The 55,735-nt window shown below is 70.9% G+C and carries 56 protein-coding genes and 2 riboswitches (1 of these 58 cut by a window edge); of the genes, 36 read left to right on the top strand and 20 right to left on the bottom strand.

What is annotated here, in order from left to right:
• Positions 1–208: the 5' end (the start) of a low temperature requirement protein A gene (locus AC1DDU_RS00280; protein WP_477430634.1), read on the bottom strand. The gene continues 968 nt to the left of window position 1, outside the view; the window shows 208 of its 1,176 coding nt (coding positions 1–208); the start codon lies at positions 206–208; its stop codon lies off the left edge, out of view.
• An 86-nt stretch (positions 209–294) separates the two neighbouring features.
• Between AC1DDU_RS00280 and AC1DDU_RS00275 the strand changes: the two genes are divergently transcribed.
• The 5 genes from AC1DDU_RS00275 (at position 295) to AC1DDU_RS00255 (ending at position 3,915) form a co-directional block, all read left to right on the top strand.
• The gene (locus tag AC1DDU_RS00275; RefSeq protein ID WP_477430633.1) at positions 295–1,356 is read left to right on the top strand and encodes a 4-hydroxy-3-methylbut-2-enyl diphosphate reductase; all 1,062 of its coding nucleotides are present in this window, start codon (positions 295–297) and stop codon (positions 1,354–1,356) included.
• Positions 1,353–1,928, top strand: a complete 576-nt coding sequence (locus AC1DDU_RS00270; protein ID WP_477430632.1) for a DUF6264 family protein — start codon at positions 1,353–1,355, stop codon at positions 1,926–1,928. The genes AC1DDU_RS00275 and AC1DDU_RS00270 overlap by 4 nt, the downstream gene beginning before the upstream one ends.
• A gap of 138 nt (positions 1,929–2,066) precedes the next feature.
• A complete protein-coding gene (locus AC1DDU_RS00265; RefSeq protein ID WP_477430631.1) occupies positions 2,067–2,603 on the top strand; it encodes a sigma-70 family RNA polymerase sigma factor in 537 nt (178 codons plus the stop codon).
• A gap of 2 nt (positions 2,604–2,605) precedes the next feature.
• The gene (locus AC1DDU_RS00260; RefSeq protein ID WP_477430630.1) at positions 2,606–3,322 is read left to right on the top strand and encodes an anti-sigma factor family protein; all 717 of its coding nucleotides are present in this window, start codon (positions 2,606–2,608) and stop codon (positions 3,320–3,322) included.
• 41 nt (positions 3,323–3,363) lie between these two features.
• Entirely contained in the window at positions 3,364–3,915 is a 552-nt protein-coding gene (locus AC1DDU_RS00255) for an MOSC domain-containing protein (protein WP_477430629.1), read from the top strand.
• A 78-nt stretch (positions 3,916–3,993) separates the two neighbouring features.
• Here AC1DDU_RS00255 and fbaA read toward each other — a convergent pair whose 3' ends face one another.
• Positions 3,994–5,220, bottom strand: a complete 1,227-nt coding sequence (gene fbaA, locus AC1DDU_RS00250; RefSeq protein WP_477433372.1) for a class II fructose-bisphosphate aldolase — start codon at positions 5,218–5,220, stop codon at positions 3,994–3,996.
• Between fbaA and glpX the strand changes: the two genes are divergently transcribed.
• Both glpX and AC1DDU_RS00240 read left to right on the top strand, forming a co-directional pair.
• Positions 5,219–6,208 carry a class II fructose-bisphosphatase gene (gene glpX, locus AC1DDU_RS00245; protein ID WP_477430628.1) on the top strand — a complete coding sequence of 330 codons (990 nt, stop codon included), beginning with the start codon at positions 5,219–5,221 and terminating at the stop codon, positions 6,206–6,208. The genes fbaA and glpX overlap by 2 nt on opposite strands.
• Before the next feature lie 147 nt (positions 6,209–6,355).
• The gene (locus AC1DDU_RS00240) at positions 6,356–6,571 is read left to right on the top strand and encodes a UDP-N-acetylmuramyl pentapeptide phosphotransferase (protein ID WP_477430627.1); all 216 of its coding nucleotides are present in this window, start codon (positions 6,356–6,358) and stop codon (positions 6,569–6,571) included.
• A gap of 33 nt (positions 6,572–6,604) precedes the next feature.
• Here the strand turns inward: AC1DDU_RS00240 and AC1DDU_RS00235 are convergent, their stop codons facing one another.
• Together AC1DDU_RS00235 and AC1DDU_RS00230 are read right to left on the bottom strand one after the other, a co-directional pair.
• Entirely contained in the window at positions 6,605–7,975 is a 1,371-nt protein-coding gene (locus AC1DDU_RS00235; RefSeq protein ID WP_477430626.1) for a DNA recombination protein RmuC, read from the bottom strand.
• Positions 7,976–8,028: 53 nt separating this feature from the next.
• Complete coding sequence (locus AC1DDU_RS00230) at positions 8,029–8,631, bottom strand: 3'-5' exonuclease (protein ID WP_477430625.1); 603 nt, start codon at positions 8,629–8,631, stop codon at positions 8,029–8,031.
• A gap of 76 nt (positions 8,632–8,707) precedes the next feature.
• Between AC1DDU_RS00230 and AC1DDU_RS00225 the strand changes: the two genes are divergently transcribed.
• Positions 8,708–9,466: a class I SAM-dependent methyltransferase gene (locus AC1DDU_RS00225; RefSeq protein ID WP_477430624.1), complete on the top strand. Its 759-nt coding sequence runs from the start codon at positions 8,708–8,710 to the stop codon at positions 9,464–9,466.
• Positions 9,467–9,487: 21 nt separating this feature from the next.
• Here the strand turns inward: AC1DDU_RS00225 and AC1DDU_RS00220 are convergent, their stop codons facing one another.
• Positions 9,488–10,144 carry a class I SAM-dependent methyltransferase gene (locus AC1DDU_RS00220; protein WP_477430623.1) on the bottom strand — a complete coding sequence of 219 codons (657 nt, stop codon included), beginning with the start codon at positions 10,142–10,144 and terminating at the stop codon, positions 9,488–9,490.
• Between the two features lie 88 nt (positions 10,145–10,232).
• Between AC1DDU_RS00220 and AC1DDU_RS00215 the strand changes: the two genes are divergently transcribed.
• The 4 genes from AC1DDU_RS00215 to AC1DDU_RS00200 all read left to right on the top strand — a co-directional run bounded on the left by AC1DDU_RS00215 (position 10,233) and on the right by AC1DDU_RS00200 (position 13,352).
• On the top strand, positions 10,233–10,856 hold the full coding sequence (locus tag AC1DDU_RS00215; protein ID WP_477430622.1) for a dihydrofolate reductase family protein: 624 nt from the start codon (positions 10,233–10,235) through the stop codon (positions 10,854–10,856).
• Entirely contained in the window at positions 10,853–11,590 is a 738-nt protein-coding gene (locus tag AC1DDU_RS00210) for an HAD family hydrolase (protein WP_477430621.1), read from the top strand. The genes AC1DDU_RS00215 and AC1DDU_RS00210 overlap by 4 nt, the downstream gene beginning before the upstream one ends.
• A gap of 43 nt (positions 11,591–11,633) precedes the next feature.
• Positions 11,634–12,707 (top strand): redox-regulated ATPase YchF, encoded by a 1,074-nt coding sequence (ychF, locus tag AC1DDU_RS00205; RefSeq protein WP_477430620.1) that lies wholly within the window; start codon positions 11,634–11,636, stop codon positions 12,705–12,707.
• 81 nt (positions 12,708–12,788) lie between these two features.
• Positions 12,789–13,352, top strand: coding sequence for an alpha/beta fold hydrolase (locus AC1DDU_RS00200; protein WP_477430619.1), 564 nt, complete (start codon positions 12,789–12,791; stop codon positions 13,350–13,352).
• A gap of 21 nt (positions 13,353–13,373) precedes the next feature.
• Here the strand turns inward: AC1DDU_RS00200 and AC1DDU_RS00195 are convergent, their stop codons facing one another.
• Both AC1DDU_RS00195 and AC1DDU_RS00190 read right to left on the bottom strand, forming a co-directional pair.
• Entirely contained in the window at positions 13,374–14,750 is a 1,377-nt protein-coding gene (locus AC1DDU_RS00195; RefSeq protein WP_477430618.1) for a pyridine nucleotide-disulfide oxidoreductase, read from the bottom strand.
• 84 nt (positions 14,751–14,834) lie between these two features.
• Complete coding sequence (locus AC1DDU_RS00190; protein ID WP_477430617.1) at positions 14,835–15,605, bottom strand: hypothetical protein; 771 nt, start codon at positions 15,603–15,605, stop codon at positions 14,835–14,837.
• 300 nt (positions 15,606–15,905) lie between these two features.
• On the opposite strand from AC1DDU_RS00190, the gene AC1DDU_RS00185 reads away from it, so the two are divergent.
• The 7 genes from AC1DDU_RS00185 (at position 15,906) to AC1DDU_RS00155 (ending at position 19,727) form a co-directional block, all read left to right on the top strand.
• On the top strand, positions 15,906–16,406 hold the full coding sequence (locus AC1DDU_RS00185) for an RNA polymerase sigma factor (RefSeq protein WP_477430616.1): 501 nt from the start codon (positions 15,906–15,908) through the stop codon (positions 16,404–16,406).
• Positions 16,399–17,451, top strand: a complete 1,053-nt coding sequence (locus tag AC1DDU_RS00180) for a hypothetical protein (protein ID WP_477430615.1) — start codon at positions 16,399–16,401, stop codon at positions 17,449–17,451. Before AC1DDU_RS00185 ends, AC1DDU_RS00180 begins: the two co-directional genes overlap by 8 nt.
• A 152-nt stretch (positions 17,452–17,603) precedes the next feature.
• Entirely contained in the window at positions 17,604–17,810 is a 207-nt protein-coding gene (locus AC1DDU_RS00175) for a hypothetical protein (RefSeq protein WP_477430614.1), read from the top strand.
• Between the two features lie 22 nt (positions 17,811–17,832).
• Entirely contained in the window at positions 17,833–18,123 is a 291-nt protein-coding gene (locus AC1DDU_RS00170; protein ID WP_477430613.1) for a hypothetical protein, read from the top strand.
• Between the two features lie 40 nt (positions 18,124–18,163).
• Positions 18,164–18,991 carry a DNA-formamidopyrimidine glycosylase family protein gene (locus tag AC1DDU_RS00165; RefSeq protein WP_477430612.1) on the top strand — a complete coding sequence of 276 codons (828 nt, stop codon included), beginning with the start codon at positions 18,164–18,166 and terminating at the stop codon, positions 18,989–18,991.
• 69 nt (positions 18,992–19,060) lie between these two features.
• Complete coding sequence (locus AC1DDU_RS00160; protein ID WP_477430611.1) at positions 19,061–19,183, top strand: hypothetical protein; 123 nt, start codon at positions 19,061–19,063, stop codon at positions 19,181–19,183.
• A gap of 34 nt (positions 19,184–19,217) precedes the next feature.
• Positions 19,218–19,727, top strand: coding sequence for a hypothetical protein (locus tag AC1DDU_RS00155; RefSeq protein ID WP_477430610.1), 510 nt, complete (start codon positions 19,218–19,220; stop codon positions 19,725–19,727).
• Here the strand turns inward: AC1DDU_RS00155 and AC1DDU_RS00150 are convergent.
• From AC1DDU_RS00150 to AC1DDU_RS00140, 3 genes are all read right to left on the bottom strand, one after another.
• Positions 19,714–20,310 carry a carboxymuconolactone decarboxylase family protein gene (locus tag AC1DDU_RS00150; protein WP_477430609.1) on the bottom strand — a complete coding sequence of 199 codons (597 nt, stop codon included), beginning with the start codon at positions 20,308–20,310 and terminating at the stop codon, positions 19,714–19,716. The two genes, AC1DDU_RS00155 and AC1DDU_RS00150, sit on opposite strands and share 14 nt — an antisense overlap.
• A gap of 89 nt (positions 20,311–20,399) precedes the next feature.
• Positions 20,400–21,926 carry an MDR family MFS transporter gene (locus AC1DDU_RS00145; RefSeq protein WP_477430608.1) on the bottom strand — a complete coding sequence of 509 codons (1,527 nt, stop codon included), beginning with the start codon at positions 21,924–21,926 and terminating at the stop codon, positions 20,400–20,402.
• 133 nt (positions 21,927–22,059) lie between these two features.
• Entirely contained in the window at positions 22,060–22,263 is a 204-nt protein-coding gene (locus AC1DDU_RS00140; protein WP_477430607.1) for a hypothetical protein, read from the bottom strand.
• Positions 22,264–22,309: 46 nt separating this feature from the next.
• Between AC1DDU_RS00140 and AC1DDU_RS00135 the strand changes: the two genes are divergently transcribed.
• Complete coding sequence (locus AC1DDU_RS00135; protein ID WP_477433370.1) at positions 22,310–24,319, top strand: ABC transporter ATP-binding protein; 2,010 nt, start codon at positions 22,310–22,312, stop codon at positions 24,317–24,319.
• A gap of 41 nt (positions 24,320–24,360) precedes the next feature.
• Here the strand turns inward: AC1DDU_RS00135 and AC1DDU_RS00130 are convergent, their stop codons facing one another.
• From AC1DDU_RS00130 to AC1DDU_RS00105, 6 genes are read right to left on the bottom strand one after another with little or no spacing between them, the layout of a single operon-like run.
• Complete coding sequence (locus AC1DDU_RS00130) at positions 24,361–25,314, bottom strand: glycosyltransferase family 2 protein (protein ID WP_477430606.1); 954 nt, start codon at positions 25,312–25,314, stop codon at positions 24,361–24,363.
• A gap of 9 nt (positions 25,315–25,323) precedes the next feature.
• Positions 25,324–26,496 (bottom strand): cysteine desulfurase family protein, encoded by a 1,173-nt coding sequence (locus AC1DDU_RS00125; RefSeq protein ID WP_477433368.1) that lies wholly within the window; start codon positions 26,494–26,496, stop codon positions 25,324–25,326.
• Positions 26,497–26,521: 25 nt separating this feature from the next.
• Positions 26,522–27,379: a carboxylating nicotinate-nucleotide diphosphorylase gene (gene nadC / locus AC1DDU_RS00120; protein ID WP_477430605.1), complete on the bottom strand. Its 858-nt coding sequence runs from the start codon at positions 27,377–27,379 to the stop codon at positions 26,522–26,524.
• Positions 27,373–29,007 (bottom strand): L-aspartate oxidase, encoded by a 1,635-nt coding sequence (nadB, locus tag AC1DDU_RS00115; RefSeq protein WP_477430604.1) that lies wholly within the window; start codon positions 29,005–29,007, stop codon positions 27,373–27,375. Before nadB ends, nadC begins: the two co-directional genes overlap by 7 nt.
• The gene (gene nadA, locus AC1DDU_RS00110; RefSeq protein ID WP_477430603.1) at positions 29,004–30,356 is read right to left on the bottom strand and encodes a quinolinate synthase NadA; all 1,353 of its coding nucleotides are present in this window, start codon (positions 30,354–30,356) and stop codon (positions 29,004–29,006) included. Before nadA ends, nadB begins: the two co-directional genes overlap by 4 nt.
• Positions 30,357–30,379: 23 nt before the next feature.
• Entirely contained in the window at positions 30,380–31,084 is a 705-nt protein-coding gene (locus AC1DDU_RS00105; protein WP_477430602.1) for an NUDIX hydrolase, read from the bottom strand.
• A 154-nt stretch (positions 31,085–31,238) separates the two neighbouring features.
• On the opposite strand from AC1DDU_RS00105, the gene AC1DDU_RS00100 reads away from it, so the two are divergent.
• The 4 genes from AC1DDU_RS00100 (at position 31,239) to gcvP (ending at position 37,094) form a co-directional block, all read left to right on the top strand.
• Positions 31,239–32,411 carry a MarP family serine protease gene (locus tag AC1DDU_RS00100; protein ID WP_477430601.1) on the top strand — a complete coding sequence of 391 codons (1,173 nt, stop codon included), beginning with the start codon at positions 31,239–31,241 and terminating at the stop codon, positions 32,409–32,411.
• 43 nt (positions 32,412–32,454) lie between these two features.
• Positions 32,455–32,551, top strand: a riboswitch (glycine riboswitch).
• Between the two features lies 1 nt (position 32,552).
• Positions 32,553–32,659: riboswitch (glycine riboswitch) on the top strand.
• Positions 32,660–32,707: 48 nt separating this feature from the next.
• The gene (gcvT, locus tag AC1DDU_RS00095; protein ID WP_477430600.1) at positions 32,708–33,826 is read left to right on the top strand and encodes a glycine cleavage system aminomethyltransferase GcvT; all 1,119 of its coding nucleotides are present in this window, start codon (positions 32,708–32,710) and stop codon (positions 33,824–33,826) included.
• Positions 33,823–34,206, top strand: a complete 384-nt coding sequence (gcvH, locus tag AC1DDU_RS00090) for a glycine cleavage system protein GcvH (RefSeq protein ID WP_477430599.1) — start codon at positions 33,823–33,825, stop codon at positions 34,204–34,206. The genes gcvT and gcvH overlap by 4 nt, the downstream gene beginning before the upstream one ends.
• Positions 34,203–37,094: an aminomethyl-transferring glycine dehydrogenase gene (gene gcvP / locus AC1DDU_RS00085; RefSeq protein WP_477430598.1), complete on the top strand. Its 2,892-nt coding sequence runs from the start codon at positions 34,203–34,205 to the stop codon at positions 37,092–37,094. The genes gcvH and gcvP overlap by 4 nt, the downstream gene beginning before the upstream one ends.
• Before the next feature lie 49 nt (positions 37,095–37,143).
• Here gcvP and AC1DDU_RS00080 read toward each other — a convergent pair whose 3' ends face one another.
• Positions 37,144–37,917, bottom strand: a complete 774-nt coding sequence (locus AC1DDU_RS00080) for a CPBP family intramembrane glutamic endopeptidase (RefSeq protein WP_477430597.1) — start codon at positions 37,915–37,917, stop codon at positions 37,144–37,146.
• 243 nt (positions 37,918–38,160) lie between these two features.
• Between AC1DDU_RS00080 and AC1DDU_RS00075 the strand changes: the two genes are divergently transcribed.
• The 3 genes from AC1DDU_RS00075 to AC1DDU_RS00065 all read left to right on the top strand — a co-directional run bounded on the left by AC1DDU_RS00075 (position 38,161) and on the right by AC1DDU_RS00065 (position 42,878).
• Entirely contained in the window at positions 38,161–39,999 is a 1,839-nt protein-coding gene (locus AC1DDU_RS00075) for an ABC transporter family substrate-binding protein (protein WP_477430596.1), read from the top strand.
• A 157-nt stretch (positions 40,000–40,156) separates the two neighbouring features.
• Positions 40,157–41,674: an ABC transporter permease gene (locus AC1DDU_RS00070; RefSeq protein ID WP_477430595.1), complete on the top strand. Its 1,518-nt coding sequence runs from the start codon at positions 40,157–40,159 to the stop codon at positions 41,672–41,674.
• 1 nt (position 41,675) lies between these two features.
• Complete coding sequence (locus AC1DDU_RS00065) at positions 41,676–42,878, top strand: ABC transporter permease (RefSeq protein ID WP_477430594.1); 1,203 nt, start codon at positions 41,676–41,678, stop codon at positions 42,876–42,878.
• Between the two features lie 13 nt (positions 42,879–42,891).
• Here AC1DDU_RS00065 and AC1DDU_RS00060 read toward each other — a convergent pair whose 3' ends face one another.
• Positions 42,892–43,500 carry a PH domain-containing protein gene (locus tag AC1DDU_RS00060; protein WP_477430593.1) on the bottom strand — a complete coding sequence of 203 codons (609 nt, stop codon included), beginning with the start codon at positions 43,498–43,500 and terminating at the stop codon, positions 42,892–42,894.
• Positions 43,501–43,531: 31 nt separating this feature from the next.
• Between AC1DDU_RS00060 and AC1DDU_RS00055 the strand changes: the two genes are divergently transcribed.
• From AC1DDU_RS00055 to AC1DDU_RS00020, 8 genes are all read left to right on the top strand, one after another.
• On the top strand, positions 43,532–45,343 hold the full coding sequence (locus AC1DDU_RS00055; protein ID WP_477430592.1) for a dipeptide ABC transporter ATP-binding protein: 1,812 nt from the start codon (positions 43,532–43,534) through the stop codon (positions 45,341–45,343).
• Positions 45,344–45,415: 72 nt separating this feature from the next.
• Positions 45,416–47,329: a translational GTPase TypA gene (typA, locus tag AC1DDU_RS00050; protein WP_477430591.1), complete on the top strand. Its 1,914-nt coding sequence runs from the start codon at positions 45,416–45,418 to the stop codon at positions 47,327–47,329.
• Positions 47,330–47,450: 121 nt separating this feature from the next.
• A complete protein-coding gene (locus tag AC1DDU_RS00045; RefSeq protein WP_477430590.1) occupies positions 47,451–48,215 on the top strand; it encodes an AzlC family ABC transporter permease in 765 nt (254 codons plus the stop codon).
• On the top strand, positions 48,212–48,526 hold the full coding sequence (locus tag AC1DDU_RS00040) for an AzlD domain-containing protein (protein ID WP_477430589.1): 315 nt from the start codon (positions 48,212–48,214) through the stop codon (positions 48,524–48,526). Before AC1DDU_RS00045 ends, AC1DDU_RS00040 begins: the two co-directional genes overlap by 4 nt.
• A gap of 40 nt (positions 48,527–48,566) precedes the next feature.
• On the top strand, positions 48,567–48,983 hold the full coding sequence (locus AC1DDU_RS00035; protein WP_477430588.1) for a DUF6113 family protein: 417 nt from the start codon (positions 48,567–48,569) through the stop codon (positions 48,981–48,983).
• Positions 48,984–49,030: 47 nt separating this feature from the next.
• A complete protein-coding gene (gene fdxA / locus AC1DDU_RS00030; RefSeq protein ID WP_018170155.1) occupies positions 49,031–49,351 on the top strand; it encodes a ferredoxin in 321 nt (106 codons plus the stop codon).
• 1 nt (position 49,352) lies between these two features.
• Positions 49,353–50,462: a succinyldiaminopimelate transaminase gene (gene dapC / locus AC1DDU_RS00025; RefSeq protein WP_477430587.1), complete on the top strand. Its 1,110-nt coding sequence runs from the start codon at positions 49,353–49,355 to the stop codon at positions 50,460–50,462.
• Positions 50,463–50,649: 187 nt separating this feature from the next.
• Complete coding sequence (locus AC1DDU_RS00020; RefSeq protein ID WP_477430586.1) at positions 50,650–51,948, top strand: citrate synthase; 1,299 nt, start codon at positions 50,650–50,652, stop codon at positions 51,946–51,948.
• 71 nt (positions 51,949–52,019) lie between these two features.
• Here the strand turns inward: AC1DDU_RS00020 and AC1DDU_RS00015 are convergent, their stop codons facing one another.
• Positions 52,020–53,462: an MFS transporter gene (locus AC1DDU_RS00015; protein WP_477430585.1), complete on the bottom strand. Its 1,443-nt coding sequence runs from the start codon at positions 53,460–53,462 to the stop codon at positions 52,020–52,022.
• A 173-nt stretch (positions 53,463–53,635) separates the two neighbouring features.
• On the opposite strand from AC1DDU_RS00015, the gene AC1DDU_RS00010 reads away from it, so the two are divergent.
• Positions 53,636–54,205: a TetR/AcrR family transcriptional regulator gene (locus tag AC1DDU_RS00010; RefSeq protein ID WP_477430584.1), complete on the top strand. Its 570-nt coding sequence runs from the start codon at positions 53,636–53,638 to the stop codon at positions 54,203–54,205.
• 69 nt (positions 54,206–54,274) lie between these two features.
• Here AC1DDU_RS00010 and dapD read toward each other — a convergent pair whose 3' ends face one another.
• A complete protein-coding gene (dapD, locus tag AC1DDU_RS00005; RefSeq protein WP_477430583.1) occupies positions 54,275–55,231 on the bottom strand; it encodes a 2,3,4,5-tetrahydropyridine-2,6-dicarboxylate N-succinyltransferase in 957 nt (318 codons plus the stop codon).
• Between the last annotated feature and the right edge of the window lie 504 nt (positions 55,232–55,735).

Below are 55,735 nucleotides of genomic sequence, written 5' to 3'. Positions count from 1 at the left end.
CGTCGTACATCCACCACACCAGCGCCAGCACGAGCGCGCCCTGTGCGACGCCGACGGCATCGGGGCTGTGCACCATGATCTCGGCGACCCGGCTGATGGTGAAGACGAACACGAGGTCGAACAGCAGCTCGATCGTCGTCACCCGCGACGCGACGCGCGCGATGCGGGTCTGACGTGCCGAGGAGCCGGGGCGGGAGGGGGATGCCACCCGGTCACGGTAGCGCAAGGCCCGGACCTCGGGGGCAGCCTCCGGCTGCCAGGCCGCACACGGCGGGGCCCGCCTACAATCGGAGCGTGACCACCCCCGCTGTCTCCCTGCCCGTTCCGCGTGTTCCGCGACGGCGCGAACCGCTTCTGGACATCCCCGCGGCGGGGCGCAAGAAGGTCCTGCTGGCGTCGCCCCGCGGCTACTGCGCCGGTGTGGACCGTGCCGTGATCGCGGTCGAGAAGGCGCTGGAGCGCTTCGGGGCGCCGGTGTACGTGCGCAAGCAGATCGTCCACAACATCCACGTCGTGACCGAGCTGGAGCAGAAGGGCGCAATCTTCGTCGACGAGGTCGACGAGGTGCCCGAGGGCGCCCACGTGGTCTTCAGCGCCCACGGAGTCTCGCCGGCGGTCGTGAACGCGGCATCCGATCGGGGCCTGCGCGCCATCGACGCGACGTGCCCGCTCGTCACCAAGGTGCACCGCGAAGCCGTGCGCTTCGCCCGCGACGACTACGAGATCCTCCTGATCGGCCACGTCGGCCACGAGGAGGTCGAGGGCACCGCCGGTGAGGCGCCCGATCACGTCACCGTCGTCAACTCGCCCGAGGAGGCCGACACCATCGAGGTGCGCGACCCGTCGAAGGTCGTGTGGCTGTCGCAGACCACCCTCTCGGTCGACGAGACCATGGAGACCGTGCGGCGCCTGCGCACGCGGTTCCCCGAGCTGCAGGATCCGCCGTCGGACGACATCTGCTACGCCACGCAGAACCGCCAGGTCGCCATCAAGAAGGTCGCGAAGGATGCCGACCTCGTCATCGTCGTCGGCTCGGCGAACTCGTCGAACAGCGTGCGACTGGTCGAGGTCGCGCTGGAGTACGGCGCCAAGGCGGCCTACCGCGTCGACTACGCCGACGAGGTCGAGCAGGCATGGCTCGAGGGCGTCGGGACCGTCGGCGTGACCAGTGGCGCGTCGGTGCCCGAGGTGCTCGTGCAGCAGGTGCTCGAAGACCTCGCCGCCGCGGGCTACCGCGACGTCGAAGAGGTGCGCACCGCCGAGGAGGACCTCATGTTCTCCCTGCCCAAGGAGCTCCGACAGGATGCCGCCGGCACGCGCGACGAGCGCGCCCTCGGCGGCCGGAACCGCTCATGAGCGACCCGTCCGCGGGCGCGGCGCCCGATCCGCGTCCCCGCCCCCAGTTCGGCGAGTACGCCACGCCCGAGGAGCAGCGCGCCCGCATCCAGGAGCCCGCGCCGTGGCAGATCGCTCCGGTGGCCCCGCCGGAGCCCGTTGCGGCAGGTGTGCCGACACCCGGCATCCCCGCCGCCCCGCCGGTCGGCGTCGCCCGGCCCCGTGCGGTGGACCGCATCGTGACGTTCGCGCTGCTGGCCTACGGGCTCGTGAACGTCGTGTCGTCGATCCCCGCGTTCCTCGACTACGGGGCGTACGCCGAGACGATGCTCGCCATCGTCGGCGTGGACGTGAAGATGTCGGACCCCGGTGCCGGGCGAGGCTGGGGGATCGCGGCGGTGATCGTGCTGTCGCTCGGATGGCTCGCGACGGCGGCCGTATCGGTGTGGAACATGCGCCGCGGACGCCTGAGCTGGTGGATCCCGCTGACCGCCGGCATCCTGTTCACCGCGATCGCGGGCATGCTCATGGCCGTGCCGCTGGTGAACGACCCCGCGGTGTGGCAGGCGCTCGTCGCCAGCGCCGGCGGCTGAGCCCCGCCGTCACACACGCCGCCGCGCGATCGGCGCGCGACGCCGCGCGCAGGGCCATACTCGGGTACGGGACCGGCGCGGCACGGGTCACCTGAACTCGCGGGCGCTGCGTCTCGTGTCTCCTGCGGGAGGTGATGGATGCCGCACGACAGCGAGGGACGCGACCGGGTCGGAAGCCGTGACGCGGAGCGCCTGGCAGCGCTGTACGACGCGCACGCGGCGCCGGTGTGGCGCTACGTCGTGCATCTGACCGGAGATCGTGCGGGAGCCGACGACATCGTGCAGGAGACGCTGCTGCGGGCGTGGCGGACGCCCAAGATCCTCGAGCAGGATCCTTCGACCGCGCGCTCCTGGATGTTCACCGTGGCTCGCCACCTCGTGATCGACGAAGCGCGAAGCGCGCGGCGGCGGCGTGAGATCGACGTCGCGGACGTGCCGGAGCGGTCGGCTCCCGACGCGACCGATGCGCTCTTCGAGGCCATGCTCGTCGAGGAGGCGCTCACCGCCCTGTCGGCGGAGCATCGTGCCGTGGTCGTGCGTGCGTACTATCGCGGGCTGTCGGTGGCCGAGATGGCCGACGAGCTCGAGATCCCGCCGGGGACGGTCAAGTCGCGCCTGCACTACGGCCTGCGCGCGCTCCGGCTCGCACTGCAGGAGAGGGGCGTGACGCGATGAGCATGGATCACGCCCGCTTCGCGGACTGGGATGCCGCCTACCTGCTGCGCTCGCTGAGCGCCGACGACCGCCGCCGCTACGAGGCGCACCTCGATGAGTGTCCGTTGTGCCGCGACGCCATCGCCGACCTCGCGCCCACGCTGGGCCTGCTCGCGCGGATCACCCCCGAGCGTGCCGAGTCGCTCCTGGAGCCGATGGCGGATGCCGGTCCCGACCCTGCGGCACGGGCCCGGCTGGTCGCGCGCGGCGCCCGCGACGCGCGACGGCGCCGCATGATCGCGTGGGGCGGCGGGCTCGCTGCCGCGGCGGCGCTCGCCGTGGTCGTCGCGTTCGCCGTCACCACGGCGATCGCCCCGGTGACACCGGTGACCCCGGCCGAGGCGGTGGTCGCGCTCGAGCCCGTCACCGACGTGCCGCTGACGGCGACGGTCGAGCTGACCGACGTCGCGTGGGGCACCCGCATCGCGATGGTGTGCACCTACGGCGGCGAGGCCGATCCGTACGACCCCGACGAGAAGTGGCCCTACGTGCTCGTCGTCACCGCGACCGACGGCACCACGAGCGAGCTGTCGACGTGGCGCGCCGGCCCCGGCACGACCGCGCGCCTGGACGCCGGCACGGCGCTTGACCGCGGCGACATCGCGTCGATCGAGGTGCGCGCCGTCGCCGACGACCGCGTCCTCGCCCGCGGAGAGCCTGGGGCGTCGCCGGGCAAGTAGGCGGCCACGGCCCCTGTGCGGTGCCTGACTAGGATGAGCGGATGCCTCGCCTCGTCGCCGTCTGCGTCGTCCGTCAGCTGCGTCCCGACGCCGGGACCGTGGGGGTGACGGCGATCGACAAGGGCCCCGTCGAGGGACCGGTGCGCATCGGGTCCTACGGCGTGTACGCCGACGTGCAGGCCGATCGCAAGCACCACGGCGGGCTCGACAAGGCGCTGTACGCGTACGCCCAGGAGGACGCCGACCACTGGTCGGCCCAGCTCGGTCGCGATCTGTCGCCGGGGTGGTTCGGCGAGAACCTCCGCGTGGCGGGCCTGGACGTCAACGCCGCCCTCATCGGCGAGCGGTGGCGCATCGGCGACCGCGTCGAGGTCGAGGTCACCATGCCCCGTACGCCGTGCCAGACGTTCGCACGCTGGGTCGGCGGGGACGACGAGCGCGGCTGGGTGAAGCGCTTCTCCGCGGAGCGGCGGCTCGGACCCTATCTCCGGGTCGTGCGCGGCGGTCGGGTGCAGGCCGGAGACGGGATCGAGGTGGTGTATCGCCCGGAGGGTGCGCCGGGGCTGCTCGACCGCTACGTCGACCCGCAGTAGACGCGCACCCGCGCCGGCCCCGAAAGCGAGGATGCCCCGACACCCGGAGGTGTCGAGGCATCCTTCGTCTGCGGAGCGTTACGCGCCGAGGCTCTTGCCGGCCGAGCCGAGCTGCTGCGTCGCCTCGACGACGCGCGCGGCCATCGCCGACTCGGCGATCTTGCCCCAGGCGCGCGGGTCGTAGGCCTTCTTGTTGCCCACTTCGCCGTCGACCTTCAGGACGCCGTCGTAGTTCTGGAACATGAAGCCGGCGACCGAGCGCGTGAACGCGTACTGGGTGTCGGTGTCGATGTTCATCTTCACCACGCCGTTGGCGACCGCGAGCGCGATCTCCTCGTCGGTCGAGCCGCTGCCGCCGTGGAAGACGAGGTCGAGCGGCTTCGGGCCGGTGCCGAACTTCTCGGCGATGCCCTGCTGGATCTCGCCGAGAAGCTCGGGCTTGAGCTTGACGTTGCCGGGCTTGTAGACGCCGTGCACGTTGCCGAACGTGAGGGCGGCGATGTAGCGGCCCTGCTCGCCGAGCCCCAGGGCCTCGACGAACTGCGCGACGTCACCGGTGGTGGTGTAGAGCGCGTCGTTCGTGCCCTCGTGCTTGACGCCGTCCTCCTCGCCGCCGACGACGCCGATCTCGACCTCGAGGATCGCGTTGATCGCCTTCATGCGGGGCAGGAGCTCCTTGGCGATCTCGATGTTCTCGGCCAGCGGCACGGCCGAGCCGTCCCACATGTGCGACTGGAAGATGGGGTTGCCGCCGTCGGCGACGACCTGCTCGGACGCCTTGATCAGCGGCAGGACGAAGTCCTCGAGGGCCGGCTTCGGGCAGTGGTCGGTGTGCAGCGCGACCGTGATCGGGTAGCTCTTGGCGACCTCGTGGACATAGGCCGCGAAGGCGAGCGCGCCGGTGGCGCGCGCCTTGACGGTGTGACCGGCGAAGTAGTCGGCACCGCCGGTCGTGACCTGGAGGATGCCGTCGGAGCCGGCTTCGGTGAGGCCCTGCAGGACGGCGTTGACCGACTGCGAGCTGGCGGCGTTGATCGCGGGATACGCGAAGCCACCTGCCTTCGCGCGGTCCAGCATGTCGGCGTACTGCTCCGGGGTGGCGACGGGCATGAGCACTCCCTTAGAAATCGGTGCGGGGTCACCATGAACTCTAGCGAAGCGGGGTGAGGGAAGAAGGATGCCGCCTGCCGGGCACCGTCCGGAAACGGGGGTCCGTGACGGAACGTTAAGAATGCCGTTTCCTTCGCGTTCGACAGCGCGAAATTTCGCGGAAGCGGTCGCATTGCTGACTAGGCTGACCAGCATGGTGAGCCTGACCGCGGACATGAGTCCCCTCCAGCCCGACCGCAACCTCGCACTGGAGCTCGTACGGGCGACCGAGGCGGCGGCGATCCGCGCGGTGCCGTTCATCGGCCGTGGCGCCAAGGAGGCCGCAGACGGCGCGGCCGTCGATGCGATGCGCGCCTTCTTCACCACGGTGAACTTCGACGGCACCATCGTCATCGGCGAGGGCGAGAAGGACGAAGCGCCGATGCTCTACAACGGCGAGCGCGTGGGCAACGGCCGGGGGCCGCAGGCGGATGTCGCCGTCGACCCGATCGACGGCACCTCGCTCACTGCGGCCGGTCGCAACAACGCACTGTCGGTCATCGCCGTCTCGGACCACGGCACGATGCTCGACGCGTCGAGCGTGTTCTACATGGACAAGCTCGTGACCGGACCGGCGGGCGTGGGTGTGGTGGACATCCGCCTTCCCATCGGCGAGAACATCCGCCTGCTGGCCAAGGCGCTCGACAAGCCCGTCGACGAGATCGTGGTGTCGGTGCTGCACCGGCCCCGCCATGAGGCGCTCATCGACGAGATCCGTGCGGCCGGCGCCGGCACCCGCCTCATGAGCGACGGCGACGTCGCCGGCGGCATCAACGCGGCGCGCCACAACGCCCGCACCGACATGTGCGTGGGCATCGGGGGCAGCCCCGAGGGCATCGTCACGGCGTGTGCGATCAAGGCTCTCGGCGGCCACATCCAGGGCCGGCTGTGGGCGCGTGACGACGACGAGAAGCAGCGCGGCATCGACGCCGGGCTGAAGCTCGACGGCTACGTCTACGAGGCCGATGAGCTCGTCACGGGCAAGAACACGATCTTCGTCGCCACCGGCGTCACCGACGGTGCGCTCGTGGCCGGTGTCCGGCGGGAGGGAGGGTACGTGTACACCGAGAGCGTCGTCCTGCGCGGGGCGTCGGGGACGCTGCGCCGCATCTCCTCGGAGCACCTCGTCTCGAAGTGGCTGTAACCACGAGCGCCGCGGTGCCCGTGGGGCTGGTGTGACACGTGTGACTGCTGTGATGTGTTCGTGACCTGTTCGGGGGCGATCTCTGGCACAATCAGGAGTGGTGTCGATGGAGACACGACAGTGTTTCCCACCCGCGAGGAGTTGACGATGTCCACGCAGCCGACCGGTGAATCGTCGTCGCCTCAGACAGGCGCGCACGCCGTGGTCGCCAACGCGATCGACCCGGCCCGCAGGCCCGATGTGCTGTTGCGCGTGCGCCGCGACGAGGGCCACGAGATCAACGCGTGGTGGATGATCGGCGCGTTCGTCGGCGTCTCGGCCGCGGTGATCCTCTTGCTCAGCTTCGTGCCCGGCGGGCACTGACCTCGCTCCGCCGCCGGGCGGAACCGTGACCGGTCACGCCGTCGGCTGCTCCCCATGCCGGGGGAGGGCGATGCGGTCGCGCACGTCGCCCAGTTCGGCGATGGTGGCCGGGTGCTCGGGCAGCTCACCCGCCGGGTCGGGAGCGGCCGCGGCGTCGCGGGACGCGACCGGCAGATCGAGCGTCTCGTCGAGCAGCTCGGGCGCGGTGAGGCGGCGCGGACTCTTGTCGATGGTCGCCGGCTCGCCGACCGCATCGAGCTTGGTCGCGTCGATGCCGGGGAACTTCCGCGCACTCACCAGCACGCGCGTCTCGAGTGAACCGGCGAACCGGTTGTAGCTGTCGACGGTGCGCTCGATCGCGCGGCGGAGGTCGTCTGCGTGGGAGGCGAGCGATCCGAGCCGTTCGTACAGCTGGTTGCCGAGATCGAACAGCGCGCGGGCCTCCTGCGAGACGTCCTGCTGGGTCCAGGTGTAGGCGACGGTCTTGAGGACCGCCCACAGGTTGACCGGCGAGGCGAGCGCGACCCGCTTGCCGAACGCGTAGTCGAGCAGGGCCGGGTCCTCTTCGAGCGCGGCGGCCAGCAGCGACTCGCTCGGCACGAAGCACACCACGAACTCGGGGCTGGACGACAGCCCCGCCCAGTACCTCTTGCGCGCGAGGGCGTCGACGTGGGCGCGGACCGCCTTGACGTGCTTGTCGAGCAGCCCCTTGCGCCGGGCCGCCTCGGCGCCCTGCGCGGTCAGCGGGATGGCGCTGGCCTCCAGGAACGCGTCCAGCGGCACCTTCGCGTCGACGGCGATCGCCTTGTCTCCGGGGAGGCGGATGACCATGTCGGGGCGGCCGGCTCCGGCATCCGTCGTGATCGATGCCTGCAGCTCGAAGTCGACGTGCTGCGTGAGGCCGGCCGCCTCGACGACGCGGCGCAGCTGCGTCTCGCCCCACACGCCGCGGGTGCTGCCCGATCGCAGCGCGCCGGCGAGCGACTCGGTGGTGGCCCGCAGCGCCTCGTCGGACTCGTGCGCGCGTCGCAGCTGCTCGGCGAGGGTGCCGTACTGGGTGTGGCGATCGCGTTCGAGCTCGTCGACCTTCATGTGCATGGCGGCGAGGGTCTCCTGCACCGGGGCGAGCGCGCGCAGCACCGACTGCTCGCGGCGTTCGCGCTCCTCGCGGGCTGCCTGGTCGTGCCGCGCTTGGCCCGCCAGCTCGCGGTACAGCAGCTGCTGGTGCTCGAGCTGCGCCTGCACGCCCTGCCGCGCCGCCTCGGAGCCGGCCAGTCGCGCCATGAGCTCGGACTGCTCCCGCGCGGTGCGCGCGGCGCCGCGGGCGAGGCCCGCCGCCCAGCCCGCGACCGCGCCGACGAGCAGGGAGACGATCACCACGACACTGACCACGACTGCGTCCATGGCTCCAGGGTGCCCGACGCCTCCGACATCGCCGCGCCCGCGCGCCGAGGCGGCTACGCGACGGCGAAGGAGACGGCGGGCGCCTCCGCCACGGCGATCTGCGAGACCCGGACGCCGACCGCGTCGGTGAGCGCCCCGATGTCGTCAGCGCCGACCCGGCGGGCGGCGTCGATCATGACGTGGGCGCAGGCCAGCGCGTCGGCGGTGGCGTTGTGGTGCGGGAAGTCGGCGAAGCCGGCCTCGGCGGCGACGAACGGCAGCCGGTACGAGTCCAGCCGGTACACCCTGCGCGCCACCTGCAGGCTGCACGCGTAGCGGTACGGCGGGCATTCGTCGCCGGTCGCATCGCACGCGCGCTTGAGCACGGCCATGTCGAACCCGGCGTTGTGGGCCACCAGGATGTCGCTGCCCGCGAACGCCCGGATGTCGGCGAGCTGCTCGCCCCACGACGCCGCGTCCGCGACGTCCTCGGGCCGGATGCCGTGGATGCGCACGTTGAGCTCGAAGAACACGTCGTGGCCCGCGGGCGGGCGGATCAGCCAGCCGGTCTTGTCGACGATCTCGCCGTCGCGCACGCGGACGAGCCCGACCGCGCACGCCGACGCGTTGCTGGAGTTCGCCGTCTCGAAGTCGATCGCGGTGAAGTCCAGTGCCACGCCTCCAGACTCACCCGGGCGCCGCCCGACCCGTGGAAGGCGCGCCGCGTCGAATGCGTGGTCATAGGCTCGGGGCATGGCCAGCCGCGAGGAGATGTCGCTGTCGTTCGGTGCCGCCGCCGCCGCGTACCAGGCGGGAAGGCCCGACTATCCGCGGGAGACTGTGGACTGGGTGCTCGCCCCCGTGCGCGAACCGGGCCGGGCCGTCCGCGTGGCCGATGTCGGCGCCGGCACCGGCAAGCTCACCCGCACCCTCGTCGAGGCGGGCGCGGAGGCGGTGGCGATCGACCCCGACCCCGCGATGCTCGCCGCGCTGCGGGAGCACGTGCACGGTGTGCCGACCTTCGCCGGGACGGGGGAGCGGATGCCGCTTCCCGACGCCTCCGTCGACGCCGTGGTGTTCGGGCAGGCGTGGCACTGGGTCGACGTGGCCGCGGCCTCGGCGGAGGCCGGTCGCGTGCTGCGCGCGGGCGGCGTGCTGGGCCTGGTCTGGAACATCCGCGACGAGGCCGATCCGTGGGTCGCGCGCCTCACTGCGGCCATGCACGGCAGCCACGCGGAGGAGATGCTCGCCGGCGTGGGACCCCGCGTCGCGGGCCCGTTCGACGGGCTCGAGGAGCGGACGTGGTCGTGGACGCGGACGATGAGCCGCTCGTCGCTGCTCGACATGGTGACCTCGCGCAGCTACGTCATCACGGCCTCCGATGCCGACCGCGCCGCGATCCTCGCGTCGGTCGGCGAGCTGTTCGACGAGCGACGGCACACGGATGCCGCCGGCGTCGAGGTCGTCGACGTGTCCTACGTGACGCGGGCGTTCCGCGGCATCCGTCCCTGAGGGCGCCGGCGGCACGGCGGACTACGCGCGCACGGCGCCGACGATCTGCCAAGGTCCGCTGGCCGCGCGGTAGCGGGGCTCAAGGCCGTGCCCGCGAAGGACCGCGACCATGTCGTCGGGCGCGTGCGCGAAGGCGCGGTAGGGGTTGCCGATGACCCTGTAGACGGCGTTGATGACGCGCGCGGACGCCCGCGCGATCAGGGTGCGCGGGGGATGACTGAACACGACGGCGCGACGCGCGCGTCCTGCCGCGGCGCCGAGGAGTCCCTCGTAGTCCGGGTAGCAGCAGACCACGCGGTGCAGCACGACGATGTCGGCCGGCTCGACGGCCTCGGGGGTGCCGGCGAGGTCGACGCCCAGCATCCGCGTCACCCGATCGCGCAAGCCGGCCTCCTCGAGGAGCCGCGCGGCCTCGGGCTCGTACGCGGAGGAGAGCTCGACGTTGGTGGTGCGCGCCGCGCCCCGCTTGAGCGCCTCGAGCTGGATGTCGCCGATGCCGCCGCCGATCTCGAGCAGCGTTGCGCCGTGGAGGCCGACCGTGGCCGCGAAGTCCAGGATGAGCTGTGCGCTCGGAGTCAGGCCGTCGCGCCGGTACCCGCGCGCCAGGCGACGGGCGAACCGGGCGTTGAACTCGCGGTCGTAGCCGTCCGGGGCGTTCGGCGCGCAGCACTCGTCCACGGCCTCAGTATCGCCTCGGGGTGGCGGCCGGGCAACGGCGGGTGACGCGGGCTGTCGCGTGTCGGCGGTGCGGCGTAGCGTGACGCGGGTGCGCACCCTCACCGTCTGCAACTTCGTCACCGTCGACGGTCGTTACGAAGACGACGACCACGACATCGGCTCGTTCTTCGAGTACTGGCACCCCGACTACCACGGGGCCGACACGTTCGACCACTACACCGCCGAGCTGCTGCGCGAGTCCGGCACGATGCTGCTGGCCGGGCGCCGGTCGACGCTCGGCAATCTGGGTTACTGGACCGGTGTGCGCGACGACCCCGACGCCACCGAGATCCGCCACGAGCTCGCCGAGCTCATCCTCGGGATCGAGAAGGTGGTCGTCTCCGACACGATCGCCGAGGCCGACGTCTCGCCGTACGAGAACGTCCGGATCGTGCGTGTGACCGACTCGCGTGCCGAGGTCGCCGCGCTCAAGCAGCGCGAAGGACGCGGCATCCTGATCCTGCTCGGGCGCATCCTCTGGAACGACCTCATGCATGCGGGGCTCGTCGACGAGCTGCACCTGGTGACCTTCCCGCTCATCGCCGGCTCCGGTGTGCCCCTGTTCGACGCGCGGCCCGCGGTGGCGCTCAAGCTCCTCGAGACGCGGACGTGGGAGGAATCGGGCAACGTGCTCATGCGGTGGCGCGTCGACCCGGACGGGGTCGCGTCGTGACCGGCATCCGCGCGGTGTGCTTCGACCTCGACGGCACGCTGCTGCGCGACGACCACGTCGACGGCGTCGTGCGCGCCGTCGCCGCTCAGCTCGCGCAGCGCTACCCGGGCGTCGATGCCGACGCGCTCGCCGCGGCCAACGAGCGGGTGTGGTGGGACTACTGGCCCGAGGTGGGCGACGCGTGGCTGGCCGGCCTGGTCGCACCCGAAGCGGTGCCGACGGAGGTCTGGCGTCGCGCGCTGAGCGAGGTGGGAGTGACGGATGCCGCGGCCGCGCCGCTCGCGTTCGCGCTGCACACCGAGATCGAAGCCGTCTCCTTCCGTCTCTACGAGGAGTCGGCGGAGGTGCTGCGGACCCTCCGCACGAAGGGCATCCGGCTCGCGCTCATCACGAACGGGCCGAGCGCCCTGCAGCGGGCGAAGCTCCGCGCGACCGGGATCGAGGGCGCCTTCGACGTGGTGATCGTCTCGGGCGAGCACGGCGTCCACAAGCCCGATCCCGCCATCTTCGCGATGGCGCTGGCCGGGCTCGGCGTGAGCGCCGAGGAGGCCCTCCACGTCGGCGACAACCTGGTCGCCGACATCGACGGCGCGCGAGGCGCCGGCTTGCTGCCGGTGTGGATCGACCGTGGCGGCGGCGCCGTCGAGCCCGACGACCGCCCGTCGACGGCGGTGGCCGGGCTGCGCGAGCTGTACCCCCTCGTCGGCGTCGACGTGGCCGCCCAGCGAGGGTAGCGCCGGCGGGAAGCCGCGGCGACGCCAACTAGACTGGGTGCCCGTGGCTCTCACCATCGGAATCGTCGGTCTCCCGAACGTCGGCAAGTCGACCCTCTTCAACGCCCTCACCAAGAACCAGGTGCTCGCGGCGAACTACCCGTTCGCGACGATCGAGCCCAACATCGGCGTGGTGAACCTGCCCGACCCGCGGCTCGACACGCTCGCCGAGATCTTCGGCTCCGAGCGCATCCTGCCCGCCGCGGTGTCGTTCGTCGACATCGCCGGCATCGTGCGCGGCGCGTCGGAGGGTGAGGGCCTGGGCAACAAGTTCCTCGCGAACATCCGCGAAGCCGACGCGATCGCGCAGGTGGTGCGCGGCTTCGCCGACGACGACGTCGTGCACGTCGACGGCGCGGTGAACCCGCGCAGCGACATGGAGACGATCAACGCCGAGCTGCAGCTGGCCGACCTCGAGACGCTCGACCGCGCGATCACGCGGTACGAGAAGGAGGTCAAGGGCCGCAAGCTCGACCCCGTCGTGCTGTCGACGGCCCAGGAGGCGAAGGACGCGCTGGAGCGCGGCATCCTGCTGTCCGCATCCGGCATCGACCTCACCCCCATCAAGGAGCTGGGTCTGCTCACGGCCAAGCCGTTCATCTTCGTGTTCAACGTCGACGAAGCGGTGCTGACGGATGCCGCGCGGAAGGCCGAGCTGGAGGAACTGGTCGCCCCCGCCAAGGCGGTGTTCCTCGACGCGAAGATCGAGTCCGAGCTCATCGACCTCGACCCCGAGGATGCCGCGGAGCTGCTCGCATCGACCGGTCAGGACGAGTCCGGCCTCGACCAGCTCGCCCGCATCGGCTTCGACACGCTCGGCCTGCAGACCTACCTGACCGCGGGCCCGAAGGAGGCCCGCGCGTGGACCATCGGCAAGGGATGGAAGGCTCCGCAGGCGGCCGGTGTGATCCACACCGATTTCGAGAAGGGCTTCATCAAGGCGGAGGTCATCTCGTTCGACGACCTCGTCGCGACCGGCTCCGTCGTCGAGGCCCGCGCGAAGGGCAAGGCCCGCCTCGAAGGCAAGGACTACGTCATGCAGGACGGCGACGTGGTCGAGTTCCGCTTCAACGTCTGAGCGCCGAGCGCCGATTCCGCGGCGTCGCGCGAGCGCGGCGAGCCGCCCCCCTGACGAGAGATCCGCGAGAGGACCGAAACCGTGACCGACACCCAGACCCCCGAAGCGAACGACCTGGCGATCCCGTACGTGGTGGACGGCGAAGGCCCCATCGCGCTGGTGCTGATCCCCGAGCACGACCTCGAGAAGGACGCGCTGGGCGTCGTGGCGCACTACCTCGCCGAGGAGGCGGGCTTCCACATCGTGCGCGTCGGCTCCCGTGACGACGTGGAGAGCCCGCAGGAGCGCGTGACGGACGTGACCGCCGTGCTCGACCGCCTCGGCATCGAGCGGGCATGGGTCGGCGGGCACGGCGTTGGCGGCACCGTCGCGCGCGCCTTCGCCGCCGCCCACGCCGACCGCGTCAACGGTCTGCTGCTGCTCGGCGTCGAGGACGAGGAGATCCCGCTCGCGCCGGTCATCCCGGTGCTGATCATCCAGGGATCCGAGGACGACGTCACCCCGACCGCCCACGGCGAGCGCCTGCAGGCCACCGCGCCCGAGCGGGCGAGCCTGAAGTCGATCACCGGCGGCGGGCACCTCTTCCCGATGACGCACCCCGTCGAGACCGCGGTGATCATCGAGGAATACCTCGACTGGGACTGACCCGCCGCCGCGGAGGCGCCCTCACGCCTGCCGAGCGAACTCGGCGAGACGCGCGCGCCCGGCGCCGATGTGCTCGCGCAGCCGCGCGCGGGCGGCGAGGACCGCAGGGTCGTCGGCGCGATCGGGCGGCACCCGCAACGGGTTGAGCGTCAGGGTGTTCGACCACTCGCGCAGGTCCGGCTCGGCGGTCATCGCCAGTGACGCGTCGCCGCCCAGCACCTGCATCGTCGCCCAGTCCGCCGGCGTGTTCGAGTACGGGGACGGCCGGCACACGCGGTTCTTCTCGGCGTCGTCGCCGCGCGTGGCCTCGACGTGTCCGGCCAGCGCCGCGCCGAAGCAGGGGAAGCCCACCCGGACCGGCTGAGGCGTGATCGCCTCCGGGGTCCAGATGGCGCGCAGGCCCGGGTACTTCAGACCCTCGGCGGCGCAGTGCACGACGAGCGTGTCGGCGGGAACGCGCACATCGCCGTCGGCGAACACCAGGCGGCCGGGCGTGACGGCGAGCAGATGCCCGCGCCGGATCACGTCGTCGATCGTGCGGACCAGCTCGAGCTCCCAGGTCGCGAGCGTCGGGGTCTTGGCCATGGTCGGCGCCACCGTCGGGTCGATGCGCAGCATGATCCCGGCATCCTCCATCCGGAAGAAGACGTCGTCGGGGCTCGCCGCACCGGCCGCCGCCGCCATCGTGTCGGCGGCCATGCCGAGGAAGACCGCAGGATCGGGCTGCACGACCGCGCGGTTGAGCAGCCACGGGTCGCGCGGGCGCACCCACGTGATGGCGTTCGGCGCGACGCCGCCCTGGAGCAGCCATACGCACGTGTCGGTCGCGGTCTTGCCGGCTCCGACGACGACGTAGCGCGCGGGGGCGTGCCCGGTGCGCACCAGGTCGTTGACGGCGATCGTGTGGGCGCCGGCGTCGACCGCGAACGGCGGGGGAGTGAGGGCGGGGATGTCGGGCGACAGGTACCGCGCGTCCACGACCCGGGCGTGCGGCGCGGTGAACCGCACGCCGCTCAGCAGCGACACGAACCGCCGGTCGCCCAGGTACTCGCTGCGGGCGTGGAAGCCGACGCGGCCGGTCGAGACCAGGCGTGCGAGCACCCGGGCGTAGTACTCGCTCACCTCGGCCGCGCTCGCACGTTCGTGCAGTCCCTGCTCCGGCCCCTCGGCCTGCACGCGTCCGCCGCCGAGGAGCGTGGAGGCGACGCCGTAGAACGCGGACGCCTGGTGCAGGCGCACGAATCCGTAGGCGTCCAGCCAGTGGCCCCCGGCACCGTGACGGCGGTCGACGATAGCCACGGTGGCCTCGGGCGCGGCCGCGATGAGGGCGTCGACGAACGCCATGCCCATCGCTCCGGCGCCGACGACCAGGTAGTCGACGTCGAGTGTCGCCTCCATGGGCTCATCAGAGCAGGGGTGATGGCGAGAATCAATGGGGCGCGACGGAGCAGGGATGCCGGCGGGCAGGGGCTGCTCGGCCGTTCACTCGGCCGTCCCGAGCGGCTGGGTGCCGGTCCCCGCCGGCACGGTGGTCACCGTGAGCAGCTCTTCGCGGCCACTGCCGCCGGACGCGTCGAGCGTGAGCACCGGACCGACGCCGCGCACATAGAACTTGAGCTCGGAGGCGTCCGGCTCCAAGCCGTTCGTGTCGCGGGTCAGCAGCGCGCCGTCGAACTGCCCGTACGGCGCCTCGACGAGCTCGTCCACGCTCAGCACCGTGCCCCTGTCCTCTGCGTGACCCTTGTAGTACTCCTGCCGGTACGTCATGCCGGGGGCAGGATCGGCGGGCACGGCGATGCCGGGGAGCGCGCCGTCGACACCGGCCTCGAACGACCCGGCGCGCGAGGTCACCCGACCCTGATCGAACTCCGCGGTGTCCTCGCCGAGGTACCAGATCGCGCCCTTCCCGTCCTGGGCGTACCAGTCGAACGTGTCCTCGAGGATCTCGCCGTCGCGGGACACGGTGTCGCGGACCACCCGCGCCTCGATGCCGTCGGACACGACCTTCGTCTGGTCGGTGACCGTCACGACGACCGTCAGCTCGCCCAGGTCGGCGTCGAGCTCGCGGTACGTCCACCGGGTGCCGGGGGTCATCGGGAACCAGGGATTGTCGATCTCGGTCGTGAAGTCGGCGGGATCCAGCGTCACCGGATCGCCGCCCCGGGGGAGCGAGGAACCCACGGTGCACCCGGGCAGCATCACCGCGAGCACGGTGAGGCCGGTGATCTGCGCTCCTGCACGTCGGGCGGACATCTCGGTCCTCGATCGGGCACCACCGACGGCGCCCCCTTCAGGATGCACCTGCGGGCCGGCGCGCGCCATGCCGCCGCGGGCTCGCGCGATGCCGTGCCGAGGCGGCATGATCGAGGAACCGCCTGCGAAGGAGTCCGCGATGTCGACCGCCGCCATCCCCTCGATCCAGGCCCGTTCCCGTTCGGGTTCGTCGACGTGTCCACGACGCCGATGACACCGGGCGGCTGATCCGGCGACGGTCGGCCGCACCCGGCGGTGCATGAGAGCATAGCCAGGGTCGATTCGGGGTTCGGGACGGATATGCGAGACGGGTTCGAGGCGCTCTACCGCGCCCAGTACGAGGTGGTCCACCGCTTCGTCGCCCGTCGACTCGAGGGCTCGAGCGTGGACGACGTCGTCGCCTCGACGTTCGAGCTCGCCTACCGCAAGCTGCGCGAGGATCACCCGCACGCGGTGGGATGGCTGATCCGCACCGCGGCCAACCTCCTCAAGACCGAGCTGCGGCGACAGCACCGCGAGCACGTCGCGCTGCGCGAGGTGAGCGCCGTTCGTGCCGCGGAGGACGGCCCAGACCGCGACCTCGACATCCTCGCCCATCTGGTCGAGCGGATGCCGCGCGCCCAGCGCGACGTGCTCCAGCTCACCTACTGGGACGGCCTGAGCGCCGCCGAGGCCGCCGTCGTGCTGGGGTGTTCCGAGCAGGCGGTGTGGAAGCGCCTGAGCCGCGCGAAGGCCGCGCTGCGGTCGGCCTGGCCGGACGATGCGCCGACGACATGGGAGGAGGCGGGGACCTATGCCTGATCGTGACCTGAGCGATGACGAGCTCGAGCGGATGCTGCGATCCCTCGACCCTGCCGCGTCGATCGCGCCCGAGGAGCTCGCGGCGTCCCGGGAACGGATGTGGGCGCGCATCCAGGCCGAGGTGGAGACCGAGAAGCCACGGCGGGGGCGTGCCACGCGGCGCGCGCGCCTGTGGTGGACGATCTCGCTGCCGGCGGTGGCGATGGTCGTCGCTGCCCTCGTCGTCGTGCTGGTGGTGAACCCCTTCGCGGCGCCGGCACCCGCGGCGGCGCAGGGACTGCCGCCGCTCACGTACGAGGCATCCGATCTGACCCTCCCCGAGCAGTTCGATCGGGCCCGCGAGCAGCTCGCGACCACCCCCGGCCCTGCCGAACCCGTGCGGGAGGCGACCACCGTCGCCTGGTACGCCAACATCATGATGGACGGGCCCGATCGTGGCACCGTGATCTCGCCCGAGGTCATCACGATCACCTGGAACGAGGACTTCGACACGCGCATCTTCGCCACCGCGGGACGCGCCTACGTCATCGGCGGCGACGGCGCCCAGCCACCGACGCGCGAAGACCTCCCCGCCGAGGGGACCGTGATCCGTGACGACACCCTGCCCGGCAGCGACATGGTGATCGACGGCAAGCCGCTGCCCTTCCTCCTCCCGGGGAGCGGGGTCGACTTCTACCGGGCGTACCTGGCCGAGACCGTGGCGGCATACGGCGGGGGCGCCGCCGAGGCCATCGACGCCATCTCGGAGATGCTCACGTACTGGACGCTCACCAACGAGCAGGAGGCCGACCTCCTCACCGCGCTCGAGGAGTACGACGGGCTGGAGCTGCGCGGAATCACCGAGGATCGCGCCGGTCGACCCGTGTTCGGCATCTCGGCGGTCAGTGCCGCGGGCGCACACGAGCAGGTGCTGCTGGTCTCGACCGAGTCCGGCCGCATCCTCGGCAACGAGACGATCTACCTCGACGACGATCCCGCCGTGCCGCTGCCGACCGGCTCGGTCATGAGCTACCAGATGTGGGATCTCACGCCTCGCGAGCAGTAGCGCACGAGGGCGCCGACGAGCTCGACACGCTCGATCGGTGGTGCGGCGCCTTCTGTCGAACGCGGGTGCGGGATGCCATGCCGGATCCCGTGTGTCAACCCCCTCCCTCCGAACGGCCGGCCGACGCATGCTCTGACCCCAGGAGGTGGACGATGACCGATGCCGTGGAAGATGCGGGCCCCGTATCCGCCGACGTCGACGAACGGGGTGCCGCTTCCGCGTCGGCGATCTCGCGCGGCGAAGAGGTTCGACGCCCGGCCGATCCGTCCCGCGGCACCGAACGCGATCGCGGCCTCGATCGCGCTCGGCGAGAAGCCCGCGCACGCCAGACGCCACAGCCTGCCGACCGCCATGAGTGACACGAACTCGGAGGGGTGAACGATGGAGCGTGACGACATCCACCAACTGGTCCTGGCGCCGCTGGCCGATCGATGCTGGCGACTGTGCGACCGCGGGGTGTCCCGCAGGGACGCGGCGAGCGTGGTCGCGTATGTCGAGATGCTCGACGACGGCAGCTACGAGGCGGTCTGGGTCTCGGCCGGACTCGGCTCGGCGCGGTTCCCCTCGCTGGAGCGGCTGTTCCTGGCGGCCCTCCGCCTGCTGGAGGAGTCCCGCAGCCAGGGCGCCGGCAAGCCCACGCCGATCCCGCACCGTCCGCCGGCCGTCGTCTGACCTCCTGCCGCATGTCGGCGGTCGATGGCAGGATGGCCCCATGCCGGAGTCGCCCGAAGTCGAGGCCCTCACGCGGTTCCTCGCCGACGAGGCGACCGGCCGTGCCGTCGGCGAGGTCGACGTCCTCGAGTTCCGCACCGTGAAGACGCGCACCGCACCGCCGGCGAGCATCGTGGGCCGCACCATCGCAGGCGCCGCGCGGCACGGCAAGCACGTCGAGCTGCTCCTGGGCGATGCGAGCCTGGTCGTCTCGCTCGGACGCCACGGCTGGATGCGCTGGCTCGACGACCCCGCTGCCGAGCCGGGTGCCGAGGACCCACCGGCGCTGGCCGCGTTCGCGCTGTCCGGCGACAAGACGCTGCAGATGACGGATGCCGGAACCTGGGTCTCGCTCGGGCTGTTCGTGGTGGGCGACCCGCGCGAAGTCCCCGCGATCGCGAAGTTGGGACCCGATCCGGCCGATCCCGCGTTCACCCGCGGTCAGTTCGATGCGGCGCTGGGCGGCCGCCGCAAGCAGGTCAAGGCGATCCTGCAGGAGCAGGAGTCGCTGGCCGGGATCGGCAACGCCTACTCCGACGAGATCCTCCACCTCGCCCGCGTGTCGCCGGTGACCCATGCCGCCGCGCTGGATGCCGGGGAGGCCGACCGGCTCTTCGATGCGACGCTGGCCACCGTGCGAGGCGCCGTCGACGCCCGGCGCGGCATCCCGATCGACCGGCTGAAGGCCGAGAAGGTCGCGTCCATGCGGGTGCACGGGCGCACGGGTGAGGCATGCCCCGTCTGCGGAGACACGATCCGCGACATCGCCTTCGCGAGCACGACGGCGCAGTACTGCCCGACCTGTCAGAACGGGGGAGTGCCGCTGTGAGCGGGGCCGCCGCCCCGGCGATGGTCCGCCACCGCCCTGGGAGCCCGGGGCGTAGGTAGCATGGTCCGCATGACGTCTTCGCAGCAGCCCGCCTCGATCACCCTCGCTCCGGTCCCTGACGACAAGAACCTCCTCACCGTCGTCGAGGCCGGCGACTCGTGCTGCAGCGGCGGCAGCTGCAGCATCGGCTGATCCACCGTCACCCGGCCGCGCGCGTCTTCCGCCGATGACCGACGAACAGCTTCACATCACGCCGCGGGTCGCGCGCGTCCTCATGTCGGAGGAGGCGATCTACGGCCTCATCCTGGTGTCGGGCATGATCGTCGTGAGCGGCTCGGCCCAGTACTCGTCGTTCAAGGCGCTCATCACGGTGCTGGTCACCGTCCTCGTCTTCTTCGCGGCGCACGTCTTCGCCGGCACGCTCGGACGCCTGGCGGCCACCGACGGCCACGCCGGACTCCGCGCGAGCCTGAAGTCATCGGCCCATCAGTCCAGCGGCATGCTGCTCGCGTCGGCGGCGCCGCTGGTGGTGCTCCTGCTCGGGGCGACCCGGGTGATCGAGGACAGCACCGCGCTGTGGGTGGCGCTGATCATCAACACCGTCCTGCTCGGCGCGCTCGGTTGGGTCGCCGTCGCGCGGTGGAGCACCCACTGGCTGCCGCGGATCCTCAGCGCCGTCATCACCGCCGCGTTCGGCGGCGTCCTCATCCTGCTGAAGGCGATCATCCACCACTGACGCGGCGGGCCTGCGCCGGTTCGCGCAGCGCGGAGGTCAGGGCGGAGCTGAGTCCGGGGACATCGTCGATCGGCACCGCGAGCGCCTGCAGCGACCGGCTGAAGTAGTTGCGCACGCCCGCGGCGAGGGTGATGTCGACGATCTGCCGGTCGGTGAACCCGACGTCGCGCAGGCGCTGCGTGTCGGCGTCGGTCATGGTGGCGGCATCCATCGACATCTTCTCGGCGTACGCGAGCACCGCGACGTCCGTCTCGTCGAGGTCGGCGTCGTTGTAGTCGTGCGCCAGCCGTGCCAACTGATCCTCTTCGAACAGTCCCGCGCGCAGGCTCTTACGACCGTGAGCGAGCAGGCAGTGCTCCGATCCGACGGCTCGAGCCGCGCCGAGCGTCGCCAGCTCGTAGTTGCGCAGGCCGATGGACGGGACGATCGCGCGCACGAGCGCCTCGAACGCTGCGTGCGCCTCGGGGTTGACGGCCATCGCTCGCGTGTGGGCGAAGACGAAACCGACGTCGCGCTGGTCCCCGGCGTACATGTCGGCGACGTGGCCGGTCGCGCCCTCGAGATCCGGAGTGGTGATGATCATGGCTGTGCCTCCCGTCGGGGCGCTACCAGAATCGCCGATGCCCCACCCCTTGTCGAGGGGTGGGGCATCGGCGTGATACCTCGGCCTGGTCAGTGCCCGGCCGGCGCGCCCATCGGCTGGTCGGCCGGCTTGCGGATGAGGAACGCACCCACCAGCAGCGGCAGCGAGAGGATCGCGGCCGTCAGGAACGCGGCGTGCGTGCCTGCCGCCTGCGCGGCGATGGCATCGGCGCCGGACTCGGTCGCAGCGGAGCTCGCCGCGGCCATCACGCCGAACATCAGCGCGATGCCGGCCGCACCCGCGACCTGCTGCACCGTGCCGACGACCGCCGAGCCGTACGAGTAGAACTTCGGCTGGAGGGAGGCGAGCGACGCGGTGAACAGCGGCGTGAACGACAGCGAGAGGCCGACCGAGAGCACGGTCTGCGCGACCGCGACGAGCCACACCGGCGTCTCGGGCGTGAACGTCGTGTAGAACCACAGCATCGCGCTCGTGATCACGGCGCCCGGCACGAGCAGCACCGTGGTGCCCCAGCGGTCGTAGATGCGGCCGATGACCGGACCCGCCAGACCCATCGCGAGGGCGCCGGGCAGCACGACCAGCCCCGTGGTGAGCGGGTCGACGGCCAGCACGTTCTGCAGGTACAGCGGCACCACGGTGATCGCACCGAAGAACGCCATCGACATGATGGCCATCTGCGCGATCGAGAGCGAGAAGTTCGTGCTGCGGAACACCCGGAGGTCGAGCAGCGCGTCGTCCTTGCGCTGCAGCACGACCTGGCGCCAGCCGAACAGGCCCAGCGCGATCACGCCGACGGCGAGCGAGACGATCAGCGTCGTGGTGGACACCGCGCTCGCGGCCGCGGCATCCGCTCCGCCGCCGTGTCCGCCGGCGCCGAGCTGGCTCAGGCCGAAGACGAGTCCACCGAAGCCGAGGGCCGAGAGGATGACCGACAGCACGTCGATCGGGGCGTGGGTGGTCTCGCCCAGGTTGTGGATCCAGCGCGCGCCGACGACGAGCGCCACGATCGCGATCGGCAGCACGATGCCGAAGATCCAGCGCCACTCGAAGTTGTTGAGGATGGCGCCGGCGAGGGTCGGGCCGATCGCGGGGGCGAGCGACATCACGATGCTGACGCGCCCCATCATGCGCCCGCGGATCGCCGGCGGCACGACGGTCATGAGGGTCGTCATGAGCAGCGGCATCATGATCGCGGTGCCCGACGCCTGCACGACGCGGGCGACCAGCAGCATCGGGAAGCCGGGGGACAGGAACGCGATGAGCGTGCCCGCCGAGAACAGCCCCATCGCGGCGACGAACATCGTGCGCGTGGTGAACCGGCGCAGCAGGAAGCCCGTGATCGGGATGATCACGGCCATCGTCAGCATGAAGGCGGTCGTCAGCCACTGCGCCGCGAGCGCGGTGATGCCGAGGTCGGTGATGAGGTGGGGGATGGCCACACCCATCGTGGTCTCGTTGAGGATCGCGACGAACGCGGCGCCCAGGAGCAGCCAGATGACCCGGCTCTCTTCGGGGCGCAGCTTCGGCGTACCGGCGGCGTTGCTCGAGACAGCGGGGATGCTGCCGGTTCCGGGGGTCGTATCGATGGCGGCCATGGGTCGTCTCCTCGAGGCTCGGATGGACAGCGATGTGCCACCCGAGGATGGCAAGCCCCCAAGATAACCACAGCCTCCGACATCGCATTCCCGATCCGGGGAACGCGCGCCGGCGATCAGACGTGCCGCTGCGTCAGCGGTCGGCGGGCTCCTCGTCGTCCCACTTCTCCGAGCCGATCGCGTCGGTCGGGCTCGCCTCGGGCTCGCGCTCCTCGAGGTTCTTCGGGAGCGGGTTCACGATCTCCTCGTGCGGGATCGCCTGGAGCTCGTCGATCTCCTTGCGCAGCGCGGCGAGATCGGTGCCGTCGTGGTCGGGGGCGTCGGGAGTCGAGGTCATGCCACGAGCCTAGCGTCGGCGGGCGAATTAGGCTGGCGTGGTGAGCATGCGCGGCGGTGGCGGCGGGGGCGGGCACCCCGGCTTCCGCGGCGTCGACATCGCCGCCCAGCGCAAGGCGAACGCCGAGGCCCCCGAGATCCCGCATCTGGGCAGCCGGGTCGTCGCGCTCTTCCGGCCGTACACGTGGTCGATCGTCATCACCGGCATCCTCGTCGTCGCCGGTGCGGGCATCGCGGTGATCCCGCCGCTGCTCGTGCAGCGCGTGTTCGACGACGCGCTGTTCCCGGTCGACGGGTCGCCTCCCGACCTCGCACTGCTGTGGACGCTCGTGCTCGCGATGATCGGGCTCTTCCTGCTCTCCGCAGGTGTGGGCGTCGTGCAGACGTGGTTCACGTCCACCGTCGGCAACCAGGTCACCGGCGATCTGCGGGTGAAGCTGTTCGACCACCTGCAGTCGATGGAGCTCGGGTTCTTCACGCGCACCAAGACCGGCGTCATCCAATCGCGCCTGCAGAACGACGTCGGCGGCGTCTCGGGTGTGCTGACGAACACGGTGACGAGCATCCTCGGCAACGCCGTGACGGTGGTCGCGTCGCTCGTGGCGATGATCCTCATCGACTGGCGGCTGACCATCATCGCGGTCGTCCTGATGCCGTTCCTCGTGCTGGTGCAGCGCCGGGTCGGGCAGGTGCGCGCGCGCATCGCGGGCGAGACGCAGGAGTCGCTGTCCGAGCTCACCGCGATCACGCAGGAGACCCTGAGCGTCTCGGGCATCCTGCTCTCCAAGTCGTTCAACCGGCAGCGCACCGAATCGGCGCGCTACGCCGACGAGAACACCAACCAGGTGCGGCTGCAGGTGCGCCGCGCGATGAGCGGCCAGGGGTTCTTCGCGGTCGTGCAGGTGCTCATGGCGAGCGTCCCCGCGGTGATCTACCTGGTGTCGGGCTACCTGATCACCGGGAGCGCCGACGTGCTCACGGCCGGCACGATCGTGGCGTTCACCACGGTGCAGGCGCGGCTGCTCATGCCGCTCATGGGCCTCATGCGCGTCTCGCTCGACCTGCAGACCTCCGCCGCGCTGTTCGCGCGCATCTTCGAGTACCTCGACCTGGTGCCCGCGATCAGCGACGCGCCCGACGCGATCGACGTGGCGCAGGCGCCGGGGCCGGTGGGCCGCATCGAGTTCCGCGACGTGGTGTTCCGGTATCCGGATGCCGCACCCGACGCGCGGGCGACGCTGCGCGGCGTCTCGTTCACGGCCGAGCCGGGGCAGCACGTCGCGTTCGTGGGGCCCTCGGGCGCGGGGAAGACCACCGTGCTGTATCTGACGCCGCGGCTGTACGAGGCATCCGGCGGGTCCGTGCTGTTCGCGGGTGAGGACGTCCGCCGCCTCCGCCAGGAGTCCATCGTCGACAGCGTCGGCATCGTGTCGCAGGAGACCTACCTCTTCCACGCGACGATCCGCGAGAACCTGCGCTACGCCAAGCCCGACGCGACCGACGCCGAGCTCGAGGCCGCGTGCCGCGCCGCGAACATCCACCACGTGATCGAGCGGTTCGAGAACGGCTACGACACCGTCGTGGGCGAGCGCGGCTACCGGCTCTCAGGCGGCGAGAAGCAGCGCATCGCGATCGCGAGGGTGCTGCTGAAGGACCCGCCCGTGCTGCTCCTGGACGAGGCGACGTCCGCGCTCGACACGGTGTCGGAGCGGGTGGTCCAGGAGGCGCTGGATGCCGCCGCCCGCGGCCGCACCACGCTGTCGATCGCACACCGGCTGTCGACCGTCATCGCCGCCGACGTCATCCACGTCGTCGAGGCCGGCCGCATCGTCGAGTCGGGGACGCACGCGTCGCTGCTGGCGGCGGGCGGTCTGTACGCCGAGCTGGCCGCGGAGCAGATCGCGACCACGCGCGTCCTCGAGACCGAAGCCGAGGCGGAGGAGGCCGAGCCGCCCGCCGACCATCCCGAGCGGCGCGCCGACAGCGCGCCCGACGTCGGCGCCCCCGTGGTCGTGGCTCCGTCCGCCGGTGATGCGGCGTTCCGCGACGAGGCCTGAGAAGAGCCCCCTCGGCGGGGCCGCTCAGGCGGCGGGCGTCGTCACCACAGGCGTGCGGCGGCCAGCGCGGTGTCGACGGGATCCGGCAGTGCGAGGGCGTCGGCGCGCGCCCACAGCGTCCGGGTGAACTCGCCGAGCTCGCGGCGGTACGCGTCGTCGGGGTGGGTGCGGGCGAGCTCGACCAGCGGCGGGAGGTCCATGCCGAGGATGAGGCGGACCCGGGATGCCGCCGCCCGCGGATGGCCCGCGGCATCCAGCACCGCGATCCCTCCCGCCAGCGCCTCGAGGTAGTCGCGCAGCACCGGGAGCTCGTCCTTGTGCTGCGTGATCGACGAGCCGTCGGCACGCTCGCGCCACTCGACCACGACGTCGGGGATGACGTCGAAGGCCCGCGCCCGCGTGTACATCTGCTGGGCGACGATCTGGTCCTCGTAGGCGCGGCCGACGGGGAAGCGCAGCCCGGTGCGCTGCCACAGATCGGTGCGGCTCACCTTCGACCACGCGACGATGTTGCCGGATGCCTCGGGGTGCTCGTCGATGGTGGTGCCGATGCGCGCCGGGGCCGTCGCCGCCGCGACCCATGGCTGCACGACGCCCGCGGCGTAGCCGCCCGCGGCGTCGGGGCGCAGGCGCACGTAGGCGCCGAGCGCGAAGTCGCTGCCGCTGTCGGCGAGCGTGCTGACGAGGCGCTCCAGCGCGCGGGGGGTGAGCCGGTCGTCGGCGTCGAGGAAGCCGACGAAGGGTGTGCGCACCAGGTCCAGTCCGGTGTTGCGTGCTGCGCCGAGACCACGCTGCTCGCGATGGTGCACCACCTGGAACCGCTCGTCGGCCGCCGCGGCGGCGTCGAACAGCGCTCCGGTGCCGTCGGTGGAGGCGTCGTCCACGAGCACCGCGACCCAGTCCCGGCGCGTCTGCGCGCGCAGCGAATCGAGGGCTTCGACGGCATAGGGTGCCACGTCGTAGCCGGGCACGATCACGGTCACGACAGGGGTCACGTCCCGATCCTACGGGGCCGTCGCACCCCCGGGCTCCGTGCCGGATACCGCGGCGACGGACGCTTCGACGGCGTCGGCGACGGCGTCCAGCGGGGCGTTCAGCCAGCGGGGGAAGGTGAACCGCACCGCCGTCTGCGCCACATCGGGGGCCACGCCCATCGCGACGAGCACGTGCGAGGGCTCGTCGCTTCCCGCGGCGCACGCCGACCCGCTCGACGACACGACGCCGCGGCGCTCGAGCTCGAGCAGCACCGCCTCGCCGCTGGTGCCGGCGAAGGTGAAGCTCGCCGTGCCGGGGAGCCGGTGGTCGGGGTCGCCGGTGAGGCGGGCGGAAGGGACGGCGGCGAGCACGCGGCCGATGAACCGGTCCCGGATCGCGGCGACGCGGGCGGATGCCTCGACCCTGTCGGCCTCGGCGAGCTCCAGCGCCGTCGCGAACCCGACGGCACCGGCGACGTCCTCGGTGCCGCTGCGTCGGCCGCGCTCCTGCCCGCCGCCGTGCAGGAGGGGCTCGAGGGGGATCCGGCCGCGGATGCCGAGCACCCCGGTGCCCTTGGGCGCGCCCAGCTTGTGGCCCGCCAGCGAGATGGCGTCGTACCCGAGCTCGGCTGCCGACAGCGGGAGCCAGCCGGCGGCCTGGACGGCGTCGAGGTGCAGCGGCACTCGCGCCGCGCGCGCGACGGCGGCCAGGGCCGCGGCATCTTGGATGGTGCCGACCTCGTTGTTCGCGTACCCGATGCTCACCAGCACGGTGTCCTCGCGGACCGCGCCGGCGACGGCATCCGGGCTCACGCGGCCCCGCGCGTCGACCGGCACCCGCGTCGCCGCGAAGCCGTGGACGCGCTCGAGGTAGGCGACGGACTCGAGGACCGACTCGTGCTCGATGGGCGTCGTCACGACGTGGGCGCGGCGGTCGTCGCGGCGCTGCGCGGCGGCGATCGCGATCCCTTTGATCGCGAGGTTGTTGGCCTCGGTGCCCCCGGAGGTGAAGACGATGTCTCCGCCGCGCAGCCCGAGCACGCGCGCCACGCGGGCGCGTGCGTCGGCGAGCGCCGCGGCGGCCGCTTCGCCCACCGTGTGATGGCTCGACGCGTTGCCGTACCAGCGGGTGAGGTACGGCGTCATCGCCTCGAGCACCTCGGGCCGCACCGGCGTGGTCGCCGCATTGTCGAGGTAGAGCATGCTCATCGTGGTGCCCCTATGCCGGTCAGCCGGCGTCGATCCGCACGTCCAGGCCGAGGTCGAGCGCGCGGGCGGAGTGCGTGAGGGCGCCGACCGAGATGACGTCGACGCCGGTCTCGGCGATCGCGCGCACGGTCTCGAGCGAGACCCCGCCGGATGCCTCCACCGTGGCGCGTCCGGCGACCTGGGCGACGCCGGTGCGAAGGTCCTCGAGCGAGAAGTTGTCGAGCATGATCGTGCCGATGCCGGCGGCGAGCACCGGCTCGACCTGGTCGAGCCGGTCGACCTCGACCTCGATGTGCGTGGTGTGGGGGAGGAGGTCCTTGGCGGCCAGCAGGGCCGCCGTCGGCGAGACGCCCTTCTGCGCCAGCACGGCGAGGTGGTTGTCCTTGGCCATGACGGCGTCCGACAGCGAGTGGCGGTGGTTGCGCCCGCCGCCGTCGCGCACGGCCTTGCGCTCGAACGCGCGCAGCCCCGGTGTCGTCTTGCGGGTGTCGGCGATGCGGGCGCCGGTGTGCGCGACCTGCGCGACGTAGGCGCCGGTGAGCGTCGCGATGCCCGACATCCGCTGCGTGAAGTTGAGCCCGATGCGCTCGGCCGTCAGCACGCCGCGTGCCGGACCGGTCACCACCGCGAGCACGGCGCCGGGCTCGAACCATTCGCCGTCCTCGACGAGGAGCTGCACCTGGATCGTCGGGTCGGTGAGCCGGAACGCCGCCTCGAAGACCTCGCTCCCCGAGAAGACTCCGCGCTCGCGCGCCACGAGCTCGGCGCGCGCGACGGCGTTCGCCGGGATGAGCGCCTCGCTGGTGAGGTCGCCCCAAGGCGCGTCCTCGTCGAGGGCGGCCGCGACGACCCGGTCGATGTGGGCGCGGCTCAGCATGCGACCGCCTCCTTCCGTGCGGGGACGGGACTGCGCAGCGCCCGTGCGGTCGGGCTCGGCGCACCGGCGGGGGCGACGGCGGTGGCCGGCTCCCCGGCGAGGCGCGCGGCGGGCGCATCGGAGCGGAAGTGCGCGCCGACCGACAGCCGCCTGGCGCGGGCCGCCGCTACGGCCTGCGCGGCCACCAGCAGCAGGTTCTCGTCCTCGAACTGGTGCTCGGTGACGAGGGTGCGGTGCTGCGCGCGCCATCGCGCGATGACGGATGCCGCGTGCGCGAGGCCGGTCTCGTCGCGGACGAGTCCGGCATCCTCCCACATGAGCTCCTGCAGGGCGGCGCGCGAGAACGCCGGCACCGGCACCGCGTCGACGGGCGCTCGCAGGGCGACGGGGGACGCGGGCGCGACCGGCCACGATCGGGATGCCGCGTCCGCCGCGATCGCGTCGCCGGCCCGCGCGCCGAACACCGCGCCTTCCAGCAGCGAGTTCGAGGCGAGGCGGTTGGCGCCGTGCACGCCGGTGCGGGCGGCCTCGCCCACGGCGTACACCCCGGGGATGCTCGTGCGGCCGAACAGATCGGTGGCGACGCCGCCCATGAGGTAGTGCGCGGCCGGGGTCACCGGGATGGGCTCGAGCGCCCAATCCAGGCCCCGCTCCCGCACCGCGCGGTCGATCGTCGGGAATCGCCGGGCAAGGAACCGCGCGCGCTCGCCGGGGTCGGCGGAATGGATGCCGGTCGCGTCGAGCAAGACGGGGCGATCGCCCTGCGCCTCCATCTGCGCGGCGATCGCCCGGGCGACGACATCGCGCGGGGCGAGCTCGCCGTCGGGGTGCGCGTCGAACGCGAACCGGCGGCCGTGCTCATCGACCAGCGTCGCCCCCTCGCCGCGCACCGCCTCCGACACCAGGAACGAGTCGCCGACGGCGAGCACGGTCGGGTGGAACTGGAAGAACTCGAGGTCGGCGACGGCGGCACCGGCGCGGATCGCCGCGGCGATGCCGTCCCCCGTGGCCACGGCGGGGTTCGTCGAGTGCGCGTAGAGCTCCCCGGCGCCGCCGGTGGCCAGCACGACCGCGTCGGCGCGGATCGTGTCGCGACGACCGCGGACGTCGTCGGTCTCCCCGATCAGCAGCTCGACCCCGCTCGCGCGGCCGCCCTCGACGACGAGGTCGACGAGGAACGCGTGCTCGATGACCGTGACCTCGCTCGCCCGCAGGCGCGCGACGAGGGCCTTCTCGATCGCCGTGCCGGTGGCGTCGCCGCCGGCGTGGAGGATGCGCGGGTAGGAGTGCGCCGCCTCCAGCCCCTTCACGAACCCGCCGCTGTCGTCACGGTCGAAGGCCACTCCGAGCTCGATCAGCTCGCGGATGCGTGCGGGCCCCTCGGCGACGAGGACCCGCACGGCCCCGGGGTCGCCGAGCCCGGCCCCGGCGATGAGCGTGTCGCGCACATGGTCCTCGGCGCGGTCGTCGTCGAACATGACGCCGGCGATCCCGCCCTGCGCGTACCGGGTGTTGGCGTGCTCGAGCACGTCCTTCGTCACGAGCGTGACCCGGCAGCCGTGCTCGACGGCGTGCAGCGCGGTGAGCAGCCCGGCGATCCCCGAGCCGACCACCACCGCGTGGGTCATGACGCGTTCTCCCAGTCGGCGGCGGGCGCTGCCGGCGGCTTGGCGGCCAGCATCCGCTCCAGCGCGAGGCGCGCCGGGTCGGCGACGTCCTGCGGAACCGTGATCCGGTTGCGCACCTCGCCGTCGACGAGACCCTCCAGGACCCACGCGAGGTAGCCGGGGTGGATGCGGTACATCGTCGAGCACGGGCACACCACGGGGTCCAGGCAGAAGATCTCGTGCTGCGGGTTCGCCGCAGCCAGGCGCTGCACCAGGTTGACCTCCGTGCCGATCGCGAACGTCGTCGGCTCGGTTGCCGCCTCGATGGCCTTGCGGATGTAGTCGGTCGACCCCGACTCGTCGGCCGCATCGACGACGTCCATCGGGCACTCGGGGTGCACGATGACCCGCACGCCCGGGTGCTCGGCGCGCGCCTTGTCGATCTGGTCGACCGAGAAGCGGCGGTGCACCGAGCAGAAGCCGTGCCACAGGATCACGCGCGCGTCCTCGATGGCGGAGACGGATGCCCCGCCCAGCGGCTTGCGCGGGTTCCACATCGGCATCTGCTCCAGCGGCACGCCCATCGCCTTCGCGGTGTTGCGGCCCAGGTGCTGGTCGGGGAAGAAGAGGACGCGGCGTCCGCGCTGGAACGCCCACTCGAGCACCGTCCGCGCGTTGGACGACGTGCACACGATGCCGCCGTGGCGCCCGACGAAGCCCTTGATCGCGGCGCTGGAGTTCATGTACGTGACGGGGATCACCGGCACGAGGCCGTCGGCATCCTTCTCGTCCATGTCTCCGTAGACCTCGGCGAGCTGCTCCCAACACTCCTCGACCTGGTCGATGTCGGCCATGTCGGCCATCGAGCAGCCGGCGGCGAGGTTGGGGAGGATCACCGCCTGCTCGGGACGTGACAGCAGGTCGGCGGTCTCGGCCATGAAGTGGACGCCGCAGAACACGATGGCCTCGGCGTCGGGGTGCTCCAGCGCGGCGTTGGCGAGCTGGAAGGAGTCGCCCACGTAGTCGGCGTGCACGACGACCTCTTCGCGCTGGTAGAAGTGGCCGAGCACGACGACGCGCTCGCCGAGGGTCGCCTTCGCGGCGCGGATGCGCTCGGCGAGCTCGGGCTCCGAGGCCTCGCGGTACTCGCGCGGCAGCTCGCCCTGACGCGGCGAACCGGTCGGGATGACGTCGCCCATCGACGAGCCGGGACCGTACCCGGGTCGCGTGTCGAAGTCCCACGGCCCGGCCGCGAGGTCGGTGTTGCAGGTCTCCCCGGTCGCGGCGCCGGCGACGATCGCCTGGATGGCGTGATCGACGGAGGCGTCGAGTTCGGGCCGGGGCTGGAGGGTGATGTTGACGGCGGACATGTCGGACGCTTTCGTTCTGGTGTTCAGTGACGGGCGCTGAGCGGGCCGCGTTCGGCGAGCTCCACGTCCTGGTTGTAGCGGTAGAGCCGCGCCGGCCGGTGGCTGCCGGTGCGGAAGCGGTCGGTGGGGATGAGGGTGCCGGAGTTCTCCGCCTGGCGGCGGAAGTTCGCAGGGTCCAGGCGCTTGCCGAGGATCGCCTCGTACACCTCGCGCAGCTCGGCGAGGGTGAACTCGTCGGCCAGCAGCCCGTGCGCGATGCGGCTGTAGCCGACCTTGTTGCGCAGCCGCCACAGCGCGTAGTCGACGATCTCGTTGTGGTCGAACGCGAGCCGGGGCAGGGCGGTGGCGTCGAACCACTGCACGTTCTCGACGCTGGCGTCGGTGATCTCGTCGGCGCGCAGCAGCGCCCAGTACACGATCGACACGACGCGCGTGGGGGAGCGGTCCACGTCGCCGAACGCGTAGAGCTGCTCGAGATAGCTCGGTGCCAGCCCGGTCGTCTCGGCGAGGGTGCGGGATGCCGCGGTGTTCAAGCCCTCGGTCGCGTCCAGCCACCCGCCGGGCAGCGCCCACTGACCCTCGTGGGGATCGCGCGTGCGTCGCACCAGCGGGAGCACCACCTGGACGGCGTCGCTGCCCTGCAGTCGCCGCAGCGTGAAGATCACGGTGGACACCGCCACGCGGATCGCGTCGGCGGAGGATCGGGGTTCAGGAGCGGTTCTGGTCATAGTGACTCTAACTGTCGGAACGATCATAGTGTCACTCTGACCAAAAGCCAAACAGCGTCCGTCATGAACCGTGCCGGGCCCGGGGGTGTCGCGGTCTCCTCACAGCCAGGATGCGTAGCCTGACCAGACCGGTCGGGCGGATGCGGAGGTGCGGATGATCGTCGTCGACGCGCTCATCGTCCTCATCCTCGTCGGCGCCTGCATCGCGGGCGTGCGTCGCGGGTTCTTCGCGAGCATCGGCACGTTCGCGGGGCTGGCAGCCGGCGCGTTCGCCGCGTTCTGGCTCACCCCGCTCGTGAGCTCGTGGGTGCCGTCCGCGGTGTGGCGCGGGCCGGCGGTGCTGATCACGGCGCTCGGACTGCTGTTCCTCGGGGCCGCCGTCGGCGCCGCGATCGGGGCCGCGCTGCGTTCCGGCGCCGACCGCCTCAAGCTCCGCGGTGTCGAGCGGTTCCTCGGCGGCATCGCCTCGGTGCTGGCGGCGGTGCTGGCGCTCGCGTTCGTCGCGCCTGCCATCGCCGGTGCCGGCATCCCGGTCGTCTCGCCCGCCGTCTCCTCCTCCCTCATCCTCCGCGGCATCGAGCAGGCGACGCCCGATCCGGTGGCCGCCGCGCTCGCGCAGCTGCGCGGGGCCGTGCTCGACGACGCGCTGCCGGGCCTCGGCGACCTGCTCGGACCCGGCACCGCCGAGCAGGCGCCCCCGATCGAACTGGGGGATCCGGATCTGGAGCGGGCCGCGGCATCCGTGGCCCGCGTGTCGGGCAACGCGTACGCCTGCGGCCGCGGATCGGCCGGGAGCGGATTCGTCATCGCCCGCGACCGCGTCGTCACCAACGCCCACGTCGTCGCGGGCGTCGACACGCCGATCGTCGAGCTCCCCGGCGTCGCGGCGCGGGAGGGGCGCATCGTCTACTTCGACCCGGTCGACGACCTCGCCGTGATCGCCGTCGACGACCTGGGCGCGAAGGCGCTGCCGTTCTCGCCGACGCTCGCCGCCGGCGACGCCGCCGTGGTCCAGGGATATCCGTTCGGCGGACCCTTCACGATGGTGACCGCCGGAGTGCTGTCGGTGGGCACCGCGAACGTCCCCGACGTGTACGACAGGTCGCTCAACCCCCGCGAGATCTACGCGCTGCAGACGCAGGTGCGCCCGGGCAACTCGGGCGGACCGCTGCTGACCGCCGACGGCGCCGTCGCGGGGGTCGTCTTCGCGCGCGCCGAGGACGACGAGAACCTCGGGTACGCCATGACCATGGCCGAGCTCACCCCCGTCGTCGCGCGTGCGCCGTCACTGGCAGACACGGTGTCGTCGGGCTCCTGCGTCGGCTGACCGCGCCGACCGGTATGCTGGCTGCGCAAGTCAATATCGGCCCGTGACCCGGGCGGGAGAGCCTCGGCAGCGCGATCGTCGAGCACCGAAGGAGCAAGCCTCCCCGCCAATCTCTCAGGTACGCGTACCGTTCGGGCAGGCCGACTCTGGAAAGTGATCTCCGGTGCACAGCGCTCGGGATCCGCCGACGGTGAAAACCGGGTGCCCGCAGCACCCGGTGAAACTCTCAGGCCGATGACAGAGGGGGAGTTCACAGACGTCGATCGACGTCTGCCCGTCCGCGACCGGGAGAACTCATGACCGAACTCCGCACGACTGCTCTTCACGACCGCCACGAGGCGCTCGGGGCATCCTTCACCGACTTCGGCGGCTGGCTCATGCCGGTCCGCTACAGCTCCGACCTCGCCGAGCACCACGCGGTGCGCACGGCCGCGGGACTGTTCGACATCTCGCACATGGCCGAGTTCGGCGTCGAGGGCGAGGACGCCGCCGCATTCCTCGACTTCGCGCTGGCGGGCGCCATCTCGCCGATGCGCGACGGCAAGGCGAAGTACTCGCTCGTGCTCGCCGAGTCGGGCGGCATCGTCGACGACGTCATCGTCTACCGCATCGCCCAGGACCGCTTCCTCGTGATCGCCAATGCCGGCAACCGGGATGCCGTCGCCGCGGCGTTCGCCGAGCGCGTCGAGGGGTTCGCCGTCGAGGTCGACGACCGCACCGACGCGATGTCGCTCATCGCGGTGCAGGGCCCCCAGGCCCGCGCGATCGTGGAGGCGACGGCCGGGATCGCCGACGTGGCGCCCTCGTTCGCCGACCTCGGCTACTACGCCTGGTCCTCGGGTTCCTTCGACGGCGCACCGCTGTTCGTCGCGCGCACCGGCTACACCGGCGAGGACGGCTTCGAGCTGCTCGTGCCCAACGAGGCCGCACCGGCCCTGTGGGACGCACTGCTGGCCGCGGGCGAGCCCCTCGGCCTCGTGCCGGCCGGCCTCGCGGCACGCGACACGCTGCGTCTGGAGGCGGGGATGCCGCTGTACGGCCACGAGCTGTCGCTCGACATGGTGCCCGCCCAGGCGGGCCTCGGCCGGGTCGTGGCGGTCGACAAGGCAGCGTTCGTCGGGAAGTCGGGCCTTGCCGCCGTGGTGTCCGCCGACGCCCCGGTGCTGGTCGGCCTCGTCTCCGACGGTCGTCGTGCCGGTCGTGCCGGCTACCTGGTGTTCGACGCCGCCGACGCCACCGAGCCCGTCGGCGAGATCACCAGCGGCGCCCTCAGCCCGACGCTCGGACACCCCATCGCCATGGCCTTCGTCTCGCCCGCCGCGAGCGAGCCCGGCGCCCAGCTCTTCATCGACGTGCGGGGGACCCGCATCCCCGCGACCGTGACCGCCCTGCCTTTCTACCGGAGGAACAAATGACCGACCTCACCGCCCTCAAGTACACCGCCGAGCACGAGTGGGTCGCCCTGGACGGCGACACCGCGACGGTGGGCATCACCGAGTACGCCGCCGACAAGCTCGGCGACGTCGTGTTCGTCGAGCTCCCGGCCGTCGGCAGCTCCGTGACGGCCGCGACGGTGGTCGGCGAGATCGAGTCCACCAAGTCCGTCGGCGAGCTCTACGCCCCGCTCACCGGTGAGGTCGTCGCCGTCAACGAGGCCGTCGTCGACGACCCCTCGCTCGTCAACGCCGACCCGTTCGGCGCCGGCTGGCTGGTGAAGATCACGGTCGACCCGGCCGCCGTGGCAGAGCTCCTCGACCGCGACGCGTACGTCTCGCTCACGGGCGGCGCCGAATGACGGGTCTGTTCGCCGACCGTCACATCGGGACAGATGCCGCCGCCCAGCGCACGATGCTCGACGCCCTCGGCTACGACAGCGTCGACGCGCTCGTCGAGGCGGCGGTGCCGGCATCCATCCATGCCGCGCCGCGCACCACGAGCGACATCCCGCCCGCGGCCACCGAGGCGGAGGCGCTGGCCGAGCTGCGCGTGCTGGCGTCGCAGAACCGCGTCGCGCGCCCGATGATCGGCCTGGGCTACTCCGACACGTTCACGCCGTCGGTGATCGCGCGCAACGTGCTCGAGAACCCGTCCTGGTACACCGCGTACACGCCGTACCAGCCCGAGATCTCGCAGGGGCGCCTGGAGGCGCTCATCAACTTCCAGACGATGGTGACCGATCTCACGGGGCTCGCGACGGCGAACGCCTCGATGCTCGACGAGTCGACGGCCGTCGTCGAGGGCATGCTGGTCGCCCGGCGCGGCTCGAAGTCGACCTCGAACGTGTTCGTCGTCGACGTCGACGCCCTGCCCCAGACCAAGGCGCTGCTCGCGCACCGCGCGGCCGCTGTCGGCATCGAGCTCGTCGAGCTCGACCTCGCGCACGGCGCGACGCTGCCCGACGAGCTATTCGGTGTGCTGGTGCAGTACCCCGGCGCCTCGGGCCGCGTGTGGGACCCGTCCGGTGTGGTCGACGCCGCGCACGTCGCGGGCGCGCTCGTCGTTGTCGCCGCCGACATCCTCTCGCTCACGCTGCTGCGCTCGCCCGGCTCGTTCGGCGCCGACGTCGCCGTGGGCACGACGCAGCGCTTCGGCGTGCCGCTGGGCTTCGGCGGACCCCACGCCGGCTACATGGCCGTGCGTCAGGGTCTCGAGCGTCAGCTGCCCGGCCGACTGGTCGGCGTGTCGCAGGATGCCGCCGGCCACCCCGCCTACCGCCTCGCGCTGCAGACGCGCGAGCAGCACATCCGCCGCGAGAAGGCCACGTCGAACATCTGCACGTCGCAGGTGCTGCTGGCCGTCATGGCGTCGATGTACGCGGTCTACCACGGTCCCGAGGGCCTCCGCGCGATCGCGACCGACGTGGCGAAGAAGGCCGAGGCGCTCGCCGACCGCCTGCGCGGGTACGGACTGTCGCTGCGCTCGGAGTCGTTCTTCGACACCATCCGGGTCGCGACGCCCGGCACCGCGCGCCGCGTGATCGAGCGGGCGCGTTCGCTGGGCTACCAGCTGGCGTGGGTGGACGACGCCACGGTCGGCGTCTCGGTCGACGAGACCACCACCGAGGCCGACCTGGCCGCCGTCGCGTGGGCGTTCGGGCTGCCCGAGGACGAGTTCCTCGGGGCAGGCGAGCAGGGCGAGCGCACCATCCCGTTCGCGGATGCCGAGCCTCTCGCCGCGGTGCCGTCCGGGCTCCGGCGCACCGAGGAGTTCCTCACCCATCCGGTGTTCAACTCCCACCGCTCCGAGACGGCGATGATGCGCTACCTCAAGCAGCTCGCCGACCGAGACTACGCACTGGATCGCGGCATGATCCCGCTCGGCTCGTGCACGATGAAGCTCAACGCGGCCACCGAGATGGCGGCCGTGTCGTGGCCCGAGTTCTCGCGCGTGCACCCGTTCGCGCCTGAGGACGACGTCCGCGGCTACCTCGCGATGATCGAGCAGCTCGAGGTGTGGCTGGCCGAGGTCACGGGGTACGACGCCGTGTCGCTGCAGCCCAACGCGGGCTCGCAGGGGGAGCTCGCCGGCCTCATGGCGATCCGCGGCTACCACCGCGCCAACGGCGACCTCGGTCGCACGGCGTGCCTCATCCCGTCGTCCGCGCACGGCACGAACGCAGCCTCGGCGGTGCTGGCCGGCATGCGGGTGGTGGTGGTCGCATGCGACGACGCCGGCAACGTCGACCTCGACGACCTTCGCGCGAAGATCGCCGACAACGCCGACGAGCTCGCCGCCCTCATGATCACGTACCCGTCCACGCACGGCGTGTACGAGCACGACGTGCTCGAGATCACGCAGGCGGTGCACGACGCGGGCGGCCAGGTGTACGTGGACGGTGCGAACCTCAACGCGCTCCTGGGCTACGCGCGCTTCGGCGACCTGGGCGGCGACGTGTCGCACCTGAACCTGCACAAGACGTTCGCCATCCCGCACGGCGGCGGCGGCCCGGGCGTCGGCCCGGTGGCGGCCAAGGCGCATCTCGCGCCCTACCTGCCCAGCCACCCGCTCGCGCAGCGCAAGGACCACGCCGGCGGCGTGTTCGACGGCGGCCCGATCTCGGCCGCGCCGCACGGCTCGGCGAGCATCCTGCCGATCTCGTGGGCGTACGTGCGCATGATGGGCGCCGAGGGCCTGCGCAACGCGACCGCGGCGGCGGTGCTGTCGGCGAACTACATCGCCTTCCGGCTGCGCGACCACTTCCCGGTGCTCTACACCGGCGAGGACGGCCTCGTCGCGCACGAGTGCATCCTCGACCTGCGTCCCCTCAAGGAGGCGACGGGCGTCTCGGTCGACGACGTGGCCAAGCGTCTCATCGACTACGGCTTCCACGCCCCGACGATGTCGTTCCCGGTGGCGGGCACGCTCATGGTCGAGCCGACGGAGTCGGAGGACCTCGGCGAGATCGAGCGATTCATCGAGGCCATGATCGCGATCAAGACCGAGGCCGACCGCGTCGCGGCGGGGGAGTGGCCCGCCGACGACAACCCGCTGGCTAACGCCCCGCACACGGCGGAGTCCGTCGTCGCGGGCGAGTGGACGCATCCGTACTCGCGCGAGACCGCCGTGTACCCCGTCCACGCGCTCGTCCGCACGAAGTACTGGCCGCCGGTGCGCCGCATCGACCAGGCCTACGGCGACCGCCACCTGGTGTGCGCCTGCCCGCCCATCGAGGCCTTCGCCTGACGACGTGACGACGACGGGATGCCGGTGCCCCCGGCATCCCGTCGTCGTTTCAGTTCGTGGGGGTGGGGGTGGGAGTCGGCGTCGGAATGGGCGCGAAGACGCCAGGCCAGAGCGCCGCGGCGAGCGGGTAGCCGACGAAGGCGACCACGTCGAGGAGCGTGTGCGCGATCACCAGGGGCATCACGCGCCCCCATCGGCGATAGCACCAGCCGAAGACGATGCCCATGACCACGTTGCCGACGATGGCGCCGATCCCCTGATAGGCGTGGTACGCGCCGCGCAGCGCCGCGGCGGTGAGGATGATGGACCAGTCGTTCCACCCCAGTCGTCGCAGGCGGTCGAACAGGTACGCGATGAAGATCACCTCTTCGGTGAGCCCCGCGCGCAGCGCCGACAGGACGAGGAGCGGCACGGTCCACCAGGCCGCGTCCAGCGGCGAGGCGACGACGGCCACGGTGATGCCGAGCATGCGCCCCACCGCGTAGAGCGCGAGTCCCGGCAGGCCGATGACGGCGGCGAGCAGGATGCCGCGCCCCAGGTCGCCGCCGAACCGGGTGAAGTCCAGCCCGATGCGCCGCAGCGCATTGCCTCCGGGCTCCCACAGCAGGTACACCACGAGGGCCACCAGGGCCAGCGCGAAGAACACGGCCAGCAGCTGGTAGACGACATCCCACACCGCCTGCGCGTCGCGCGACGGGTTCACCTGCGTCTGCTGCGAGCCCAGCGGAACGGGCGCCAGGAGCTTGCGCACCAGCGACAGCACGGAGTACAGCGCGGACTGTCCGACCGTGACGGCCAGGACGATCCAGACCTCCCAGGTCATTCGCTTGCGCTCGTACGGCGCGAGCGGCGGGAGCGTAGTGGATTCCCTCCTGCCTGGGGGAGGGGTCGAGGCGGTCATCTTGTCAGATTGTCACACTCCGCGTCGATTGAGTTAAGGCTCTGTAACGTTTTGGCCGATCGTTTTGACCATCTCACGAGGGACACTTATCGTTTTCCCATCCGCGCGCCCGTCTGGCCCAGGTCTGACGCGCGCGCACTACCCTGCACAGGAGGAACAGTGAGAATGAAGCGCATCTCGGCTGCGGTGGCACTCGCCGCAGTCGGCGCACTGGCGATCTCGGGCTGCGCCGCCGGTGGCGGCGACAACTCGGGCGACGACTCCGGTCTCGTCGAGGGCTCGTCGATCACCGCTGCGTGGAACCAGGCGTTCTACTCGATGAACGGCAACACGTCCTACGGCAACGCCACGGCGAACAACAACATCAACTACCTCGTCCTCGACGGCTTCAACTACTACAACAACACGCCGGAGCTGGTGAAGAACACCTCCTTCGGTTCGTACGAGAAGGTCTCCGACGACCCGCTGACGATCAAGTACACGATCGCCGACGGCGTCAAGTGGTCCGACGGCACCGACGTCGACGCGGCCGACCTCATGCTGAACTGGGCCGCACTGTCGCGCGCCCTCGACACGCCTGACTTCGACCCGACCGAGTACACCGACCAGGAGACGGGCGAGTTCACGGACGCGTTCCCGAAGGACGTCGTGTTCTTCGACTCGGGCGCGACCCCGGACGCTCAGTTCGGTCTGGTGCACGACACCCCCGAGATCAGCGACGACGGCAAGTCGATCACGCTGGTCTACTCGAAGCCGTACGTCGACTGGGAGCTCTCGTTCGCGTCGCCGCTGCCGGCTCACGTGATCGGTGAAGAGGCGCTCGGCATCGACGACCCGAAGGAAGCCAAGGACGCCATCATCAAGGCGATCCAGGACAAGGACGACGCTTCGCTCGCGAAGCTGTCGGCGTTCTGGAACGCGGGCTTCAACTTCACCGAGATGCCCGATGACGCCAAGCTCGTCACCGCGAGCGGCCCGTACCAGATCAGCGACTTCGTCGCCGACCAGTACATCACCCTGAAGGCGAACCCCGAGTACAAGGGCGAGAACGCCCCGCACATCGAGGAGATCACCGTCCGGTTCATCTCCGACCCGCTCGCGGCGTCGCAGGCACTGGCCAACGGTGAGGTCGACATCATCTCGCCGCAGGCGACCGCGGACCTCAAGACCGCTGTCGACGCGATCGACGGCGTGACGGTGGACACCGGCGTCGAGGGCACGTACGAGCACCTCGACCTGCAGTTCGACCAGGGCAAGAACCCGGAGAACATCTTCAAGGACCCGAAGGTCCGTGAGGCGTTCCTCAAGACGGTTCCCCGCCAGGAGATCCTCGACAAGCTGATCAAGCCGATCGTCGGCGACGACGCTCTGCTCCGTTCGTCGCAGATCTTCGTCCCGGGCGCCGAGGGCTACGACGAGTCGGTCGCCAACAACGGCTCCGAGGCGTTCGCGGATGTCGACATCGAGGGCGCCAAGCAGCTCCTCGCCGAGTCCGGCATCACCAACAAGGACGTCTGCGTCCTCTACGCGACCAACAACCCGCGCCGTGTCAACGAGTTCGCCCTGATCCAGGCTTCGGCCGCTCAGGCCGGCTTCAACGTCACCGACTGCGGTTCGGACAAGTGGAGCGGTCTGCTGGGCACGCCCGGCGCCTACGACGCGGTGTTCTTCGGCTGGCAGTCGACGAGCCTGTCGGTGACCGACTGGACCGCCATCTTCAAGGACGGCGGCATCAACAACCTCAACTTCTACAACAACGAGGACATCAACAAGCTCTCGGCTGAGATCTCCTCGGAGTTCGACGCTGAGAAGCAGATGGAGATCAAGCAGGAGGCCGACAAGATCCTGTGGAACGACTTCTACGGAGTCACCATCTTCCAGTTCCCGAGCGTGACCGCGTACAGCGACCGCGTGACGAACATCGACCCCTCGATCCTTGCGCCGACCATCTTCTGGAACGCGTGGGACTGGGAGGTCACTGACTCCGGTGCCACGGAGAAGTAATCCTTACCGTTCACACTGAGTCCGCTCAGCAGTGAGCACACGTGGGGTGCAGGTCCTCGGGCCTGCACCCCACGCGTTAGACTTCTCCCAGCGATGGCGCGTGCGGCTGCACAGCCGCGACCGCCATCGCCGTCACCGATAGGCAGGCGGCCACAACATGGCTTCATTCATCATCCGGCGACTGGTCGCGTCGATATTCGTACTCTTCGCCGCGACCTTCCTGATGTACATCCTCGTGTCTTTTGCGGGCGACCCCCTGCAAGACCTCCGCGAAAGCAGCGCTCCGAACAAGGAGCAGCTGATGGAATCGCGCATCAAGCTCCTTCACCTCGATGTCCCCGCACCGCTGCGCTACTTCCTGTGGCTCGGCGGACTGTTCCGGGGCGACCTGGGCGTCTCCGTCCAGAACCAGCCGGTCAACGCGCTCCTGGCGAACGCGATCACGTCGACGCTGACGCTGGTCACCACCGCCACGGTCGTCGCGATCGTGCTCGGCATCACCGTCGGCATCGTGTCGGCCCTGCGCCAGTACACCGGTTTCGACTACGGCGTGACGCTGATGGCGTTCCTCTTCTTCTCGCTCCCGATCTTCTGGGTCGCGGTGCTGCTCAAGCAGTACGGCGCCATCCAGATGAACAACTGGCTGAGCGACCCCGTCATATCCGTTCCAGCGATCATCGGCATCTCACTGGTCGCCGGCCTCATCTGGATGTCGCTGCTCGGCGGCAAATGGAAGCGCCGGCTGATCGTCTTCGGCATCGGCACCGTCGCCACCGCCGCGGTGCTGACCTACCTGTCGCTGACCAAGTGGTTCGCCGACCCTGAGATCGGCATCGTCGTCTACAGCGCCCTGGTGATCGGCATCGCCGTCGGCGTGACCGCCATCTCGGCCGGTCTGCGCAACCGCAAGGCCGTGTACGCGTCGCTCATCGTGGCGGTCATCGGCATCGCGCTGTACTACCCGATGACGAACTACATCCTCAACGGCATGACGATGTGGTTCTTCCTGCTCCTGGCCGCGCTGTCGATCATCGTCAGCGGCGCCATCGGCTGGTTCATGGGCGCTCCCGACCGCGCCCCGGTGGTGCGTACGACGGCCATCGTCGGCTTCCTGTCGGCGGCGCTGATCGCGCTCAACAAGTACATGTCGTACTGGGAGGCGTACGCGAACTCCAGCCGTGTCCGCGGTCGTCCGATCGCGACGGTGGGTTCGTCCACCCCCGGCCTCGGCGGCAACTTCTGGGTGCAGGGCCTCGACCTGTACACGCACCTGCTGCTGCCGACCATCGCCATCATCCTGATCTCGTTCGCGAGCTACACGCGGTACTCGCGTGCGAGCCTGCTCGAGGTGATGAACCAGGACTACATCCGCACCGCACGCGCGAAGGGTCTGACCCAGCGCACGGTGGTCGTCCGCCACGCCTTCCGCAACGCCCTGATCCCGATCACGACGATCATCGCCTTCGACGTGGGCGCGCTCATCGGCGGCGCGGTCATCACCGAGACCGTGTTCGGCTGGACCGGAATGGGCCGGCTGTTCGTGGACGGCCTCAGTCATGTCGACCCGAATCCCGTGATGGCCTTCTTCGTCGTCACCGGGACCCTGGCGGTCGTGTTCAACCTCATCGCGGACCTCGTCTACGCGGCCCTCGACCCGAGAATCAAGGTGGGCTGAGATGAACGCCACTGTCACACAGGAAAACGAGACCACGGAGACAGCCGCGGTCGCAGAGATCTCCATCGAGCAGAAGGAGACCGAGGGCCTCAGTCAGGGTCAGATCGTCCGCCGGCGGTTCTTCCGCCACCGCGGCGCGATGATCTCGGGGGTCGTCCTCGTCCTCATCGTCCTGCTCGCCTTCACGTCGGTCGGCGTCACCCTCTGGGGACTTCGCATCCCCGGCTGGTGGCAGTACTCGTGGACCGACATCTCCGACAAGGTCAACAACGGCGCTCCGACCATGAGCCTGTGGCCGCTGCAGTTCGGCCAGCACCCGTTCGGCCAGGACGAAGTGGGCCGTGACATCTTCGCGGTCGTGATGCGCGGTGCGCAGCAGTCGATCATGGTGATGGTCATCGCCGGCGTCGTGGCCACGGCCATCGGCGTCGTCGTCGGCGCCACCGCCGGCTACTACGGCAAGGCCACCGACTCGGTGCTGATGCGCTTCACCGACATCGTCATCACCATCCCGCTCATCGTGATCGGTGCGGTGCTCGGTCAGACCTTCGGCAGCCTCGGCGCTTCGGTGCTCGGTGTCGTGATCGGCCTGTTCGCATGGACGACCATGGCGCGACTGGTGCGCGGCGAATTCCTCACCCTGCGCGAACGCGAGTTCGTGGACGCCGCACGGGTGTCGGGAGCGCGCGACCGCCGCATCATCTTCCGCCACATCCTGCCCAACGCCATCGGCGTCATCGTCGTGAACGCGACGCTGCTGATGGCCGGTGCGATCCTGCTCGAGTCGGCGCTGAGCTACCTCGGCTTCGGCGTGCAGCCGCCCGACACCTCGCTGGGCAAGATCGTCTCCGACAACCAGGCCGCGTTCGCCACGCGCCCGTGGCTGTTCTGGTGGCCGGGCCTGTTCATCATCGCGATCGCCCTGTGCGTCAACTTCATCGGCGACGGTCTGCGCGACGCGTTCGACCCGCGCCAGAAGAAGATGCCGAGCGAGCGGGCCATGGCTCGTGCCGGCCGCGGGACGATGACGGCGGCGACCGCTGCCGCGCTCTCGTCGACGGTCGACCCGGCCGGTCAGCCTGACGCGCCGTCGGTGACGGTCGCCGGGGCGGCGGTGTACACGGGTGACGTGGTGAACTACCACGACCCGCGGCCCGAAGAGCCCGGCGATGCGCAGCACGATCCGCTCAATCCGGAGCGCTGACGCGCAGATGCGGTCAGACGAGCAGACCGACCACGGTGGCGACGCTCAGCGCGCAGACCACCGCGATCGTGGCCACGTGCCACGTCGCGGTGGTCGCCTCCGGGTCGACTCCGTGGGCGAAGGCGCCGCTGCGCTGCAGCGACTCCCATCGCCCGCGGATGAGCTGCGCGAGGTTGCCGCTGGGCGTGGACAGGGCGTCCGCGGGGCGCAGGCTCCCGTGCTCGCCGCGCGCCGACTCGCCGACACCGTCGAAGTCCTTGCGCGCAAGGCCGAACTGGCGGTGGCGCCCGGGAGCGGGCGCCGCCCACACCGATACGCGACCGCGCACGGTGAACAGGGTCAGCGAGTAGCGGGTGTCGATCTGCTCGATCGCCGGCCACGGCACGAAGTACGTGCGCAGCACGTTCACCACGGTGATGCCGTGCTCGGCCACGGTGAGGCTCGGTCGCCAGAACAGCGCCCACGCGAGCACCGCCACGAGCAGGATGGGCCAGGCGTAGCGCGCCGCGGCCGCGGCATCCTGCCAGACCAGCGCAACGACACCGACGGCGCACACGATCACGGTTGCGCCGGCCAGCACTCGACCGAATGCAGGCCGGTAGACGACCTCTTGAAACGACATGACGTCAAGCTTCTCAGATGGGACATCACGAATGACTGACACGACGGGTCTGGACGCCGCCACCGCGGCATCCCACGACACCCTCCCCGAGACGATCCTCCAGGTCGAGAACCTGGGCGTGGACTTCTGGGTCGAGGGCGAGTTCTACCCCGCCGCCATCGACATGAACTACGCGGTCCGGCGCGGCGAGGTCCTCGCCATCGTCGGCGAGTCGGGCTCGGGCAAGAGCACGAGCTCGATGGCGCTCCTGGGCCTGCTGCCCGAGAACTCGCGGGTGACCGGCTCGATCAAGCTGCTGGGCCGTGAGCTGCGCGGCGTCGACGACGCGACGCTGAGGTCGCTGCGCGGCAACGAGATCGCCGTGATCTTCCAGGAGCCGATGACGGCGCTCAACCCGGTCTACACGATCGGGTTCCAGATCATGGAGGCGCTGCGGTCGCACGATCGGGCGATGGCACCGAGCGTGGCGCGGGCCAAGGCGGTCGAGCTGCTGCGCATGGTGGAGATGCCCAACCCGGAGCAGTCCTTCCACAAGTACCCGCACCAGCTCTCCGGCGGTCAGCGTCAGCGCGCCATGATCGCGCAGTCGATCTCGTGCGACCCGCTGCTGCTCATCGCCGACGAGCCCACGACCGCGCTCGACGTGACCGTCCAGGCCGAGATCCTCGATCTGCTGCGCAACCTGCACAAGCGCCTCGACTCGGCGATCATCCTCATCACCCATGACATGGGCGTGGTGGCCGACCTGGCCGACCGCATCATGGTGATGAAGAACGGCGTCGTCGTCGAGTCCGGCGACGTCGACCAGATCTTCCACAACCCGCAGCACGCGTACACCCAGCAGCTGCTGGCGTCGGTGCCGCACCTCGGTCTCGGCGTGCTCGAAGACGTTCCCGCCGATGCGCCGGAGGCGGTCGAGAGCGAGACCTCCACGATCCCCGCCATCGCGGCGATCCGCGAGCGCGCGAGCGAAGCGGCCGACGCGATCGTCGACGAGCGCAAGGCGGTGCTGTCGTTCGAGGACGTGGCGATCGAGTACCCCAAGCGCGGACGCATCCCCGCGTTCCGTGCGGCCGAGCACATCGACCTGAAGATCATGCCCGGCGAGATCCTCGGCCTCGTGGGCGAGTCGGGTTCGGGCAAGACGACCCTCGGCCGCGCCGCGATCGGCCTGCTGCCGATCGCGGAGGGCAAGCTGACGGCCGTCGGCACCGACATCTCCCAGGCGACGCCGAAGGCGCTGCGCGAGATCCGCCGCAAGACGGGCATCGTGTTCCAGGACCCGGCCTCGTCGCTGAACCCGCGTATGCCGATCGGCCAGTCGATCGGCGAGCCGATCCTGCTGGCCGGCGAGGCCAAGGGCAAGGACCTCGACCGCCGCGTCGAGAAGCTCCTGAGCCAGGTCGAGCTTCCGTCGTCTTACCGCAACCGCTTCCCGCACGAGCTCTCGGGCGGTCAGCGTCAGCGCGTCGGCATCGCCCGCGCCCTGGCGCTCGCGCCCGAGCTGCTGGTGGCGGACGAGCCGACGTCGGCACTGGACGTGTCGGTGCAGGCCCGCTTCCTCGACCTGCTGCAGGAACTCCAGCAGCAGCTCCAGTTCGCCTGCCTGTTCATCAGCCACGACCTCGCGGTCGTCGACATCCTCGCCCACCGCATCGCGGTGATGCACCACGGCAAGCTGGTGGAGGTCGGCACCCGCGACGAGATCCTCCGCGGCGCCAAGGACCCGTACACGCAGCGCCTCATCGCGGCCGTGCCGGTGCCCAACCCCGAGGAGCAGAAGGTCCGCCGCGAGGCGCGCGCCGCGCTGCTGGAGAGCACCAAGGCGGGGACCGCAAGCTGACGTACAGAAGCGCCAGATAGAATGGGGAATGCCGGCACTCCGGCATTCCCCTTTCATCTTCAAGGATCCCTCATGGCGCGCGCCCTTCGACCGGACCTCCGCAACGTGGCGATCGTCGCCCACGTCGACCACGGCAAGACGACGCTCGTCGATGCCATGCTCCGTCAGACCGGCTCGTTCGGCGAGCACGCGCACGTCGAAGAGCGCGCGATGGACTCGAACGACCTCGAGCGTGAGAAGGGCATCACGATCCTCGCCAAGAACACGGCGATCACGTACAACGGCCTTCACACCGACGTGCCGGTGACGATCAACGTCATCGACACCCCGGGCCACGCCGACTTCGGCGGCGAGGTCGAGCGCGGTCTGTCGATGGTCGACGGCGTCGTGCTGCTGGTCGACGCGAGCGAGGGCCCGCTGCCGCAGACCCGCTTCGTGCTGCGCAAGGCGCTCGAGGCCAAGCTCCCCGTGATCCTCCTGGTCAACAAGACCGATCGCCCCGACGCCCGCATCGCCGAGGTCGAGGAGGAGGCGCACGACCTGCTGCTCGGTCTCGCCTCCGACCTGCACGAGGACGTCCCCGACCTCGACATCGACGCCCTGCTCGACGTCCCCGTCGTGTATGCCTCCGGCCGCGCGGGCGCGGCATCCCGCACCCGTCCCGCCAACGGCGAACTGCCCGACAACGCCGACCTCGAGCCGCTGTTCGAGGCGATCCTCGAGCACGTCCCGGCGCCCTCGTACGACGACGACGCGCCGCTGCAGGCGTGGGTCACCAACCTCGACTCGAGCCCGTTCCTCGGCCGCCTCGCGCTGCTGCGCGTCTTCAACGGCACGCTCAAGAAGGGTCAGACCGTCGCGTGGGTGCGTCACGACGGCTCGCACTCCAACGCCCGCATCACCGAGCTCCTGAAGACCCGTGCGCTCGAGCGGTACCCCGCCGAGGAGGCCGGCCCGGGCGACATCGTCGCCATCGCCGGTATCGAGGAGATCACGATCGGCGAGACGATCGCCGACCCCGAGGACGTCCGCCCGCTGCCGGCGATCCACGTCGACGACCCCGCGATCTCGATGACGATCGGCACCAACACCTCGCCCCTGGTCGGCAAGGTCAAGGGGCACAAGGTCACCGCGCGCATGGTGAAGGACCGCCTCGACCGCGAGCTGATCGGCAACGTGTCGCTCAAGGTCGTCGACATCGGCCGCCCCGACGCGTGGGAGGTGCAGGGCCGAGGTGAGCTCGCCCTCGCGATCCTCGTCGAGAACATGCGCCGCGAGGGCTTCGAGCTGACCGTCGGCAAGCCGCAGGTGGTCACCAAGAAGGGTGAGGACGGCAAGGTCAAGGAGCCGTTCGAGCACCTCACGATCGACGCCCCCGAGGAGTACCTCGGCGCGATCACCCAGCTGATGGCGTCCCGCAAGGGCCGCATGGAGACGATGGTCAACCACGGCACCGGCTGGGTGCGCATGGAGTTCATCGTGCCCTCGCGCGGCCTCATCGGCTTCCGCACCGAGTTCCTCTCGATGACGCGCGGCACGGGCATCGCGAACGCGATCTCCCACGGCTACGACGACTGGGCGGGGCACATCGTCGCCCGTCAGAACGGCTCGATCGTGGCCGACCGTGCCGGCGTCGTGACCCCCTTCGCGATGATCGCGCTGCAGGAGCGCATGAGCTTCTTCGTGCAGCCGACCGAAGAGGTGTACGAGGGCATGGTCGTCGGCGAGAACTCGCGTGCCGACGACATGGACGTGAACATCACCAAGGAGAAGAAGCTCACGAACATGCGGTCCTCGACCGCGGACGCGTTCGAGTCGATGACCCCGCCGCGCCTGCTCTCGCTCGAAGAGAGCCTGGAGTTCGCGCGCGACGACGAATGCGTCGAGGTGACGCCCGAGAAGGTGCGCATCCGCAAGGTCGTCCTCGACGCCACCGAGCGCGGCCGCGCCGCCTCGCGCCTGAAGCGCCAGGACGCCAACGCGTAAGCAGTGACATGGATGCCGCGACCCGGCGCCTCCGAGGGGAGTGCGGGTCGCGGCATCCGTCGTTCCACCGTGTGCCGGCTGGACCGGGCAGCGGATCCCGGCACGCGGATAGCATGACCGGGTGAGCCTCGACCCCCACTTCGACGACGTGCACAGCGCCGGCGAGGCGAAGCGGGCGGTGCGCGAGGGCCTCGGCGTCGCCCTGGCCACCAGCGCGTACGGCATCTCGTTCGGCGCGCTGGCGGTCGCGTCGGGACTGGACGTCTGGCAGACCTGCATCCTGAGCCTGGTCATGTTCACCGGTGGGTCGCAGTTCGCGTTCGCCGGGATCGTCGGCGCCGGGGGCCTGGCGGCCGTCCCCGCGGCGATCGCATCGGCGGCGCTGCTGGGCGTGCGCAACGTGGCGTACGGCATCCGGATGTCCCCGGTTATCGGCGCAGGATTCTGGCGCCGCGCCGCCGCGGCCCAGTTCACGATCGACGAGTCCACGGCCGTGTCGCTCGCTCAGCGCACGCAGCGCGCACGCACGCTGGGGTTCTGGGTGACCGGCATCGGCATCTACGTGGGCTGGAACCTGTCGACCCTCGCGGGTGCGCTGCTCGGCGACGTCCTCGGCGACCCGCGCGCCTATGGACTGGATGCCGCCGCGGCGGCCGCGTTCCTCGCCCTGCTGTGGCCGCGGCTGCGCGCGCGGCAGCCGATCGTCGTCGGTGTCGCGGCGGCCGTCGTGGCGACGGTGCTCACGCCCGTGCTGATGCCGGGGCTGCCGGTCATCATCGCCGCCGCCGTGGCCGTCATCGTGGGGTGGACGAACTGGCTCGGCAGGGACGAGCCCGCGGATGCCGCCGAGCCGGACGACGTCGCCGAGAGGGAGGGACTGCCGTGACCATGTGGACCGCGGTGCTCGTGGCATCCATCGTCTGCGTCGCCCTCAAGACCGTCGGCTACCTCATCCCGCCGAAGTGGGTCGAGGCGCCCCGGCCGATGCGGATCGCCGACCTCCTCACCGTCGCGCTCCTGGCCGCGCTCGTCGCCGTCCAGACGCTGGGCGCCGGGCAGGCGATCGTCGTCGACGCGCGCGTGCCCGCGGTGCTGGTCGCCGCCGGGCTGCTGCTGCTCAGAGCGCCCTTCCTCGTGGTGGTGGTGGCGGCCGCGGTCGTCGCGGCGCTGCTGCGGCTGTGGGGCTGGGCGGCCTGACGCGCTGACGGCGCCGGCGCCACGGACCTAGACTTGGGCGGTGACGTTCTCGTGGTCGCGCCTCGGCGCCTGGGTGGTGGCGTTCGTCGTCGGCGTGTTCTACGGCGTCGCGGGAACGGTCGCCCAGGCCTACATGCTCGGGTGGTTCCCGCTCGGGCTGGCGCTCGCGCTCATCGGTGTGACCGCGCTGCTGCTCGCGGTGCGCCTGCTCACCTCGGACCGCTGGGCGACGCTCGCGACCGCGATCGGACTGATGCTCGCCACCCTGGTCTTCTCGGGTGCCGGCCCCGGCGGCTCGGTCGTCGTGCCGCAGGCGCCGGAGGGCCAGTTCAACTCGGGCTTGCTGTGGACGATCCTCGTGCCGCTGGTGTCGGTGGTCGTCATCGCGTGGCCCGAGACGCGTCCGCACGCGCAGGCGGCCTCCGATCGCGCTGATCTCACCGACCACGCGGGCTGATCGCCCCGAGGCGGATGCGCTGGGGATGCCGCGGCTAGACTGATGCCGTGACGTACGTGATCGCCCTTCCCTGCGTGGACGTCAAGGACCGCGCCTGCATCGACGAGTGTCCCGTGGACTGCATCTACGAGGGCGACCGGTCGCTGTACATCCACCCCGACGAGTGCGTGGACTGCGGCGCCTGCGAACCGGTGTGCCCGGTCGAGGCGATCTACTACGAAGACGACCTGCCCGACGAGTGGCAGGACTACTACAAGGCCAACGTCGAGTTCTTCGACGACATCGGCTCGCCCGGCGGCGCCGCCAAGGTCGGCGTGATCCACAAGGACCACCCGATCATCGAGGCGCTTCCGCCGCAGGAACACTGACGTGGGGGTCGCCGACCTCGCCGACTACCCCTGGGACTCCGTCGCGCCGTACGCCGCTCGCGCCCGCTCCCACCCGGACGGGATCGTCGACCTCTCGATCGGCTCGCCGGTCGACGCCACCCCCGCCGTCGTGGCCGATGCGCTGCGTGCCGCGACCGACGCCCACGCATACCCGCAGACCGTCGGCACGCCGGCGCTGCGCGACGCGATCGTGCGGTGGTACGAGCGGCGCCGTGGTGTCCCCGGCCTGACGCCCGAGAACGTGCTTCCCACCGTCGGGTCGAAGGAGCTGGTCGCGCTGCTCCCGCTGCTGCTGGGCCTCGGCCCCGGCGACATCGTCGTGCATCCGCGCGCCGCGTATCCCACGTACGAAGTGGGGGCGCGCCTGGTCGGGGCCACGCCGGTGGCCGCCGACGATCCGGCCGCGTGGCCCGAGGGCACCCGCCTGGTGTGGGTGAACTCTCCCGGCAACCCGGACGGCCGAGTGCTCGACGTCGACGCCCTCCGCGCCGCGGTGCGCCGCGCCCGCGAGCTGGGAGCCGTGCTCGCCTCCGACGAGTGCTATGCCGAGCTCGGCTGGGATGCGCCGTGGGATGCCGAGCCCGTCCCGTCTGCGCTCGATCCCCAGGTGACCGGCGGCGACGTGCGCGGCATCCTGTCGGTGTACTCGCTCAGCAAGCAGTCGAACCTCGCCGGGTATCGCGCGGCCTTCCTCGCGGGCGACGCCGCGGTCGTCGCGCGCCTGCTGACGGCGCGCAAGCACCTCGGCCTGATGCTCCCGCTCCCGGTGCAGGCCGCGATGGCCGCCGCGCTCGAGGACGACGTCCATGTCGCGGCCCAGAAGGAGCTCTACCGTCGTCGTCGCGACGTGCTCCGCCCCGCGGTCGAGGCTGCGGGCTTCCGCATCGATGCGAGCGAGGCGGGGCTGTACCTCTGGGCCACCGAGGGACGCGACGCCTGGGAGAGCATCGGCAGGCTCGCCGACCTCGGGATCCTCGCCGGCCCCGGCCACTTCTACGGCACGCACTTCCCGCAGCACGTGCGGCTGTCGCTCACCGCGACCGACGAGCGCATCGCCGCGGCCGCTCAGCGACTGCGTGTGGCATCCTGAGGTTTCCTCCATCGGATGCCTCGTCCCTTTGGTCGTGTCAACAGTAGGCGCGACAGCGGACTAGGCTGTATGAACGCGGCGACGCGGCATCCCCCGTCCCGTTCCTCCGTCCTTGGCAGTCACCTCCCGGTGCGGCCCGAGGACTGGACGACACCCCCGGTACGACCAGAAATCGCGAGGAGGCGCCGTGAGCGAAGCGGGCACCCAGCAGGAGAAGGCCACCCTCACGATCGGTGACAGCACCGCCGAGTTCCCGCTGCTGCGGGGTACGGACGGAGCCCCGAGCGTGGACTTCTCCACCCTCACCCGCCAGACCGGCTACACGGCTCTCGACTACGGTTTCGTGAACACGGCGGCGACGAAGTCCGCGATCACCTACATCGACGGTGATCAGGGCGTGCTCCGCTACCGCGGCTACCCGATCGAGCAGCTGGCGAAGAACAGCACGTACCTCGAGGTGGCGTGGCTGCTCATCTACGGGGAACTGCCCACGGCCGACCAGCTCGCCGAGTTCGACGAGAAGATCCGCCGCCACACGCTGCTGCACGAGGACCTCAAGCGGTTCTTCTCGGCGCTGCCGCACACCGCGCACCCGATGTCGGTGCTGTCGTCGGCGGTCTCGGCACTGTCGACGTACTACGAGCACCAGTCCGACCCCCACAACCCCGAGCATGTCGAGCTGAACACGATCCGGATGCTCGCGAAGCTGCCGGTCATCGCCGCCTACGCGCACAAGAAGAGCATCGGCCAGGCGTTCCTGTACCCCGACAACTCGCTGAGCTTCGTCGACAACTTCCTCAAGCTCAACTTCGGGGTCCTCTCCGAGGTGTACGACGTCAACCCGGTCATGTCGCGGGCGCTGGAGCGGCTGCTCATCCTCCACGAGGACCACGAGCAGAACGCGTCCACCTCGACGGTGCGCCTGGTCGGCTCGACCGGCGCCAACCAGTTCTCGTCGATCTCGGCCGGCATCAACGCGCTGTACGGGCCGCTGCACGGCGGCGCGAACGAGGCCGTGCTCGACATGCTGGCGCGCATCCGCGACTCGGGCGAGAGCGTGCAGCGCTTCGTCGAGCGGGTCAAGAACAAGGAAGACGGCGTGAAGCTCATGGGCTTCGGCCACCGCGTCTACAAGAACTACGACCCGCGCGCGAAGCTCGTCAAGGAGTCGGCCGACGAGGTGCTGGCGGCGCTGGGCATCAGCGACCCGCTCCTGGACCTCGCCAAGGAGCTCGAGGAGATCGCGCTCAACGACTCGTACTTCCAGGAGCGCCGCCTCTACCCGAACGTGGACTTCTACACCGGCGTGATCTACAAGGCGATGGGCTTCCCCACGCGCATGTTCACGGTGCTGTTCGCGATCGGGCGCCTGCCCGGCTGGCTCGCACAGTGGCGCGAGGCCGCGAGCGACCCGCAGACCAAGATCGGCCGTCCGCAGCAGCTGTACGTCGGCGCCGCCGAGCGCACGTACCCCGGCCTGTCCTGACATCGCAATGACGGATGCCGCGCCCCCGAGTGGGGCGCGGCATCCGTCGTCGTGCGGGGGAGTCCGTCGTGTCAGGCCACTTCGGCCAGTGCCGCCGATTCGTCGGAGGCATCGGACGGCGCCGCGGAATCGGCATCGGGTCCACGACGCGGTCGCACGGCCAGCACGATGACCGCTGCCACGACCGCGGCGGCGGCGAGGGTCAGCCAGGCGACCGTGTAGCCGTCGAGGGCAGGCGTGTCGCCGGGGGCGACCGAGCCGAACACGATCGCCGTCGTGAAGGCCGAGCCGATCGCCGACCCGATCGTGCGGAGGTTGGCGTTGACGCCCGTCGCGATGCCGGTGCGGTCGGCCGGCACGCTCTCGACGATGATGCTCGCCGCCGAGGCGTAGGCCAGGCCGATGCCGAGTCCGAACAGGCCGCCCGCGATGGCGAGGGTGACGAGCGTCTCGTGGTCGAACACCGCGAAGACGACGCCGCCCGCCATGAACAGCGCACCGAGGGCCATCATGAGCCGCAGCGGGATGACGCGCGCGATGGCGCCGGTGGCGAAGCCCACGCTGGACATGCCGATCAGCAGCGGCAGCAGCGCGAGGCCCGCCGCCCGCACGTCCAACCCGAGACCCCAGCCCGAGTTCACCGGCGTCTCGAGGAACTGCGGCAGGTACCCCCAGAACCCGAAGGCCGCGGCGCCGATGAGCAGTGCGGCCGCGTTGACCGGCCAGATCGCACGGCCGGCCATGAGGCGGAGGTCCACCAGCGGGTCGGGCGAGCGCAGCTCGGCGACGACCCACAGGGCGATGAGCACCGCGGCGACCGCGAACAGGCCGAGCGTGAGCGGCGAGGTCCAGCCCCAGCGGGCCCCGGAGCTCAGCGGGACGAGCAGCGCGATCAGCCAGCCTGACAGCAGCACGGCCGAGACGACGTTGACGCGACCGGTGGCGCGCAGACCGGCCGGCGGCACGAGGATCGCGGTCAGCGCGATGCCGGCGACCGCGGCGACGAAGGGCACCGCGAAGATGCCGTGCCAGCCGAGCAGTTCGGCCAGGGGGCCGGCAAGCACACTGCCCGCGGCGCCGCCGATGGCGATGATGGCGCTGGTCGCGCCGATGGCGCCGGTGAGCTGGTGGCGCGGCATGACGTCGCGCAGCAGCCCGAACGCCAGTGGGAACAGCGCACCGCCGACGCCCTGCAGCACCCGCGCGAGGATCAGCACCTCGAGGTTCGGGGCCACCGACGCGATGATGTCGCCGATGGCGACGACCCCGAGCACGGCGAGGAAGGTGTTGCGGCGTCCCCGCAGGTCGCCGATGCGGCCGAGGAGGGGAGTGGCGACGGCTGCGGCGATGAGCCATGCGGTGATGGTCCAGGATGCCGCATCCGCGGTGACGCCGAAGTCCGAGGCGATGAGGGGGATGACGGGTATGACGAGATTCTGCAGCAGCGCCAGCGAGGCGACGCTCAGGGCGATCGCGGTGAACGCGGCGCGAGGGGTGAAGGGGACAGTGGGCATCGACGGGCCTTCCGAAGCGTGCGGATCCGGTGAATGCGGGGTAAAGTGAGAGGTGGTCTCCGAACGGAGGGTGCCTCCGGTTTGAGATTAGCGGAGGATGCCTCCGCTTCGCAACCGCTTTCTTCACGTCGCCTGATCCGGCGGCGATCAGGACGAACCGGGAGGTCGGCGTCATGTCGCTCGTCGAGCGAGGGTCCGCATTGGACGCACGTCGTCCGCAGCGAGCGGATGCCGCACGCAACTTCGACGCGCTGGTGGCCGCCGGGCGTGAGGCGTTCGCGGAGGATGGGTCCGCGGCATCCCTCGAAGACATCGCCCGTCGTGCCGGCGTCGGGATCGGGACGCTCTACCGCAATTTCCCGACGCGCGACGACCTGATCGAGACGTTGTATCTCGGCGAGGTCGACGCGCTCGCGCGCGCCGCCGACGAGGTCTCCGATCTCGAGCCGTGGGACGCCCTGCGCGCCTGGCTCGACCGGTTCGTGACCTACGTGGGCACCAAGCACGCGCTGCTCGACGGGCTGAACCGGCGCTCGCCGGTGCTCACCGAGTGTCGCAGCATCATGCTCTCCGCCGGGGAGCCGCTGCTCGCGCGGGCGCAGGCAGCCGGCGATGTCGACCCCGAGGTGACGATCGGCGACGTCGTCAAGCTCGTGTCGGGAGTCGCCGCCGTCGCCTCCTTCGACGACGACGCGCAGCGCGAGCGCGTGCTCAACCTCGCGATCAACGCGATCCGACGCTGAACCGGAGCGCTGCCCGCACAGACGAGAGACCGCCCGCGCTCGGCGCGGGCGGTCTCGATCCGTTCCGGGTCAGGCGTGCAGCGCCTCGTTGAGCGTGACGCCGACGCCTGCCCGACGCACCGCCTCCACCGCCCCGGTCAGCGAGTTGCGGCGGAACAGCAGCCCGTCGCGGCCGGAGAGCTCGGCACCCTTCGCCGTCGGGAGCGACCCATCGGCCCTTCTCGGCTCGTCCGCCAGGACGACCTTCGTGCCGGCGGTCACATACAGGCCCGCTTCGACGACGCAGTCGTCGCCCAGTGAGATCCCGATGCCGGCGTTCGCACCGAGGAGCGTGCGTGCGCCGATGGCGACCTTGTGCGCACCGCCGCCGGAGAGCGTGCCCATGATCGAGGCCCCGCCGCCGATGTCGCTGCCGTCGCCGACGACGACGCCCTGCGAGATGCGACCTTCGACCATGCTCTGGCCGAGCGTGCCGGCGTTGAAGTTCACGAAGCCCTCGTGCATGACGGTGGTGCCGGGCGACAGGTAGGCGCCGAGGCGGACGCGCGAGGCATCCGCGATGCGGACTCCCGGGGGCGTGACGTAGTCGAGCAGGCGGGGGAACTTGTCCAGACCCTGCACCTGGATGCCGTCCCGCATGAGGAACGGGCGCAGACGCGTGAGCGCATCGGGGTGCATCGGGCCCGCGTTCGTCCACGCGACGTTGGGGAGATGGCCGAAGACGCCGTCGAGGTTCACCTCGTTCGGGCGGGCCAGCAGGTGCGAGAGCGCGTGAAGGCGCAGATACGCGTCCGAGGTGGAGGACGGCGCCGCATCGAGGTCGGCCTCGAGGGCCACCACCTCCACGGTGACCGCGCGGCGCGGGTCTTCTACAGCGAGCCGGTCCAGCTCGTCCGGCGGCATCTGCGGATCGAACCCGAGCGGGAGGCGCCCGGCTGCGGGGGAGGGGAACCACGTGTCGAGCACGGTCCCGTCTTCGGCGATCGTCGCGAGGCCGACGCCCCATACCCATCGTTCATCGGTCATGCCTTCAACGCTAGCGCGGGCATGGAGCGGTGAACCCGCGTGTTTCCGGGGCCGTGGCATTGCGACACGCCCGGGGAGCAGCGCGGATTCGACGGTCGCGGCGAGGCCGCGTAACGTTCTTGTTGTTCGCCCCAAAGGGTAGAGCGGAAGGCCGGAAGGCCTGGCTCCCCTCAAGCAGCGGACCACCCCATCTGATCCGCTTCTGGCGGGTCGGCCGGTTTCGGCCTAGGATGGGTGTCTTCCACTCTTGCTGTGCTGGTCGGAGCGTGGTGAGGCCTTGTGCCTCGAGAAACCGCGATTTGACAGGCGCTGCGGGATGTGTAAGATAGAGAAGTTGCCCTGCGGGGATGGCTGGGAGGCCTGACTGCGGGTGCGTCCGATCTTTGAGAACTCAACAGCGTGCACTTGTCAAATGCCAAATTTATTTCTCTGTCGACCAGTTTTGCTGGTTGGTGGGGGTCTTTTTTGGATCAATTCATGGATGTCAGTTTGATATTCGTTTTT

The sequence above is a fragment of the Microbacterium sp. 05T445 genome (assembly GCF_056395865.1).
Note: the sequence above shows the minus strand (reverse complement) of the source record. Positions and strands in the feature narration are given on the sequence as shown.

Excerpts from the sequence above, each read along its gene's own strand:
- AC1DDU_RS00270 (WP_477430632.1), top strand. The coding sequence starts at position 1,353 with ATGAGCGACCCGTCCGCGGGCGCGGCGCCCGATCCGCGTCCCCGCCCC.
- AC1DDU_RS00265 (WP_477430631.1), top strand. The coding sequence starts at position 2,067 with ATGCCGCACGACAGCGAGGGACGCGACCGGGTCGGAAGCCGTGACGCG.
- AC1DDU_RS00260 (WP_477430630.1), top strand. The coding sequence starts at position 2,606 with ATGGATCACGCCCGCTTCGCGGACTGGGATGCCGCCTACCTGCTGCGC.
- AC1DDU_RS00255 (WP_477430629.1), top strand. The coding sequence starts at position 3,364 with ATGCCTCGCCTCGTCGCCGTCTGCGTCGTCCGTCAGCTGCGTCCCGAC.
- glpX (WP_477430628.1), top strand. The coding sequence starts at position 5,219 with ATGGTGAGCCTGACCGCGGACATGAGTCCCCTCCAGCCCGACCGCAAC.
- fbaA (WP_477433372.1), bottom strand. The coding sequence starts at position 5,220 with ATGCTGGTCAGCCTAGTCAGCAATGCGACCGCTTCCGCGAAATTTCGC.
- AC1DDU_RS00240 (WP_477430627.1), top strand. The coding sequence starts at position 6,356 with ATGTCCACGCAGCCGACCGGTGAATCGTCGTCGCCTCAGACAGGCGCG.
- AC1DDU_RS00235 (WP_477430626.1), bottom strand. The coding sequence starts at position 7,975 with ATGGACGCAGTCGTGGTCAGTGTCGTGGTGATCGTCTCCCTGCTCGTC.
- AC1DDU_RS00225 (WP_477430624.1), top strand. The coding sequence starts at position 8,708 with ATGGCCAGCCGCGAGGAGATGTCGCTGTCGTTCGGTGCCGCCGCCGCC.
- AC1DDU_RS00195 (WP_477430618.1), bottom strand. The coding sequence starts at position 14,750 with ATGGAGGCGACACTCGACGTCGACTACCTGGTCGTCGGCGCCGGAGCG.
- AC1DDU_RS00190 (WP_477430617.1), bottom strand. The coding sequence starts at position 15,605 with ATGTCCGCCCGACGTGCAGGAGCGCAGATCACCGGCCTCACCGTGCTC.
- AC1DDU_RS00185 (WP_477430616.1), top strand. The coding sequence starts at position 15,906 with ATGCGAGACGGGTTCGAGGCGCTCTACCGCGCCCAGTACGAGGTGGTC.
- AC1DDU_RS00180 (WP_477430615.1), top strand. The coding sequence starts at position 16,399 with ATGCCTGATCGTGACCTGAGCGATGACGAGCTCGAGCGGATGCTGCGA.
- AC1DDU_RS00175 (WP_477430614.1), top strand. The coding sequence starts at position 17,604 with ATGACCGATGCCGTGGAAGATGCGGGCCCCGTATCCGCCGACGTCGAC.
- AC1DDU_RS00170 (WP_477430613.1), top strand. The coding sequence starts at position 17,833 with ATGGAGCGTGACGACATCCACCAACTGGTCCTGGCGCCGCTGGCCGAT.
- AC1DDU_RS00165 (WP_477430612.1), top strand. The coding sequence starts at position 18,164 with ATGCCGGAGTCGCCCGAAGTCGAGGCCCTCACGCGGTTCCTCGCCGAC.
- AC1DDU_RS00160 (WP_477430611.1), top strand. The coding sequence starts at position 19,061 with ATGACGTCTTCGCAGCAGCCCGCCTCGATCACCCTCGCTCCGGTCCCT.
- AC1DDU_RS00155 (WP_477430610.1), top strand. The coding sequence starts at position 19,218 with ATGACCGACGAACAGCTTCACATCACGCCGCGGGTCGCGCGCGTCCTC.
- AC1DDU_RS00150 (WP_477430609.1), bottom strand. The coding sequence starts at position 20,310 with ATGATCATCACCACTCCGGATCTCGAGGGCGCGACCGGCCACGTCGCC.
- AC1DDU_RS00145 (WP_477430608.1), bottom strand. The coding sequence starts at position 21,926 with ATGGCCGCCATCGATACGACCCCCGGAACCGGCAGCATCCCCGCTGTC.
- AC1DDU_RS00140 (WP_477430607.1), bottom strand. The coding sequence starts at position 22,263 with ATGACCTCGACTCCCGACGCCCCCGACCACGACGGCACCGATCTCGCC.
- AC1DDU_RS00135 (WP_477433370.1), top strand. The coding sequence starts at position 22,310 with ATGCGCGGCGGTGGCGGCGGGGGCGGGCACCCCGGCTTCCGCGGCGTC.
- AC1DDU_RS00125 (WP_477433368.1), bottom strand. The coding sequence starts at position 26,496 with ATGCTCTACCTCGACAATGCGGCGACCACGCCGGTGCGGCCCGAGGTG.
- nadC (WP_477430605.1), bottom strand. The coding sequence starts at position 27,379 with ATGCTGAGCCGCGCCCACATCGACCGGGTCGTCGCGGCCGCCCTCGAC.
- nadB (WP_477430604.1), bottom strand. The coding sequence starts at position 29,007 with ATGACCCACGCGGTGGTGGTCGGCTCGGGGATCGCCGGGCTGCTCACC.
- nadA (WP_477430603.1), bottom strand. The coding sequence starts at position 30,356 with ATGTCCGCCGTCAACATCACCCTCCAGCCCCGGCCCGAACTCGACGCC.
- AC1DDU_RS00105 (WP_477430602.1), bottom strand. The coding sequence starts at position 31,084 with ATGACCAGAACCGCTCCTGAACCCCGATCCTCCGCCGACGCGATCCGC.
- AC1DDU_RS00100 (WP_477430601.1), top strand. The coding sequence starts at position 31,239 with ATGATCGTCGTCGACGCGCTCATCGTCCTCATCCTCGTCGGCGCCTGC.
- gcvT (WP_477430600.1), top strand. The coding sequence starts at position 32,708 with ATGACCGAACTCCGCACGACTGCTCTTCACGACCGCCACGAGGCGCTC.
- gcvH (WP_477430599.1), top strand. The coding sequence starts at position 33,823 with ATGACCGACCTCACCGCCCTCAAGTACACCGCCGAGCACGAGTGGGTC.
- gcvP (WP_477430598.1), top strand. The coding sequence starts at position 34,203 with ATGACGGGTCTGTTCGCCGACCGTCACATCGGGACAGATGCCGCCGCC.
- AC1DDU_RS00080 (WP_477430597.1), bottom strand. The coding sequence starts at position 37,917 with ATGACCTGGGAGGTCTGGATCGTCCTGGCCGTCACGGTCGGACAGTCC.
- AC1DDU_RS00075 (WP_477430596.1), top strand. The coding sequence starts at position 38,161 with ATGAAGCGCATCTCGGCTGCGGTGGCACTCGCCGCAGTCGGCGCACTG.
- AC1DDU_RS00070 (WP_477430595.1), top strand. The coding sequence starts at position 40,157 with ATGGCTTCATTCATCATCCGGCGACTGGTCGCGTCGATATTCGTACTC.
- AC1DDU_RS00065 (WP_477430594.1), top strand. The coding sequence starts at position 41,676 with ATGAACGCCACTGTCACACAGGAAAACGAGACCACGGAGACAGCCGCG.
- AC1DDU_RS00060 (WP_477430593.1), bottom strand. The coding sequence starts at position 43,500 with ATGTCGTTTCAAGAGGTCGTCTACCGGCCTGCATTCGGTCGAGTGCTG.
- AC1DDU_RS00055 (WP_477430592.1), top strand. The coding sequence starts at position 43,532 with ATGACTGACACGACGGGTCTGGACGCCGCCACCGCGGCATCCCACGAC.
- typA (WP_477430591.1), top strand. The coding sequence starts at position 45,416 with ATGGCGCGCGCCCTTCGACCGGACCTCCGCAACGTGGCGATCGTCGCC.
- AC1DDU_RS00015 (WP_477430585.1), bottom strand. The coding sequence starts at position 53,462 with ATGCCCACTGTCCCCTTCACCCCTCGCGCCGCGTTCACCGCGATCGCC.
- AC1DDU_RS00010 (WP_477430584.1), top strand. The coding sequence starts at position 53,636 with ATGTCGCTCGTCGAGCGAGGGTCCGCATTGGACGCACGTCGTCCGCAG.
- dapD (WP_477430583.1), bottom strand. The coding sequence starts at position 55,231 with ATGACCGATGAACGATGGGTATGGGGCGTCGGCCTCGCGACGATCGCC.